Annotated in this window: 63 protein-coding genes and 6 tRNA genes (1 of these 69 running past the window's edge); 21 read left to right on the top strand and 48 right to left on the bottom strand. The window is 61.6% G+C overall.

Annotation, left to right across the window (positions count from 1 at the left end):
• The 8 genes from D906_RS25745 to D906_RS25785 form a co-directional block, all read right to left on the bottom strand.
• The coding region (locus D906_RS25745; RefSeq protein WP_110321043.1) for a carboxymuconolactone decarboxylase family protein at nt 1–353 on the bottom strand (353 nt) is incomplete at its 3' end.
• Between the two features lie 249 nt (nt 354–602).
• Entirely contained in the window at nt 603–890 is a 288-nt protein-coding gene (locus tag D906_RS25750) for a hypothetical protein (RefSeq protein ID WP_097156209.1), read from the bottom strand.
• Complete coding sequence (locus D906_RS25755; RefSeq protein WP_097156211.1) at nt 887–1867, bottom strand: integrase domain-containing protein; 981 nt, start codon at nt 1865–1867, stop codon at nt 887–889. The genes D906_RS25750 and D906_RS25755 overlap by 4 nt, the downstream gene beginning before the upstream one ends.
• An 896-nt stretch (nt 1868–2763) precedes the next feature.
• A complete protein-coding gene (locus D906_RS25765; protein ID WP_054064129.1) occupies nt 2764–4086 on the bottom strand; it encodes an integrase arm-type DNA-binding domain-containing protein in 1323 nt (440 codons plus the stop codon).
• Between the two features lie 449 nt (nt 4087–4535).
• Nucleotides 4536–5057 carry a hypothetical protein gene (locus D906_RS25770; RefSeq protein WP_097156208.1) on the bottom strand — a complete coding sequence of 174 codons (522 nt, stop codon included), beginning with the start codon at nt 5055–5057 and terminating at the stop codon, nt 4536–4538.
• A 235-nt stretch (nt 5058–5292) separates the two neighbouring features.
• Entirely contained in the window at nt 5293–5496 is a 204-nt protein-coding gene (locus tag D906_RS25775) for a hypothetical protein (protein ID WP_097156207.1), read from the bottom strand.
• Nucleotides 5497–5709: 213 nt separating this feature from the next.
• Nucleotides 5710–6288 (bottom strand): hypothetical protein, encoded by a 579-nt coding sequence (locus D906_RS25780; RefSeq protein WP_097156206.1) that lies wholly within the window; start codon nt 6286–6288, stop codon nt 5710–5712.
• Nucleotides 6289–6372: 84 nt separating this feature from the next.
• Complete coding sequence (locus D906_RS25785) at nt 6373–7158, bottom strand: DUF3825 domain-containing protein (protein WP_110321049.1); 786 nt, start codon at nt 7156–7158, stop codon at nt 6373–6375.
• Nucleotides 7159–8583: 1425 nt separating this feature from the next.
• On the opposite strand from D906_RS25785, the gene D906_RS25790 reads away from it, so the two are divergent.
• Nucleotides 8584–9255, top strand: a complete 672-nt coding sequence (locus tag D906_RS25790) for a hypothetical protein (protein ID WP_097156205.1) — start codon at nt 8584–8586, stop codon at nt 9253–9255.
• A 369-nt stretch (nt 9256–9624) separates the two neighbouring features.
• Complete coding sequence (locus D906_RS25795; protein ID WP_143503514.1) at nt 9625–9867, top strand: hypothetical protein; 243 nt, start codon at nt 9625–9627, stop codon at nt 9865–9867.
• A 491-nt stretch (nt 9868–10358) separates the two neighbouring features.
• Here the strand turns inward: D906_RS25795 and D906_RS25800 are convergent, their stop codons facing one another.
• The 20 genes from D906_RS25800 to D906_RS25895 all read right to left on the bottom strand — a co-directional run bounded on the left by D906_RS25800 (nt 10359) and on the right by D906_RS25895 (nt 22461).
• Nucleotides 10359–10778: a hypothetical protein gene (locus D906_RS25800; protein ID WP_143503513.1), complete on the bottom strand. Its 420-nt coding sequence runs from the start codon at nt 10776–10778 to the stop codon at nt 10359–10361.
• Nucleotides 10779–10873: 95 nt separating this feature from the next.
• Entirely contained in the window at nt 10874–11485 is a 612-nt protein-coding gene (locus D906_RS25805) for a tail assembly protein (protein WP_097156202.1), read from the bottom strand.
• A 2-nt stretch (nt 11486–11487) separates the two neighbouring features.
• Nucleotides 11488–11880 (bottom strand): hypothetical protein, encoded by a 393-nt coding sequence (locus D906_RS25810; protein ID WP_097156201.1) that lies wholly within the window; start codon nt 11878–11880, stop codon nt 11488–11490.
• Nucleotides 11881–11944: 64 nt separating this feature from the next.
• Nucleotides 11945–12883, bottom strand: coding sequence for a hypothetical protein (locus D906_RS25815; protein ID WP_256579190.1), 939 nt, complete (start codon nt 12881–12883; stop codon nt 11945–11947).
• 3 nt (nt 12884–12886) lie between these two features.
• The gene (locus tag D906_RS25820; RefSeq protein ID WP_097156200.1) at nt 12887–13486 is read right to left on the bottom strand and encodes a hypothetical protein; all 600 of its coding nucleotides are present in this window, start codon (nt 13484–13486) and stop codon (nt 12887–12889) included.
• Nucleotides 13483–13785, bottom strand: a complete 303-nt coding sequence (locus tag D906_RS25825) for a hypothetical protein (RefSeq protein WP_097156199.1) — start codon at nt 13783–13785, stop codon at nt 13483–13485. Before D906_RS25825 ends, D906_RS25820 begins: the two co-directional genes overlap by 4 nt.
• 336 nt (nt 13786–14121) lie before the next feature.
• Nucleotides 14122–15921, bottom strand: a complete 1800-nt coding sequence (locus tag D906_RS25830) for a DUF927 domain-containing protein (protein WP_097156198.1) — start codon at nt 15919–15921, stop codon at nt 14122–14124.
• Nucleotides 15908–16798, bottom strand: coding sequence for a toprim domain-containing protein (locus tag D906_RS25835; RefSeq protein WP_097156197.1), 891 nt, complete (start codon nt 16796–16798; stop codon nt 15908–15910). Before D906_RS25835 ends, D906_RS25830 begins: the two co-directional genes overlap by 14 nt.
• On the bottom strand, nt 16795–17022 hold the full coding sequence (locus D906_RS25840; protein WP_097156196.1) for a hypothetical protein: 228 nt from the start codon (nt 17020–17022) through the stop codon (nt 16795–16797). Before D906_RS25840 ends, D906_RS25835 begins: the two co-directional genes overlap by 4 nt.
• Nucleotides 17015–17296, bottom strand: a complete 282-nt coding sequence (locus D906_RS25845) for a hypothetical protein (RefSeq protein ID WP_097156195.1) — start codon at nt 17294–17296, stop codon at nt 17015–17017. Before D906_RS25845 ends, D906_RS25840 begins: the two co-directional genes overlap by 8 nt.
• A 3-nt stretch (nt 17297–17299) precedes the next feature.
• Entirely contained in the window at nt 17300–17644 is a 345-nt protein-coding gene (locus D906_RS25850) for a hypothetical protein (protein ID WP_143503512.1), read from the bottom strand.
• Nucleotides 17641–17856, bottom strand: coding sequence for a hypothetical protein (locus D906_RS25855; RefSeq protein ID WP_097156194.1), 216 nt, complete (start codon nt 17854–17856; stop codon nt 17641–17643). Before D906_RS25855 ends, D906_RS25850 begins: the two co-directional genes overlap by 4 nt.
• On the bottom strand, nt 17853–18146 hold the full coding sequence (locus tag D906_RS25860) for a hypothetical protein (RefSeq protein WP_097156193.1): 294 nt from the start codon (nt 18144–18146) through the stop codon (nt 17853–17855). The genes D906_RS25855 and D906_RS25860 overlap by 4 nt, the downstream gene beginning before the upstream one ends.
• Nucleotides 18143–18634, bottom strand: a complete 492-nt coding sequence (locus D906_RS25865; RefSeq protein WP_097156192.1) for a hypothetical protein — start codon at nt 18632–18634, stop codon at nt 18143–18145. The genes D906_RS25860 and D906_RS25865 overlap by 4 nt, the downstream gene beginning before the upstream one ends.
• Nucleotides 18631–18984 carry a hypothetical protein gene (locus D906_RS25870; protein ID WP_076402512.1) on the bottom strand — a complete coding sequence of 118 codons (354 nt, stop codon included), beginning with the start codon at nt 18982–18984 and terminating at the stop codon, nt 18631–18633. Before D906_RS25870 ends, D906_RS25865 begins: the two co-directional genes overlap by 4 nt.
• Entirely contained in the window at nt 18985–19242 is a 258-nt protein-coding gene (locus tag D906_RS25875) for an AlpA family transcriptional regulator (RefSeq protein WP_097156191.1), read from the bottom strand. It lies immediately after the preceding gene.
• A gap of 131 nt (nt 19243–19373) precedes the next feature.
• A complete protein-coding gene (locus D906_RS25880) occupies nt 19374–20252 on the bottom strand; it encodes a hypothetical protein (protein WP_097156190.1) in 879 nt (292 codons plus the stop codon).
• Nucleotides 20253–20429: 177 nt separating this feature from the next.
• The gene (locus D906_RS25885; protein WP_097156189.1) at nt 20430–21743 is read right to left on the bottom strand and encodes an integrase arm-type DNA-binding domain-containing protein; all 1314 of its coding nucleotides are present in this window, start codon (nt 21741–21743) and stop codon (nt 20430–20432) included.
• A gap of 161 nt (nt 21744–21904) precedes the next feature.
• A tRNA-Thr gene (locus D906_RS25890) sits at nt 21905–21980 on the bottom strand.
• Between the two features lie 52 nt (nt 21981–22032).
• Nucleotides 22033–22461, bottom strand: coding sequence for a pilin (locus tag D906_RS25895; RefSeq protein WP_027615779.1), 429 nt, complete (start codon nt 22459–22461; stop codon nt 22033–22035).
• 216 nt (nt 22462–22677) lie between these two features.
• Between D906_RS25895 and D906_RS25900 the strand changes: the two genes are divergently transcribed.
• From D906_RS25900 to yacG, 4 genes are read left to right on the top strand one after another with little or no spacing between them, the layout of a single operon-like run.
• The gene (locus tag D906_RS25900) at nt 22678–23886 is read left to right on the top strand and encodes a type II secretion system F family protein (RefSeq protein ID WP_019097783.1); all 1209 of its coding nucleotides are present in this window, start codon (nt 22678–22680) and stop codon (nt 23884–23886) included.
• Between the two features lie 2 nt (nt 23887–23888).
• Nucleotides 23889–24755, top strand: coding sequence for an A24 family peptidase (locus D906_RS25905; RefSeq protein ID WP_019097782.1), 867 nt, complete (start codon nt 23889–23891; stop codon nt 24753–24755).
• Entirely contained in the window at nt 24755–25378 is a 624-nt protein-coding gene (gene coaE / locus D906_RS25910; RefSeq protein WP_016713386.1) for a dephospho-CoA kinase, read from the top strand. The genes D906_RS25905 and coaE overlap by 1 nt, the downstream gene beginning before the upstream one ends.
• The gene (yacG, locus tag D906_RS25915) at nt 25375–25575 is read left to right on the top strand and encodes a DNA gyrase inhibitor YacG (RefSeq protein WP_016484797.1); all 201 of its coding nucleotides are present in this window, start codon (nt 25375–25377) and stop codon (nt 25573–25575) included. Before coaE ends, yacG begins: the two co-directional genes overlap by 4 nt.
• Nucleotides 25576–25628: 53 nt before the next feature.
• Here yacG and D906_RS25920 read toward each other — a convergent pair whose 3' ends face one another.
• Nucleotides 25629–26336, bottom strand: coding sequence for an energy-coupling factor ABC transporter permease (locus D906_RS25920; protein ID WP_019097626.1), 708 nt, complete (start codon nt 26334–26336; stop codon nt 25629–25631).
• 86 nt (nt 26337–26422) lie between these two features.
• Here D906_RS25920 and D906_RS25925 point away from each other — a divergent pair, with 86 nt between their 5' ends.
• The 4 genes from D906_RS25925 (at nt 26423) to D906_RS25940 (ending at nt 29225) form a co-directional block, all read left to right on the top strand.
• Entirely contained in the window at nt 26423–26854 is a 432-nt protein-coding gene (locus tag D906_RS25925; protein WP_025754726.1) for a hypothetical protein, read from the top strand.
• Between the two features lie 55 nt (nt 26855–26909).
• On the top strand, nt 26910–27539 hold the full coding sequence (locus D906_RS25930; RefSeq protein ID WP_013970766.1) for a DUF1780 domain-containing protein: 630 nt from the start codon (nt 26910–26912) through the stop codon (nt 27537–27539).
• Nucleotides 27540–27671: 132 nt separating this feature from the next.
• On the top strand, nt 27672–27845 hold the full coding sequence (locus tag D906_RS25935) for a DUF3094 family protein (protein WP_013970765.1): 174 nt from the start codon (nt 27672–27674) through the stop codon (nt 27843–27845).
• Between the two features lie 84 nt (nt 27846–27929).
• Nucleotides 27930–29225 (top strand): NAD(P)/FAD-dependent oxidoreductase, encoded by a 1296-nt coding sequence (locus D906_RS25940; RefSeq protein WP_027609788.1) that lies wholly within the window; start codon nt 27930–27932, stop codon nt 29223–29225.
• 116 nt (nt 29226–29341) lie between these two features.
• Here the strand turns inward: D906_RS25940 and D906_RS25945 are convergent.
• From D906_RS25945 to rluD, 8 genes are all read right to left on the bottom strand, one after another.
• Nucleotides 29342–29417, bottom strand: a tRNA-Lys gene (locus tag D906_RS25945).
• A 5-nt stretch (nt 29418–29422) separates the two neighbouring features.
• Nucleotides 29423–29499, bottom strand: a tRNA-Pro gene (locus D906_RS25950).
• Nucleotides 29500–29545: 46 nt separating this feature from the next.
• Nucleotides 29546–29621, bottom strand: a tRNA-Lys gene (locus D906_RS25955).
• Between the two features lie 6 nt (nt 29622–29627).
• A tRNA-Pro gene (locus tag D906_RS25960) sits at nt 29628–29704 on the bottom strand.
• Nucleotides 29705–29708: 4 nt separating this feature from the next.
• Nucleotides 29709–29784: transfer RNA gene (locus tag D906_RS25965), tRNA-Asn, on the bottom strand.
• Nucleotides 29785–30158: 374 nt separating this feature from the next.
• Nucleotides 30159–32723, bottom strand: coding sequence for an ATP-dependent chaperone ClpB (clpB, locus tag D906_RS25970; RefSeq protein ID WP_019097627.1), 2565 nt, complete (start codon nt 32721–32723; stop codon nt 30159–30161).
• Between the two features lie 188 nt (nt 32724–32911).
• Nucleotides 32912–33652, bottom strand: coding sequence for a peptidoglycan editing factor PgeF (pgeF, locus tag D906_RS25975; RefSeq protein WP_016713391.1), 741 nt, complete (start codon nt 33650–33652; stop codon nt 32912–32914).
• Entirely contained in the window at nt 33649–34611 is a 963-nt protein-coding gene (gene rluD, locus D906_RS25980) for a 23S rRNA pseudouridine(1911/1915/1917) synthase RluD (RefSeq protein WP_026020366.1), read from the bottom strand. The genes pgeF and rluD overlap by 4 nt, the downstream gene beginning before the upstream one ends.
• 147 nt (nt 34612–34758) lie before the next feature.
• Between rluD and D906_RS25985 the strand changes: the two genes are divergently transcribed.
• The 10 genes from D906_RS25985 (at nt 34759) to D906_RS26030 (ending at nt 44431) form a co-directional block, all read left to right on the top strand.
• Nucleotides 34759–35778 carry an outer membrane protein assembly factor BamD gene (locus D906_RS25985; protein ID WP_016713393.1) on the top strand — a complete coding sequence of 340 codons (1020 nt, stop codon included), beginning with the start codon at nt 34759–34761 and terminating at the stop codon, nt 35776–35778.
• A 94-nt stretch (nt 35779–35872) separates the two neighbouring features.
• Complete coding sequence (locus D906_RS25990) at nt 35873–36103, top strand: PP0621 family protein (RefSeq protein ID WP_016713394.1); 231 nt, start codon at nt 35873–35875, stop codon at nt 36101–36103.
• A 180-nt stretch (nt 36104–36283) separates the two neighbouring features.
• Nucleotides 36284–37048: a FadR/GntR family transcriptional regulator gene (locus D906_RS25995; RefSeq protein ID WP_003247561.1), complete on the top strand. Its 765-nt coding sequence runs from the start codon at nt 36284–36286 to the stop codon at nt 37046–37048.
• Nucleotides 37049–37138: 90 nt separating this feature from the next.
• Nucleotides 37139–38341 carry an ABC transporter substrate-binding protein gene (locus D906_RS26000; protein ID WP_025754952.1) on the top strand — a complete coding sequence of 401 codons (1203 nt, stop codon included), beginning with the start codon at nt 37139–37141 and terminating at the stop codon, nt 38339–38341.
• Between the two features lie 65 nt (nt 38342–38406).
• Nucleotides 38407–39267, top strand: a complete 861-nt coding sequence (locus D906_RS26005; protein ID WP_016713397.1) for a branched-chain amino acid ABC transporter permease — start codon at nt 38407–38409, stop codon at nt 39265–39267.
• Nucleotide 39268: 1 nt separating this feature from the next.
• Nucleotides 39269–40288 carry a branched-chain amino acid ABC transporter permease gene (locus D906_RS26010; protein WP_025754951.1) on the top strand — a complete coding sequence of 340 codons (1020 nt, stop codon included), beginning with the start codon at nt 39269–39271 and terminating at the stop codon, nt 40286–40288.
• Complete coding sequence (locus D906_RS26015) at nt 40288–41040, top strand: ABC transporter ATP-binding protein (protein ID WP_012051121.1); 753 nt, start codon at nt 40288–40290, stop codon at nt 41038–41040. The genes D906_RS26010 and D906_RS26015 overlap by 1 nt, the downstream gene beginning before the upstream one ends.
• Nucleotides 41040–41735 (top strand): ABC transporter ATP-binding protein, encoded by a 696-nt coding sequence (locus D906_RS26020; RefSeq protein WP_016713401.1) that lies wholly within the window; start codon nt 41040–41042, stop codon nt 41733–41735. The genes D906_RS26015 and D906_RS26020 overlap by 1 nt, the downstream gene beginning before the upstream one ends.
• 13 nt (nt 41736–41748) lie before the next feature.
• Entirely contained in the window at nt 41749–43026 is a 1278-nt protein-coding gene (locus D906_RS26025; protein WP_025754950.1) for a Zn-dependent hydrolase, read from the top strand.
• A 1-nt stretch (nt 43027) separates the two neighbouring features.
• A complete protein-coding gene (locus D906_RS26030) occupies nt 43028–44431 on the top strand; it encodes an amidase (RefSeq protein WP_027615830.1) in 1404 nt (467 codons plus the stop codon).
• Between the two features lie 32 nt (nt 44432–44463).
• Here the strand turns inward: D906_RS26030 and thiO are convergent, their stop codons facing one another.
• The 5 genes from thiO to D906_RS26055 are packed head-to-tail and all read right to left on the bottom strand — an operon-like array spanning nt 44464 to nt 47288.
• Entirely contained in the window at nt 44464–45561 is a 1098-nt protein-coding gene (thiO, locus tag D906_RS26035; protein ID WP_027615831.1) for a glycine oxidase ThiO, read from the bottom strand.
• Between the two features lie 54 nt (nt 45562–45615).
• The gene (locus D906_RS26040) at nt 45616–46005 is read right to left on the bottom strand and encodes a type IV pilin protein (protein ID WP_019099324.1); all 390 of its coding nucleotides are present in this window, start codon (nt 46003–46005) and stop codon (nt 45616–45618) included.
• A gap of 1 nt (nt 46006) precedes the next feature.
• Nucleotides 46007–46471: a hypothetical protein gene (locus D906_RS26045; protein ID WP_016713406.1), complete on the bottom strand. Its 465-nt coding sequence runs from the start codon at nt 46469–46471 to the stop codon at nt 46007–46009.
• Entirely contained in the window at nt 46468–47109 is a 642-nt protein-coding gene (locus tag D906_RS26050; protein ID WP_027615832.1) for a PilW family protein, read from the bottom strand. The genes D906_RS26045 and D906_RS26050 overlap by 4 nt, the downstream gene beginning before the upstream one ends.
• On the bottom strand, nt 47106–47288 hold the full coding sequence (locus D906_RS26055; RefSeq protein WP_025754948.1) for a prepilin-type N-terminal cleavage/methylation domain-containing protein: 183 nt from the start codon (nt 47286–47288) through the stop codon (nt 47106–47108). The genes D906_RS26050 and D906_RS26055 overlap by 4 nt, the downstream gene beginning before the upstream one ends.
• Before the next feature lie 109 nt (nt 47289–47397).
• On the opposite strand from D906_RS26055, the gene D906_RS26060 reads away from it, so the two are divergent.
• On the top strand, nt 47398–47880 hold the full coding sequence (locus D906_RS26060) for a GspH/FimT family pseudopilin (protein ID WP_019099327.1): 483 nt from the start codon (nt 47398–47400) through the stop codon (nt 47878–47880).
• Here D906_RS26060 and ispH read toward each other — a convergent pair whose 3' ends face one another.
• From ispH to murJ, 6 genes are all read right to left on the bottom strand, one after another.
• The gene (gene ispH, locus D906_RS26065; protein WP_016713410.1) at nt 47881–48828 is read right to left on the bottom strand and encodes a 4-hydroxy-3-methylbut-2-enyl diphosphate reductase; all 948 of its coding nucleotides are present in this window, start codon (nt 48826–48828) and stop codon (nt 47881–47883) included. It abuts the gene before it with no gap.
• A gap of 14 nt (nt 48829–48842) precedes the next feature.
• Entirely contained in the window at nt 48843–49280 is a 438-nt protein-coding gene (gene fkpB / locus D906_RS26070) for an FKBP-type peptidyl-prolyl cis-trans isomerase (protein WP_016713411.1), read from the bottom strand.
• Nucleotides 49273–49788, bottom strand: coding sequence for a signal peptidase II (gene lspA / locus D906_RS26075; protein ID WP_027615833.1), 516 nt, complete (start codon nt 49786–49788; stop codon nt 49273–49275). Before lspA ends, fkpB begins: the two co-directional genes overlap by 8 nt.
• Complete coding sequence (gene ileS, locus D906_RS26080) at nt 49781–52612, bottom strand: isoleucine--tRNA ligase (RefSeq protein WP_025754947.1); 2832 nt, start codon at nt 52610–52612, stop codon at nt 49781–49783. Before ileS ends, lspA begins: the two co-directional genes overlap by 8 nt.
• The gene (gene ribF, locus D906_RS26085; protein ID WP_025754946.1) at nt 52609–53559 is read right to left on the bottom strand and encodes a bifunctional riboflavin kinase/FAD synthetase; all 951 of its coding nucleotides are present in this window, start codon (nt 53557–53559) and stop codon (nt 52609–52611) included. The genes ileS and ribF overlap by 4 nt, the downstream gene beginning before the upstream one ends.
• A gap of 118 nt (nt 53560–53677) precedes the next feature.
• Nucleotides 53678–55016 carry the 3' portion of a murein biosynthesis integral membrane protein MurJ gene (gene murJ / locus D906_RS26090; protein WP_025754945.1) on the bottom strand. Its footprint extends 200 nt past the window's final position, so only the last 1339 of its 1539 coding nucleotides appear in the window; its start codon lies off the right edge, out of view — the gene reads right to left on this strand; the stop codon is at nt 53678–53680.

A 55016-nucleotide genomic window follows, 5' to 3' on the forward strand; every position in this document is an offset into this window, starting at 1 on the left:
TGCTCGGAAAACTGCTCAAGCGCACTCGCATACAGGCTGTTGGAGATACCATGAGGCGGCAGTTGGGTTAGGGCTTCAGTCCACTCCAGCGCCGCCCGCTCTACTGGCGAAAACAGCCCTGACTCACGCCATACGGCCACGTGGTGAAGACGCAGCTCGCGCTCGCCATGGATCTTGGCCTCTTTCACATGCATATCCACGCAGAACGCACAGCCGTTGAGCTGCGAAGCGCGCAACATGATCAGGTGGCCAAGATCGGCCAGTGGCGGTTTCTTGCTCAGTTGTAGGGTGAGTTCCACCAGTTTGTTGGACGCTTGGGGAGACAGCTTGAAGTAATCAAGGCGGTTGTTCATGGGTAGTTGCTCGCAGTGGGTGGAGTTTGTTGGAGCCCACTGTAGCAACGCTTGGAATAGCCCCACAGGGCCAAGATGGTAGCTTCGAACTAGGCCATGTCTGTATCGAAGTACGCCATGAACACCCATCGAGCGGTATGGTCGAAGGGGCGCTATAGGCCGTTCATTGCCCTCCGCGAATGGCCGCAATGGGTCGAGAGCCGTCATTCAGGACTCGGCAGTTTTCCCGAATGCGGTTTGTCGTGAGTATCAATCATATCTTTGGCACTTGAAGACCCATGGCTTTTCTAAACGACGAGCAAGCAGCCGCACGGTCAACAGGTAGTAATACTGAGTCGCCTCGCATCGTCCAGCCAGGCGATGTTCAAGAAACCAAGCCACATGTTTTCTCCGCCAGGCCCAAGGTGTTTCGAGCTGCCAACGATCAGATATCTCCGCTTGGATGAGCTCTGCTTGCCGTAAATGGCGCTGCCGCGTTGCGTACGACCCCGTCAGAACCGCAGACAAGAACAGTTTCATGTCGAATGGTTTACTCACGCGCGCCCTCCAATGTAAGCAGCTACTACATCGATCCGACCGTGCCCCAGTTCGTGGCTGATTTGTCTCCGGGCCTCACTATCAAGGTTCCGATCTACCCGGCAACATTCTCCTCCGTTGATAGGCGCGCGGTGTTGAGTGATTTGCTCATAGCGCTTACATGCATACGCCGCCCGGAACTCATGGAAGCCCTTGAGGTTGTGTGCATGCAGGATGTCCCGCGCAGGGCGGACGATTTGTTGCAAAAGACTCAGGTAGCTTTCGTGTGGCGCAATCAGGTTGCGGCTACCCGCAGGTGACACCTTCTGTGCAAACCTAAGTGCGTCACGTATATGGTCATCCACCGTAATCCAACGGGGGGCAGAGGCACCGGCGCGGCCGCCTTTGGTGCCGTCCTGAATGTTTATCCTGCCTAGGTCGTCAGCCTCGCGGCTTAGCCGTGGCAGCTCAGCCAAGATGGCTTCACGCAAGCGCATACCGGTGGCTCGCGCCAACAGCACAATCGCGGCGGCGCGTTGATGATCTTGGCTGCACAGCGCATTGACGATCTCTTGAACCTGATCGCGGTCTTGGCCCTGCGGCACCGAGTGGCGAACCCCGGTGCGCTGCATGCCCAACGCCTTACTCGCGCTTGGCAACTTCACGTACTGATCACCGCGAAGCGCTGCCATGGTCCTGTTAACGCTAGATAGCCGGTTTTGTGCGGTGCTGACGGCGAGGTCACCGCGCCCAACTACGTCGCGCAGGTACGCTGCATAGTCGGCCAACACCTTCCGATCAATCTGCCGCGCATCATTGATACCGGGCCCCCATTCTGAGCGGCACCATTTGACGAATGCCTGCCACCGATCACAGTGCGCTTTGACCGTGCCGTAATGACCGCCGCCGAACATGTCTTTCAGCGCTTGCGGCCCTGCGTAACTTAACTGCCTGCCGTAACCGAAATTGCGGCCATCGCGTCTACCTACCAATGCCATGTCGATCACCTCATCGCCGCTTCTCTGATCCTCGCCCCACGTCATCCCGCCAAGAATGCTGAGTGTTATCAGGGATCAAGGCCCCTGCGACCTGTGGGGAATGTCCTCTACGCGGGACTGGCGACTCCTTACGACCGGGAGCAAGGGCATCTCATGAATCTGGCCTCCTTAACACCGTTTCCGGTGGGCGGGTGGAGGCAGTACTGGCTGACTAAACCAGCGCTTGAAGATCCTGAGCCGGGTGAACACAGCAATGCGATGACTGGGGCATGCCTGACTGTCAGTCAGGTGCAGTCCATTCCCTGGTCTGCGGCACCATCATCTACAGCGCTGTTGCTGGTGACATCGGCGTTTGTCACGCCGATTGTCACGAGGGGGAATGCCGCAAAGCCTTGTGCGATCAGGGCTGCAGCAGTGGTAGAAGTGCCCGTCTCTTTTCAGGAAAAGAGACGGGCACAGGTTGGCGCAGTATTCGGCCAAGCGGATAGATTGCTGCAGGGCAGCGAGGTACGGTGTATCTGGCGCACGAGCGCTATATGTGTAAGAGCATCCATCACATGGGTAGTGACCGGGCGAGCTGCCGGATGCGAATCGCCCTTGGGTAGAGCCACCGCGAGAGCGGCGTGACCTTGAAGGCTCGGGTCACCTGGGGTGCTGTCAACGACAGCCTTTGCACTGTCTTTTCTACGCCCGCAATCCGGGAGGGTCAAGCGACTCGCCCGCCGGATTTTGCAGTTGAAAATGGCATGGGGCGTGTACGGAATCCCGTGGTTTCCAGTGGCAGATTGAGTGCTTTTGATTTTTCAGATGAGGTCCATCCAAACAGGGCGGCTTTGCAGCCCTGTTTGGATGGACCCGCGTGGAAAGCGGATCACCGAAATTTCAAAGCCGTGCGCTCACTCGACTGCGCCACGCCTTGCTCGTAGGCTAGAAACGTTTGCCCCGGTCTGATTCGCGAACTCATGCGGCGAGATATGCTCCTGCCGGTTCGCTTCGAGGTAACGGCTCCACCAACTCATGATCATTCGCCGCTCCTCCAGGAACTCGGCCTTGTGGATATACGCCGCCCGAACATTGTTGCGCTCCCTGTGGCTCATCTGCCGCTCGATAGCCGTCTCTGACCAAAGCCCGGATTCGACCAAGGCACTGCACGCCATGGACCGGAAGCCATGCCCGCAGATTTCAGTCTTGGTGTCGTAGCCCATGTTCCGCAGAGCGCTGTTGACCGTGTTCTCAGACATAGGCTTCCACGAGCGAGCGTCACTGGTAAACACCAGATCGAAGTACCCCGTGATCGCATGAATCTGTTCGAGTAACGCCACCGCTTGCGGTGACAGAGGGACCAGATGGATATCGCCCGCCATCTTCGTCCCTCTGGTCGAATACGGAACGCCGTCCAACGCGGGTCGCGTATCCGGTATCTCCCATATGCCGCGCTTCAGGTCGAACTCACTCCAACGTGCGAAGCGCAATTCGCTGGAGCGCACGAACACGTGTAGCGACAGCATGACTGTCAGCCGAGTGAGCGTGCGTCCCTTGTAGTTCTCGATGCGATCCATCAACTCTGGCAGACGTGAGAGCGGGAGTGCAGGCCGATGCGTAACCCGTGGCGCGCTGATGAAGCCCTCAAGGTCATATGCAGGGTTCACCGTGATCAACCTCAGCCGCTTCGCCTCACGCATGATGCTCTGAAGGTAGTTTTGTACCCTTAAGGCCACATCGATCGTGCCGCGCTTCTTGATCGCCTCAAGCGGCTGCATGAGGTCGAAGGTATCCAGATCGACGATGGCGCGTGCGCCTAGCAGCGGGAATACGTGAGTCTTCAAACGACTCAGCACGGTCCTGGAATGGCCAGGCGCCCACTTCACGGACATTTCCTTATGCCAGTCCAAGGCAACGCGTTCAAATGTATGGCCTCTGACAACCGCCTCGGCCTTGGCCTGCTGCTTGGACGCAATCGGGTCAATGCCTTCAGCCAGCATCCGCTTAGTCTCGAGACGCTTCTGCCGAGCATCTGCGAGACCGATAACGGGATAATTGCCAAACGAGGTCAGCCCCTCTCGCCCATCCGGTTTCACATACCGGAAGCGCCAGCCTTTGCGGCCATTGGGGTAAACGAGGAGGTAAAGACCGTCACCGTCAAAAAGCTTGTACGGGCGGTCGGTAGGCTTGGCCGAGCGGCAAGCGGTGTCGGTCAGGGGAGCAGTAGTACGAGCCATAAGGGTAAACCCCTTTATCGAATCGACTTTATCCCAAACGTTACCCCTAAATCGGCTGGCAGCTGTCGGAATCCGACGGAACGCCATAACGAAAAAACCCGCCAGAATGCGGGTTTTACGGGGGTTCCAGAGATTTTGGTAGCCTTCGCTGGAACCTGAACTGGTGCCGGAGACAGGAGTCGAATCGGGCACCTTTAGCCCAGTAAAACAAGGCCTCCAGGTAGCATGAAGCCACCACTGTATACCTAAACATATACCTAAACCGAAAAGTACCCCGACGGTGAACCATGAACGAGCCCTCCTAAGAGGGCTTGTCATTACCCCTTCTTCGGGGCCGGTGGCGGCGGAGGTGGCGGGGGTACGCGCCTTGGTAGATCAACATCACTCTTGATGTTTCTCATCGGTGGCGGCGGCGGTGGCGGCGGCTTTTGCTCGGACATGAAGTGCTCCTATGGGTGGGTAGATATGTAGATCGGCAGGAAGGAGATCATCGACCAAATCACAGCGTAGATGACGTTCTTCGACAAACCGTCAAGCTCGTTGCTTCGTCGATCGTTGTTGGTGGCATTCCTCGTTGCTCCCATGACGTAGTAATCCATCATGATCTGCATGAAGAAGCTGTTTGCCTGCTCGACGCTTCCGTCGTAGTAATCGATCAGCGTCTTCCGATGTGCCTCTAGCTTTTCGGCCACCGGTATAGCGAGGTCATCGAAACGGACACGCCACGCCCAGGCGAAATGCCACATCGCTCTGACAACGAATATCCCTGCCCCGAAGTACAGAATCCAGAAGTAGATTCCCGCGGTGGTTTCTGTCGGCGGGGCTTTGGGAAGCAGGTAGGAGAGGAAGCTCAAAAGAGCTACGATCAACGCGAGCGGCAGATTCAGCCTGGAGATTAACTTCTCCTTACGGTCAGCCTCAGCGAGGTAGATCTTCTCGTACAGCTTGTACTCCTCATCATCGGACCTCATGTCACAGCTGCTCCCTCTGAACTTAGCGGCTTTGGGCCATCATCCTTCCTAAGCAGCTCGATGCCAAGAGCGTGTAACTGGACGATGCTTGGGGGGTTGTGTATAGCCATTGTTTAAGCGATGGCCAGGGGGTTGTGTATAGCCGGGCTTGAATACCCCAAATCGCTGGAGGCGCACAGGCGTTGCTATGACAGCAACCCCTCGCCCGGCCGGATGCCGGAAAGTTTGCCGGTATCTACAACCCCATCTGCCTGATGATCCTGCGCGGCTCCATCCCATCGCGAAGCGCCCTACTGGCGTCCATGGTCATCTGGTCGAGCGCCTTGCTCTCGAATGCCTCGGCCATGGCGGCGGCCTTCCTGACGATCAGTAGTGACAGCTCGGGCGGGAAGGTGATCGGTTCCGGGTCGGGTAGATAGTCGCAGTCGATAATGGACATGGTGCGGCCCTCAATGTGGTGGTGCCCAGGTGGGTGAGCTGTGCGCCGGACTATCTGATAACTGCCCAGCATCCGGGTAGTTTGCATCAGGTTGCCGAGCCACCTGGTCCGGCCTGCCGTCAAGATGGTAGACCTCCACCCAATCGATCAACTCTGTCCAGCAGCGGAATTGGAAGGGCCTGGGCTCCCCCCCACCTATGGCCCAAGCCTGGCTCACGTCTGGACAGAGATACGGAGCGCTCGCAATAAATCGATAGCGTCGCCCTGACACGCAGAAACCGAATAGTCCAACGGACCAGCACCGCAGGCCTCCCCAACAAGATCGGTATACTGAAATAGACTGGCAAAAAACCGACTCACTTCACCCGCCTCATGTTCGCCTAGCGGCTCTCCCTCCCGGACTGAATGCCAGTCCAAGTGTGAAATGAGCTTGTTCCGCGCCAGCATGATCAAATCTCGATAGCGTTCAAGCTCTACCGCTTGCTCTATCAGGTCTTGCGAAAGGAGCCCTAGGGACTTGAGGTCCTTATTCAAGCTCTCCACGGTCAAGTTTTGTCGACGCCCAGCACCCGCGGGATCAGTGATTTTGCAGATCTGCAAGATTAGGTGTTCGACGATAATCCTATTCAGGTCATGGAAAAATACCGGGGCCACACGTAACAAAACGGCATCCGTAGCCTCCCCTCCCTCATAAAGGGTTCTGTAGAGGTTGTAACAGTTGGTGATCCAGATGCACTCCTTCCGGAAATGATCGAACTTTTCTCGAAGCAAGGCCAAATGCTGGCTGCCCATGTCATGTAGCTCCTCACAACGTGGATGGCTCGCACAGAGCTAGGCTGATGCCGGCTGACAGCCAAGCATCAGCCTTCTGCCCGGTTAAGGGACCAGCCAGTCTCTGTCAGGTCTGGCCAGTTGTCTCGCATTGTTATAGGCCATATCCAGAGTCAAACAAGTGGACGCTCGATAAAACCCAGAAAACCTCTCAGCAACCAATGCCAAATCGGCCCTCGCAGGGTCAACAAGCGTAAGTGGCAGTAACAACTGTATAGTGCCTTGATAATATTGCGGGATTGCAGTTTTATAATTCCGCTTAACACGCTCCACTGCGGAGTCAATGGCGCCTTTGACTAGATTCTGTAAGCCGTATGGATTCATAGGCCGGAGCGCTTCTGGGAAACGGTCAAGGTTGTCAGCAATAATATGCTCAACATTTACCCGTAGTTCCTGACGAGCATCATATACCAAGCTGGCAGGATCTTCGTAGTAGTGCGCCATATCAGGAAGCTGGGAGAATCTATTCAAGTCCCACTCCCCCCGACGACAAAACTTCCAAAAATGCCAATACTGCCCAGGACCTTCCAGCTTGTTCTTACTGAAAAGGATATATACAGGCTCTTGTTTTGGAGTAATCAACCCCAGATTAAAACATGCATACTCCTCATCAGGAGTCACTGAAAGCTTTTTCTCTTCCGCAATCCTCCGATAGGTATAAGTCAAATAATTTCGAAGAACAGGTCGAGGATGAGAAGAATGAGTCGATTTATATTCCCAGTCCTCCAATTCAACTAATTTCGCCAGTTCTTCAATATTTTCGTCGAACCGCGGCATCATCACGAAATCACGGAAATGTTCAGGAAAATCGTATACAGAGTTTTTCGCCACTTAAGATGCTCCATGCGGGTTATGAAGGCCATTAGCCATCCTTACTAGGGTAAAGCTCAGTGCAAGCGAAATCCATCCTGCGCATTCTCGTCAGACGTGCGGGCCCACCCTAGCCTGGCACATGTTCGCTGCCTGGGGCAGGTAGTCCTGGGGGCAGGCCCTAGCGCCCGAACTTGCCCGGCTCTGTACCACGTCGAGAGCCAGCCCACCGTGTCGATTTCTACACAGAGTGTCGTTTTCCACACGCTGGCGCCCGTCGAGTCGATTGATATTGGTAGTTTCGCCGAGGCTGGCCAGCCCCAGGCAATGCCCCCAGCGTTCGGGATATCTCCGTCTCGGAGAGACCTTTGCTGTAAGGGCGTGGTGATATCCACCATCCCTAGCTGTGGTGGTGACCATGGCCCGCGGCGCAGGGGCAAGTCACTTTGACCGCCCCTTTTCGCGCCCAGCATGTCAGGTTTTGTCAGGCTCTGAACTACCCGGTTTCCCTTGACGAGCCCCCCGGAAATTCTTGACAGCTTCCGCTCTCGTAGGTCCGCCAGACTCGACGCCGGCCCTTCTACAGCAAGGCTTACAGCCGATCCTGCTCAAGCGCCAGCGGCGCAATCCGTCAAGACTGGTCAAGAATTTCCGTCAGGGATCTGTCAAGGATGCGGGACATTCTGGACAGGCGTTGGTCTGTTGGTCGACGACGCCGGCCCGCACGCCCCGCCCGAAGCGCTCCCCGATCCTGGTGGCCGCCTGCTGGTGCCGCGAATCCGTCCAGAGCCTGTCCAGAATCCGTCCCTCGGCATAAGACGGGGTTGCCCGCGCCAGCCCATCACGCATAGGTGCAGGTCAAGCCCGGCAAGTGATCCAGCGCAGAGGGCCACCGCTCACCGCCGAGTAGGGTCTAGCGCTGGTCTAGTTTCACCAGGCGATTCTGGACGAGCGTGCGGCCGGAGCAGCCCGCCACCAGACTGACAGCCAGCCATCACACGCCATAGCGCCAGCACCACCGCGCAACACCAGCGACGATCCGTCCAGAGCTGTCCAAAATCCGTCTTAGGCCAGTCAAAGGTTTTGACACGGACAGAGCCCCCACTTTGACGGCCTCCAGCCCCGGGCAGACCTCAGACGCCCGGCCACAGGCACCGCAACTATCGGTCTGGCCCGCATTCCGTCAAAGCGTGGTCAAAGTAGCGTCCAGCACCACCAGCAATGTGAGGCGGTGCCGACTGCCAGTTTTACCGGCACGCTCTAGCACCTGGCCTCGGGCACCTGGGCCAGGCGGGTTTTGTCTCATGCCTGTCTCACATTCGGTAAAGGCTGGGTAAACCTAAACCGGCGAGCGCCAGCATAAAAAATCAACTCACGCACGAAATTATCTTTTCGTGCGCAACATATGCATATAATGCGAAACCATTTTTTTTGGCGGGTAGGGACATGGCATTTAGAGCAGACGAAGCGGCACGCCTCCGATATGAAGAAGCGTCGAGATACCTGGTATCCAGGGAGATATGCGCCGACCCGTACGAGGCAGCGCGTAGCCGAGAAAAACTGGCGGAGATCATTGATGAGTTAGGGCCGGTCATTGACGAATACCCCTCGTGGCATCCCTTGGTGTCCAACCACGAGCCATCCGATCGCCTATGGGCCAGGCGGCCAAGCGATCGGTGCGGTTATGCTGGGCTTGATCACAATGTCTATTTGGCTAACGGCTTCATCACTTGCCCCTACCGGGAGCCTCAGAAAGTCATTGAAGCCGTGAATCAGTTGCCGCGTCACCAAGCAGCTCTGATCAGTGCTGAACAGCTTGACGTTCAGTTCTACCAGCCTAACGCCCAGCCAGTATTGATCAGGTGCGACTGGGGCATAGACCTTGATAAAGGCATGATTCCTCTCGCGGTTGCCATGCCACTGTTTCTGGAGAAAGAAGTCCCTACGTGGAGATCTTCGCAGGTGGCGGAAACTTGGGAGACGATGCGCCCGTACATCTTAGGCTCACCATATGGGCGCAGATCATCTCTTTTCGTAGGTCAGGAAACCGGCCAAGCGATGAAGAAGGTATGGGAAGCTCTCATCAACTCAGGAATGTTCGGGCCAATCTACCAATGACCCACAACCAGGTTCGCGACATGGGGTTGCGAACCAGCTGCGCACGCTGGCCACTCCTACGCAGTGGAGCCTGAGAAAACCTGAGATCGGATCGGCTGACGCTGGGCAGCGAGCATTGTGGTTTTCATGTGGTCATTCACTGCGGCATGGTGGTCACCGGAAGCCGCAATACCGTGGAAACCACAGTGGAAACCTCCACCTGGAATCATAACTTTTGATAACAGGCAGGCCGCCCAGGTTCGCACGGAAGGTTCGCGCATAGGGGGTTGCGAACCTGACTGCGAGCCATGGTTGCGAACAGGTAGGCGCGAGGCGGACGCCGGCGCAATGGCTATCATGGATATCTCGTCTACGTGGGAGGTCACAATCATGGCCATGTATCGCCTGACCCAGGCCGGGCACGAGCTGAACTACGGCTTTCGACGCAATGCGCGACTCGCGCTAGAAGCACTAGGCCCGACGTTCACAAAGGAGCAAGCGCTGGAAAAACTCCGCGTACTTCACGACCTGGGCCAGCTTGGCAAGGGCACACCTCAAAGCTTCTGGCACCGGTTCGCGTCCCTGGGCGCCCACTCCAAAAGGAAAACATTTATTGAGTCAGTGCCTCGCTGACTTGTGACCCGCACGCCAGAATGCGTACCAGCAGCGCGTACCTGGCTGCGTACCACGGCACAATCGCGCACGCCGACTGCGTGACGATCGTGCGTGAAGCGCTGCGCTAACCAGGCCCGGCACTGCCTGCTGGAGCTGCCCATATCGTGGATACCAGGGTGGATACCGGCTGATCTGTTCCGCGCCAGCGCCCCGTCCAGATGTTGACAAATGTTGACATCGGAGCGGCCCACCACCGCCCTCCAGCCTGTTAACAATCTGGCGCTGGGTGTATCGGGCACCACGGCCAGGCTGGTTACCAGGTGACCACTGTTGGTTACCACTACGCATGGCCAGCCCAGCGAGACAGACGATATGGTCCGAGTGAGACGCTTTGGTCTGTCTCGCGCCACAAAACGGTGGGGTCGCATTTCGTGGCGCGGTCCAATGGGGAGGTATAGGGCGCGTGGTTGTGCGCTTGGCCAGGCTGCCCGGTGCGTAGCCCACGCAAATCAGAGAGTGGTTGGCAAAAGGTCCACATCAGCCTCGCTACTCGTGAACACTCGATACCGCTTCGACTGACCAGCCTGAATTGTCACCTCCCTTTCTCTCCGCTGGGCAGCGGTACCGCAAAGCCCCGAACCGATCACGCCGGCACCGACCACAACTTCGCCGGCCGGTATCTTGAACGTTGCTTTTTCCTTGGTCGCCAACTTCGCAGCCAGTTGTCCATCGATGTAGATCGCCATGTCGCACCCCGAACTCACAAAGCCCGAGTCGCGCACAATTGTCAGCGAACCATAAGGGCCTGCTGGGTTGATCTGGAATGCATAGACCTTACTGGATGGCTTGGCGTCCGACACAGGCACAGGCGAAGTTGAGCAAGCAGACAATGCGCACATCAGCGTGGCAGACAGGACAATATTTTTCACGGTATGCATCCTCCTTGTGATTGGCCAAATCTACCACCTCGCGCTCATTGCATACTGCTCCAACTCGTCAGTATTCAAAGAACGAGTGACCCAGCTTAAGCCTTATCCTCTGCCACAATTGAAGCTGAAATGATTGCCCCACCCCACCGGCGCTCGCCGATACAGATCGGGACGTGGTTGCCGCTGGCGGTGGTGTTCCTGGCTGACCCAAACGCGTAACTTGGTAGGTTTTCGGGCGCACCGCTCTGTGACAAGCCTTTGGCCTGGGGGCTGAGCATCTGGATAACGCCGCCTACAGCAACTGCCAGCCCCATCTTCATCATAGGAACTCCGAAAGCCCCACCTCCCATTGCTGTAGCAACTGCCCCGACGACAATCATCACAGCACCAACGATGGTCTGAAGGGCTCCAGCACGTTTGCTGCCGGCAATCACAGGCACGATGCGCACTTCCTTCACGCCTCCACGGTCGAACTCATCTGCCCCAACGTTCTTGTGGTTCCTGAAGATCGCAAACCTCATGCCCAGCGCCTCAAGTCGCTTGATCTCCCGCTCAAAGCCTTCCAGCGTTGCCTTCAAGGCCCGAAACACCTCCCAGGTGTTTTGGCTGTCCAGCAGGTAGTCCTTCTTGCGGAAGAACTTCCGAATCAGCGGGCCCGACAAGTACACAGTGGTCATCTCTGGGGTACTACGAACAATAGCGGCCATCGTTATTTCTCCTCTGCGCCAGCGGCGCTTGATTTGGGAACATCGGCGCCGATCAGCTCGGCAAGGATCATGCGAGCGGCCATCGCATCCTCTCGGATGGCCTTTTCACGTTCCGGATCAGGGTTCCAGGCCGCGCAGTGAAAGGTCACCTCGGCACGGGCACACTTGCGCTCCGGTGTTGCTTGCCAAAGCTCCGCCGCTATCCTTGCCTCTTCCTCGGTGAAGTACGGGCCATCGAAGTCCTTACGCCCACCCTTCACGATGTCGCTCACGTTCCAGACCTTGTAACCGGCCACCATTGTTGGGTGCTCGTCAAAGTCCGTGCTCTTGCACGCCTCCGCAAAGCGCTCACGGTGTGTTGGCTGTGAGGTGCTGCTGTTGCTTGGTTCTGTCATGTGTACCTCTGGCGCCGCTGGCGCTGGTTATGGGCAGTTGCCCGTGGGTAGTTGATGGGGCTGATCACCCGATCAGGTTGCAAAGAATTGCCTCTGACTCCGCCATGTCGTCGCGTTGGCTGGCGACCAGGTAGCGGAACACGGCCAGGGCCTCGGTCTTGTCGCGGGGTCTGATCTGCGCCAGCAGGCCGAACACGAACCAATCACGCGCCGTCGCGTCGGGCGGCCCGTCGCTGGCATCCCGGTCTACGGCGTTGCGCAGGCGGTAGAGCTGGTCCCAGTAGCTCAGCTCGTACAGGCAGTCAGCCAAGGTGTGCGGCAGCAGCTCAGGGTGGGCGTGGAACCGGGCAGCTACCTGGTCCTTCTCGAAGTCACCGAATTGGCCGGTATCCCGCAGCCCGCGCAGCGCATCGATACAGAACGATTCCGCCTCGGTGTCGGCCAGCAGGTCGTCACCGAAGCGGGCGGCGCCCTCCTGCCTCAGCCGGTGCTGCTCGATGGCCCGAGTGGCCAGCGCATCCAGGTCAGCGAAACCGAACGACGACATAGCAGCGAATAGGTGGCCGGGGTTGGTGGCCACCAGGTAATCCCGGTACCGCTTTTCCAGCACATTGAGCGGTGTCTTGATCTTCTTGGCGCCCTCCATGGCCCGGTCGATCAAAGCCGCCTGACCGGTGCTGATGATCGAGCGCAGCCACAGCACCGCATCCACCTCCTTGTCGCCGGTAACGGCCTCCTGCGGCGGCAGCTCGGGCACGCTCGGCAGCGTCTCGGTGCTGGCGCTGATCGGCGGCAGGGTGAACAAGGCGCGATGCTGCTCGTTGTCTCGGAACGCCCCGGAGCGTGAAACCAGGGTCTTCACCGTTCCCAGCGGCAGGCCGGTGATCTCGGCCACCTCACGCAGCGAGTGGCGACGGCGCAGGTCCAGCACCAGACGGCGCTGATCGTCTGAAACCCGGTGTCTCATTTTTTCGGCTGAATCAGCCTGTTTCAGCATGACCATGGCTTACACCACCCTCAGCTTGGGTGACAGCTTCGGCCCGAATGGCGCCCCAGGTGCGAAGGGGTCAGGCAGCACCCCATCGGGACAATCCCTGATGAAGTCCGCCATGGCCGCATGGCAGGCGTTGAACAGCGGCGCGTCATTCCACTCCTGTGCCCGGCGTTCTGCGCTGTCCTCCAGCGCATGGGTGAACACCAGGCCTTCCAGGTTGGTGACGCCCTCCCGCCTGGCCTGCTCGCGCTCCACCGTGTTCACGCTCAGCAGGTCACACAGGCGTTCGAAACCCAGGGCGCTGGCTAGTCCGTCATGGTCGAACAGCAGTGACTGGCCAAATCCCGCCAGCGCCACCACGGCCTTGTCGCGTTCATCTGATCGGTGCGTCTGCGCCCGCTGTTCCAGATCGGCAATGGCCTGGCGGGTGAACGGCAGGAACGCTTTCAGCTTGCCCGCCTGGCGGCGTAGAGCACGTCGCTCAGCCTGGATCGAATCCAGGTTGCGGCCGATGTTGCGGCAGATACGCCGGGTGGTGATGAGTTGCGTGCTGGCGCTGATACCTGGCTTCGCGGCGATATCGCACAGGCGCATGGTCGGTGTGGGCGTCATGGGTGTGCCTCCATGGGCGTGTTGTCGTAGGTGGCGCGCAGCTCGGTACCGATCAGGCAATGGCGACCACCAGGCGCATAGCAGCCCCGGCAGGTCATCACGTGGCTTATGTACCGGTCGCGGGCCTGGCGCCATTCAGGTGTGGCATTGGCGGCGTTGGTGTAGGGGCCGGATGGCAACTGGGCAGGTTCGACCAGCACCAGGTGCGGACGAACCGGAGCACGCTTAGCCATGGGGGGGTTGCCTGCGCCAGCAACGTTCGGCGGCATGTGATTGAGCAAGTTGGACAGGAGGCTCATGGCGCCACCTCCCCCGGATTTCCGTAACGCCCAAATGTGTCTGTGAAAAAAAATCGGGGGAACGGGGGAACGCGGGGAACACCCAGTGTTTCCGGGGCCTCCAGAGGGGGTACGTGTTCCCCACCCGAAAAACGGGGGAACAGTGATAACCAAACATCAGGAAAGGCACAGGCGCTTATATTCAAAAACATGTTTGTGTTCCCCCTGTTCCCCAACGCTTCAATAAGGGGGAACGGCTACAGGCCGCATATTTGCTGGCTGTTCCCCCGTTCCCCCTGTTCCCCACGTTTTTAGGTTCCTGTGGATTCGGGCATTGGCGTTGGATGGTGATGACGGTCATAGGCCACCGCCTTCGCTATCCATGGCGTCGGGATCGATCACATACAGGCGGGCAGACCCACCAGCAGGCAGGCGGTACTTCTTGGTCCTGCGGCTGTCCCGGTCGGTATCGTGCTTGGCGAGAGCACCAGCGCCTTCCAGCGCCTTCACGACACGCGCCAACCCATGCCCATGGGCGGCCTCAGTCAGTGCGGACTTGTTAAACAGGTACAGGCGCTTGGCGCCCACCACTTCCCAGTACCCGGCGCGGTTGAACACCTTGGTGTCCGGCGTCTGGTCTTCTACGTCCGAAAATCGGCTGCTGCCGTGCTTGTCGATGAAGTCGAGGATGCCGGCCAGGATCTGGCGGTCCTCGGCGTTGCCACCGCCCACCCGGCTCAACCATTCGCCATACAGCAACTGGCAGTCGGCCAGAGCGGTACCCGGCGTCCAGGGCAGCAGGCCATAGGCAATGGCCATCTCCCCCGCCAGCGCGATCACCGCGAAGCGATCCGCCACCCGCCCGGCCTGAGCGTTGTCCTCGACGAACTGGGCGCGGATACCGGCGAAGTCCTCCAGCAGGCCGGGGCGGTCATCGCTGGCCAGCAGCTTCTCCACGAAGGCTGGCCCGATATGGCCATGGTTCGCTCCTACGGCCACCGTGAGCTGGCGATGGAAGTCGGCGCCCTCCAGGCCGTGCAATTCATCGAAGGCTCGGTGCGTGCGGGTACCGGCGTTCACATCCACCATGCGCAGCTCAGCGCCAGCATGGGCGGCGTTACCGCTGATGGCTGCGTGCTCGGATAGGGAACGCTCGCCGCTGGAAAGCGCCAGCAGGCGCCAGCTCAGTTTGCCGCGGGCTTCCCGGTCGCGGGTCATGGTGCCCTTGCCCTGGCCGTTGGCGAGGGAGTAAGCCATTTCCTGGACGCGCTTGGGGTCGGCCCGCTTGATCTCGTCCAGGGGCAGCATGGTGTCGTTACGGCTGGACGCCTCGATCTCCAGGCCGCCCTTGGTCATGTCCCACGACGCGGCGAATATGCCGGGGTCACCCCATACCGACGAACCGATCAGTTGCGCCAGCGACTTGCCACTGGAGCTGTCGCCCACCAGGTGAACACCGCCACCAAGCACGCCCACCAGGCTCAGCAGTGGGCCAGCGAGGGCGCAGCCGATGGCCAGGGTGAGCACCGGGTTGCCCTCGCACTTGGCCGCCACTTCGGTCTTCCAGCCGTCCAAGCTCCCCCGCACGCTGAACAGGTTCTGCCCCTTGGCGCTGGCCTGGTAGCGCACTTTGTCGCTGCCAATGGTGCGCCCAGGCAGCACAAAGGCACCTGACTCATGCCAGCCGGGCCGGCAGGTGGTCGAGAACACCTCTGCAGGGCGCTGGTCCAGCAGGTACTCCATGAACTGGCCGCGCTTCTTCAAGGCGATGATGACACCCATGCCGAACAGCGTCCGCCTGGCGTCCTCGCCGCTCCCGCCGAACACCTCCATGGGAATGATCCATTCCTTGGGGCCGCTGTCGGTGAGCAGGCGCAGAAACCGGCCTTCGCTGCCGTCATCGCTGTTGGTGGTGCGAGCGGCGACGGTCACGGGCGTGGCGATCCACTCGTCAGTGATCGGGCGGTCGGCCTTGTCGTCGTCGCTGTCATCGTCGCCGGCGCTGCGCTTGAAGCCGTGCCAGTACACGCCGGGCTTGAGCCTGCGGCCCTTCTCATTGGTTACCCAGTGCTCGTACACGCCCCAGCACGGGCGATCAGGCTCGACCTTGGGCGCTTCGGGGCGCAGGTTGATGACGTTGGTATCAGGCGGGCGCATGGCGGCACCTCCAGGCGGCGAGGTCGTTGAAGTCGGAAAGGGTGAGCGGTGCGTCGGCTGGCCACTCGGGGAAGGTCACCAGGCCGCCACATGCGGCTGCGGCGTCATGAGCGGCTGTGCGCCCCGGGTTGCCCTTGCCTTCGGCCTCGGTTTCGCGGTCGTCGTCGCCGGCGATGATGATTTCGGTGCCGGGGTGGTCGGCCCGTAGCGCCAGCGCCACCGGTTTCAGGTTCCCGGCATTCATCGCGCAGGCGACCGTGTAGCCGCTTGCGTGAAGCGTTGCCCCCGTCGCCCAGCCTTCGCAGATGCACAGCGGCCTGCCCGGCGTAATGCGCCCCAGTGGCGAATAGGCGCCTTTGATCCGGCCGCCATACAGAAAGCGCTTGGCGCCGTCCGGGGCGATCCGTTGCAGGTTCACCAGCACACCACCGGCATACAGTGGGATCAGCAGGTCTTCACCACGCAGGCGCAAGCCGTGGGCACGAATGCCCTTGGCGACCAGGTAGGGGTGGGCCGGGTCAGCACGGCGAGCGTCACGCCACCAGCGTTGTGCCAGGCCCGCCGCTTTGAGCTGGCGCCGCTGCCGTTCGGCCTCCCGCTGGCGCCGGGCCTGCTCGATGCGCTGGCGCACCTGCTCGGCTTCGCGGGCGTCCACCGGCTCACGGCTACACCAGGTGCTGGTGCCGCCCGTCTTCCAGCTCCCGAACGCGCCCGAGGCAATGCCATCGGTAAACAGGCAGTACCAACCGTTGAGCGTGCCGGGCTTGTCCCCGGCGACGTGGAAGCGGTGGATATCGCCATCGTCCAGGGGCAGCCAGTCGAGCGGCCCATAGGCCAACTGGAGCACATCACGGAACAAGATCACAGGATCAGTCATGCGGCCCCCTGTGGTGGTGTGAAACGCTTGGCCAGCCGCTCGAGTTGATCGGTCAGACGCTCCAGCTCGGGACGGTGACGGCCTGCGTCACCCACGGCAATGCGCAGTTCCAGGAAGCCCACTAGGGTTTCCACCAGCAGCGCATAGCTGGCGCTGTCGATGTGGGCGCCAGCAGTCGGCGGGTCACCGGTACCCTTGCGGCGAATCGGCATGACCTTACCCATGGCTCACCCCCTCGACGCCAGCGAAGGCCCGGCAGACCTGGCCGTTGTTCACCGCGTGCCAGTAGGTCAGCTCGTCCAGTGAGTCGACGAGACAAGCCGTCACCACGGCCACAGCACTACGCAAAACTACGCGCCCGCATTCGGCGTCGGCCTGGCTCAGGAACGGCCCCAACAAGGCCCGATCGGCCTTCGGATGGCTCACGTAAAACAGCTCGGTGGCTTTCTTTGGGCAAGCCGATCCCGTCAGCGCTTGCGCACTGTTTTGATTTTGCATGGGTTACTCCCCGTCGAAGTCGATAGGCGCGAAGCGCTCGGTGCCGCTGCGCATTGCTCGTAGGCCCAGGGCGGCGGCCTTGGCCACGGCGTCTGCAAAGCCCAGCTCTAGATTGGTGGTACGACCGCCCATGTCGGTGATGGCGAACCTGATGGCCTCATACGCCGCGGTTTCATCATTGGCCGACAGTTCGGCAATCTCACTATCGAAAAAGGCGATGCCCTTTCCCCAGTCAGCCGCCACGCCAGGGTTATTGCGTGGCCAGTTGACCATCCGCCCACAATCGTCGCGGCTAGTGAAAGTGAGATCGTCCCGACAAGTAATGGGCGCTTTGTTTACGGCACTCATAGCTCACCCCCTTGCTCAGCAATTACGCCGTCCAGCATTTCAGCCCAGGCCATGGCGGTGTGCTGCGCCATCACTGCGGTGACACGGGCGACGATGACTGGCGTGGTCGGTGCGGCAATCACCGCCAGGGCCATGCTCAGAAGCACCAGCACGCTTTGTACGTCGCGCAGATCGTCTTGGGTGTCGTCAGGCATGTGGATGATGGAGGTCATACGATCACCTCATCATCCATTCCGGCACGCTCGCCTACAACGCCATACGAGGCTCCCAGGTGGCGATGAGCCCAGCAGAAATTACGGCTGAAAATTCGGACCTGCTCCAGGTGCCGTGCAATGTCGCACATCGGCCCTTCCGTATGGCTCGAACACATGGGGTAGAGCAGCTCGTAAAGCTTGTTGAATTCATCCCTGGCAAAGTTCATCGAACACATGGCTCGGGCGTCGAGCACCGCCTCTGAAAGCACCTCACCTTCAAGGGTCGCAACGCTTGGGAAGTTGTTCATTGGGTACCGCCTTGCGCTTCCAGGGCGCGGGCTTTTGCCATGGCGGCGTTGTAGCGCTTGAGGCGCGTGGCAAGACTGGAGTCGGCGTGAAGGGCAGCGATCGCCATTGCGCGGTGCGCGGCAGCACGAAGTCGAGACGGATTGAGGGCGTATTGCATGTGTGTAGCTCCAACTTGAGATGTGGAGCTGCCACGAACCGTCGCCAAACGATTAAGGGTGGCAGCCGTACGCAGGTTGGCGAACCGGGCAAGTTGGCACCCGGCAGACCCGAAGGTCTCCCACGTACGGCCACCATAAAGCAGCATTGCAAGCACAAAAAAAGCGCCAGCAATGGTCATGGGGCGCTTGTGCGCCAACTTGAAGTTCAGGTCGCCAAACCTGACCGCTGAATTTGCAACGGCAGCCGGACGATACATGCGGGTGGGAGTCGATGCAAGCCCCTGTTTCAGATTGAACAGCAGTTGCATTGGGCGAAGGACGTAAGTCATGCGGCCACCCGCTGGCGTTGTTTCAGCGGCGAGCAAAGCATGTCCAGCACGACGCCGGCGCGGCTGCGCTCACTGGCAGGAAGGGTGTACCGGGTCACGGTGCAAGGCTCGCCCCAGTGATTCGGGACGCGCTCGAGCTGGCGCTGGAACTTCAGGCCATAGCCATTGGCCAGGCTGCTGATGGTCGAGTGCAAGCAGTGGTCGCCTAGGCGCTCGGCCTCGAAGCGTTGCAAGCTGCCGTCATTCAGCATGTACGCCAGTACCCGGGCGATCTTGCTCGGCGGCGTGCTGGTGGTAACATTGCCTTGCGACGGGCTGGCCTGCTTACTTTGGGGCTGGCTCTTTTTCATTTAGGCCACCTCGCGCAACGCGATTCGCTGGCGTACCCACAGTTGGATTTCAGCCAGGACAAAGCCTACAGGCGAGCCACGCGACTTGCTGTTGCTCAGCGATACGGGCTTGGGGAAAGTAGGATCATCCTTGAGGCGCTTGTAGACGGTGGCGCGGGCCAGACCGGTGATGGCCTCTACCTCAGGGAAGCGAATGATGGTGTTGGCAGGATCGAACTGAAGGGCGGCCCCTACCTCGATTTGGCGAATGTTGCGCATGGCTGTATCCCGTTGTTGATGACGAGTACAGGTTGATGATTCGAAACGGCTATCGGCAGTCCTGCATGCGCGCAGAGAGTACAGTCAGCGCGCAAACTGTACAGCCTGCACGCACAGCGCCAACGCTCGGTTTAGGTCCTTGATCGCTCGTGAGTAGCGATCCACCCGTACAGCGTCCTCTCCGTCACGCCATATTCTTTATGCTTAGTACGAGCAAACGCAGCTCGACTACTGAAATTTGCCCCAGTAGCATCCCAGCACGAGAGCGCCTTCAACTTACTCTCGCCTGTTTCTTTATGACGAGCACTAGCTGCAAGGCTAGCGGAGAGCGACAACCTTTTCTTTGCCAGCGCCTCGACCCTTTCAGGTAGTTCTTTCTCATTTAACTGAAGAAGGAACATAGCCCTCTTGGACACTTCGTGCTGTTCCTTCAACTCTTCGGCTCGGCAAACAGCCTCCATTATGTCTACAGCGTCGTTGGCTAGAGTGTTGAGGCGTATCATCGGGATGTCGTCTTCCAGGAAGCTAGGCCATTCGTTGTGCTGGAATGACCTGATAGCCTGGCCGATCAGGGTTAGGGTCAAGATTGCGATGTACTCGTACGCCTGCGCGCCCGGAAAGCTCTTGTCGTCGAGATCGAATCCCTTCATCGCTTCTTCTAACGCTTCAAGTGGCCGCGTATTCTCCTCAGTGGGATAGTCGAACTCATTTGAATCAATATCATAGTTGTGATCGATCAGTTCTCGCAGACCGTGTTCCGTTCGATCCTCGTAGCGAAGAAAACGAAGTATCGAACCACCAGTCTGTACTTGACGAACAATCCAAGCCTCCTTTTCTGCGTAGAAGTATTCGCTGGTGAGCCACTCGATGGTTGAACACGCTTCTCTAACCTGACTTTCGGATCGACCCCGTATCAGGTTCCTGGCTCGCGCTTGCATGACGCGCAGCCTATCTATCGGCACATTCGGGACATTATCCTTAAAGGCATCAAACTCTTTGTCCGTATCCACGATTACCGCCTCCCACAGCGCCCGGTGATGAAAGCTGGCCAGCCAGGCGGATGGGTGTCCGATCTTCGCCCCGTCGGGCTAGGCTGGCCAATACACGATACCTGCCCGAATACTGGCTATCCGAACAGTAATGGCATTCAGTCTATATCTGTCTCCACGCCCAATGGAAGGTCCGCATCAGGCCCTCTTGATCGGCACCACATTGGCATTCTGCTCAGCACGATGCGCATAGTCGTATGGGGTGACGTGCTTCTCGCGGTTCGCCTCGAGGTAGTCCGCCCACCACTGAACCATCAACCGGCGCTCCTCGATGTACTCAGCCTTGTGGATGTAGGCCGCTCGCACGCTATTGCGTTCTTGGTGGCTCATCTGACGCTCTACTGCGTCCTTACTCCACAGCCCCGACTCGACCAGGGCGGAGCAGGCCATGGCCCTGAACCCATGCCCGCAAACCTCCGTTTTGGTGTCATAGCCCATGCGCCGAAGCGCCTTGTTCACCGTGTTCTCGCTCATCGGTTTCCAGTGGTTGCTATCACCCGCAAACACCAGGTCGAAGCGTCCGGTGAGCTGGCGCACCTGCTCGAGCGTGGCCAGGGCCTGGCGACTGAGAGGTACCAGGTGGGGCGTGCTCATCTTGGAGCCTCGGTGCGAGTTCTTCACGCCCTCGATCTGCTGGCGCTCGCCGGGGATTTCCCACATGGAGCGACCGGCGTCGATCTCTGGCCAGCGAGCAAACCGCAGCTCACTGGAGCGGATAAAGACCAGCAGGGTGAGTTGGGTGGCCAGCCGGGTCAGCGGGCGACCGGTGTCGCTGTCGATTCTTTGCAGCAGCTCAGGCAGACGATCCAGCGCCAGCGCAGGCCGGTGGACAGTCTTGCGTGTGGCGGTTGCACCCTGGAGGTCCACCGCTGGGTTGGTGTCGATGTGTCCGTGCTGGACAGCCATGCGCATGATGCCGGTCATGTACTGCCGTAGCCGACCGGCAGTATCGAGAACTTCGCGCTTCTCCACTGCCTTGAGCGGCGCCAGCAGGTCGCGGGTCTTCAGTCCTGCTACCGGGCGCTGGCCCAGGGCCGGGAGCAGGTAAGTTTCGATCCGCCGCCACACCGTCGCGGCATGACCTGGGGACCACTTCTTCGAACAGGCCTCGTGCCAGTCCTTAGCCAACACCCCGAAGGTATTGGCTCTGGCATTCGCCGCCTCGATTTTCCCCTGCCTGGCGCTCTCGATAGGGTCTTTACCATGCGCCAGCAACTCCAGCGCTTCGGCCCGGCGCTCACGGGCAGCTTTGAGCGTCAGCGCCGGGTAGTTGCCGAAGGTGGCCAGCCCCTCCCTGCCATCCGGGCGCTTGAACTTCATGCGCCAGATCTTGCTGCCGTTCTTCTTGACCAGCAGAAACAGGCCCTGGCCGTCAAACAGGGTGTAGTCCCTGTCCCGCGGCTTGGCAGCCTCGCATTTGGGGTCTGACAGGGGCGTAACGGTGCGTGCCATAGGTATACGTTTTCTCGTCGAACCGGCGTATACCCTAACGTATACCTAAAATCGGTATATGCCTAGAGACAGAACGAGACAGGTAGAAACAAAAAAGCCCGCACTTGGCGGGCTTTTCAGGGGGTTCCGTGTACAAGGAGAGACGTATTGGAACAGCTGGATGGTGCCGGAGACAGGAATCGAACCTGCGACCTTCGCGTTACGAGTGCGCTGCTCTACCGACTGAGCTACACCGGCGTGTAGCGCAACGTACCACTGCTAACACCCGCAACGCAAACCCCTGTTTCCGCTAGTTTAATCCCCTACCCTCAAGCCCCTTGCAACCCTTGGGCGCCAGGTCTTCCTCGATGTCGGTAGTGCATGCCCACCCACTGGCCGAGCGCGTCAAGGTCAGTGCCTTACCCACCACATTGGCCGGCGCATCCACCAGCGTACATTCAATTTTCCCGCTGCCATCCGCCGCCTTGCCTCCGGCGGTGATCGCACAATGCGTCGTGGCAGATTGGCCACCCAGCTCGGCCACGCCCCCCACGTCTTTCCCGTCATTCAGGCGCAGGTCCATCGCCGTCTTCAGCGCGCTGATTTCCAGCAACCCGGCCGCCGCTTTGGAGCGTGCCTGGTGGTTGGTGTACATCGGTAAGGCGATGGTCGCCAGAATGCCGATGATCGCGACAACGATCATCAGTTCGATCAGGGTGATACCGCGTTGCCCTTTCATGAACGTATTTCCTTTTTCATTCGCTAACACGTTGAGGTCGGTTGCGCCCCAACCGGCAGCGGCGCAGTAGGCCTGAACAGACACCTTTTGTCACCCCTGCCCGCTTGGGCGTCATCTTCGCTGAACTACTCTAGTGAGCATCACGGACGCGCGCCCTTGCATGGACGCGGCAAGCTGTTTCCAGGCTTGTCGCACGGGCAGAAAAAGGACCTTTGCATGACTTCATCTTCACCCCTCTACCGCTGGCATGGCACCGACGCCAACGGCACGCCGGTCAGTGGCCAAACACCCGGGCGCAGCCCGGCTTATGTGCGCGCCGGGCTGATTCGCCAGGGCATCACGGTGGCCAGTTTACGGCCGGCCAGCGGGCTGACGTTCAGTTTGCCGAAGCGCCGCGAGAAGGCCGACCCGGCGGGTTTCAGCCGGCAGCTGGCGACCTTGCTCAGGGCCGGCGTGCCGCTGCTGCAGGCGTTCGAGGTGATGGGGCGCAGTGGCTGCAATGCGGCGCAGGCGGCGTTGCTGGAAAGATTGAAACACGATGTGGCCTCGGGCCTGGGGTTGGCGGATGCGTTGCAGCGTCACCCGGCATGGTTCGATGCGCTGTATTGCAACCTGGTGCGGGTGGGTGAGCAGTCTGGCACGCTCGATCGCCAGCTGGAGCAGCTGGCGGGCATGCTGGAACAGCGGCGGGCGCTGCACAAGAAGGTGCGCAAGGCGATGATCTACCCGCTTTTGCTGTTGCTGACCGGGCTGGGGGTGTCGGCCATTTTGTTGCTAGAGGTCATTCCGAAATTCGAGGGCCTGTTTGCGAGTGTAGGGGCAGCCTTGCCGGCATTTACCCAGTGGGTGATCGACTTGTCCACAGGGCTGAGTCGATTTGCGCCGCTGTTGCTGGTGATCGCTGCGGTGTTAGGTTTTGCCGGGCGCCAAGTGTACCGACAGCATGCTCCAGCGCGCCTGTGGATATCTCGGCAGGTGCTGGGTTTGCCGATGTTCGGCAAATTGCTGGGGCAGGCGGCGCTGGCGCGGTTTGCGCGTAGCCTGGCGACGTCCTACAGCGCCGGGGTGCCGTTGCTGGATGGGTTGGGTACGGTGGCCCGGGTAACCGGTGGCGATCTGCACGAGCAGGCGGTGTTGCGGCTGCGCCAGGGCATGGCCAATGGGCAGGGGCTGAACCAGGCGATGGCGGGTGAACCGCTGTTTCCACCGTTGCTGGTGCAGCTGACGGCCATCGGTGAATCCAGCGGCACGCTGGACCAGATGCTGGAAAAGGCCGCCAGCCATTACGAGGAACAGGTCAGCCAGGCGCTGGACCAGTTGACCAGCCTGCTGGAGCCGGCCATCGTGCTGATCCTGGGCCTGCTGGTCGGTGGCCTGGTGGTGGCGATGTACCTGCCGATCTTCCAGTTGGGTAGTTTGATCTGAACATGACTTTATGGACTTTGCTGGCAGAGCAGCCGGCGTACTTCTTCACCCTGGCCACGCTGCTCGGCCTGTTGGTGGGCAGTTTTCTGAATGTGCTGGTGTATCGGCTGCCGATCATGCTGGAGCGGCAATGGCAGCGTGAGGCACAAGAAGTGTTGGGGTTGCCGGTTACGCAGCACGAACGGTTCGACCTGTGCCTGCCCGCCTCCCGCTGCCCACATTGCGCGCATCAGATTCGCGCGTGGGAGAACATTCCGGTTATCAGTTACCTGGCATTGCGCGGGCGTTGCTCAGCCTGCAAAACCCGTATCAGCCCGCGCTACCCGATGGTGGAAATCGCCAGCGCGCTGCTGTCGCTGGTGGTGGCGTGGCGTTTTGGCGCTTCGGTAGAGGCGTTGCTGGCACTGCCACTGACCTGGTGCCTGCTGGCCCTGAGCCTGATCGATGCAGAACACCAATTGCTGCCGGATGTGCTGGTGCTGCCGATGCTGTGGCTGGGGCTGATCGTCAATGCCTTCAACCTGTACGCCCCGCTAACCGACGCGCTGTTGGGCGCGGTGGCCGGGTACCTCAGCCTGTGGACGGTGTACTGGGTGTTCAAGCTGGTCACCGGCAAGGAAGGCATGGGCTATGGCGACTTCAAGCTGATGGCGCTGATCGGGGCCTGGGGTGGCTGGCAGGTGTTGCCGCTGACGTTGTTGTTGTCATCGGTGGTGGGGGCGCTGGTTGGCCTGTGCCTGCTGCGTTTGCGCCGGCATGCCATGGGCACGGCGATGCCGTTCGGGCCTTATCTGGCGATTGCGGGGTGGATTGCCGTGCTCTGGGGTGATGAAATAGTCGCCTCTTACATGCAACTGCTTGGATACTGATGGCCACTGCAGCCTTTACCCCCTGGATTCTCGGCCTTACCGGCGGCATTGGTAGCGGCAAGAGCGCCGCTGCCGAGCGCTTTGTCGAGCTTGGCGTGCACCTGGTCGATGCCGATCAGGCAGCGCGCTGGGTGGTCGAACCCGGCCGTCCGGCCTTGGCCAGCATTGTCGAGCGCTTCGGCCCGGGTGTGCTGCAGGCCGACGGCCAACTGGATCGCGCCGCCCTGCGCCAGCTGATCTTCGCCGACCCGGCGCAGCGCAAATGGCTGGAGCAACTGCTGCACCCGTTGATCGGGCAAGAGATTTTCAGCTACCTGGCCAAGGCCCAGTCGCCGTATGCGGTATATGTATCGCCGCTGCTGATCGAGTCGGGGCAATACCATAAGACCCAGCGCGTGCTGGTGATCGATGCGCCACAGGAACTGCAAATAGCCCGTACCCTGGCACGGGACAACACCAGTGCCGAGCAGGTGCAGGCCATTTTGCAGGCCCAACTGGCCCGTGAGGATCGCCTGCGCCATGCCGATGACGTGGTGGTCAATGACGGCGACCTGGCCGCGCTGCATCAGCAGATAGACCGCCTGCACCACTTTTACCTGACTTTGAAAGGAGGCCAGCCATGAGCCAGCCATTGACCGTCGACTGCCCGACCTGTGGCGCACCTGTGGAGTGGAACGAGAAAAGCGCGTTCCGGCCGTTTTGCTCGGACCGTTGCAAGCTGATCGACCTGGGGGCCTGGGCGGCTGAGGAACACAAGATTCCGGGGGCTGAAGAATCTGAGGATGAGCTGTATTCGGGGGACCTGGAGCCTCGGCACTAAGCGGATTTCAATGTGGCTGTGCCCGCGAACACGCCGGCACGGCCACCACACATTCACCGCTCATCCTCCTTCCAGGGCGCCTGCAAATACCTTGTGCGGTTAAAGGTTTCCAACCACTCCGGGCAAAACACCACCAGCGCACTGATCACCATGCCGTTGATGAACGCCTCGGGGAACATCATCAGCCACAGGTAGCCCACAAAGTCGCTGAGCCATTCCGGCATGGCAAAACGCCCATCCAGCCACAACACCCCTAGCGCCGCAGGCACGCAAACAAGCACAGTCAGCGCCGCAGGAAAGAACCCTGAACAAAAAATATAAACGAACAGGTTTCGCGGCTGAGCGCGCTCGACCACGATCGCGCACACTTCGGTAATCAGCACCGGCAAGCCAATCAGCAACAAGCCGTTCACCCCCAGCGCCGCCAAATCCTGCCGCCCCAGCGCCAGCAAACCGAGCTGAGCCATGAACCCACCCAGCACCGCCAGCGGCCAGTCCAGCAACAGGGTAACTGCCGTCATGCCGATGAAGTGGTAGGACACCCCGGTATCGAAATCACGCCTCACCAGCCACAACGCAAACAGACAAAACACGGTGCCAAACAACAGATGCTGCCGGCGCCGGTCGGTGAACAGTTCAACCCAGCGCACCCGGCTGACCGCCCACACCAGCAACGGTACATAACCCAGCCAGCCAAGGGTAAGGGTGGTACCGGACAACACCTGCGCGCTGATCACCTGAGCAATGCCCTTTGCAGCCATGTGGATAAACCCGAGTCTACACCCATTCTCCGTTTCATTCGGCTGCGGTAGGCTGGCGCCCTCATTCGATGCAGGAAGCATTGGCCATGCCGGAAGGAATCAACCCCACCCTGCTGCTGGCAGCGGCACTCAACGCCATCATTGGCGTACTTCACCTGGCGGTGATCGCCGTTGGGCCACGCTGGTACCGTTTGTTCGGGGCGGGTGAACGTATGGCGGTGGCCGCCGAGAAGGGCCGCTGGTACCCGGCACTTGTCACTGCCGCCATCGCCTGCGTGCTGCTGGCCTGGTCGGCCTATGCGCTGTCGGCTGCCGGGGCAATCGGGCGGCTGCCGTTGCTGCTGCCAGCCATCTGCCTCATCACCCTGGTGTACCTGCTGCGCGGTCTGCTGGGGCCAAGATTGCTGGCGGGCACCGGGCGTTCGCAGCGTTTTATCGTAGTCAGTTCACTGATCTGCCTGGGCTTCGGCCTGGTGCACCTGGTCGGGCTGGTGCAGCAGTGGCCAGTGCTGGGCTGATTCCCGCGCTTAAACAGCATCTTACCGTCATCGATTAACGGCTAAGCTTGTCTGCATGGATGACTCAGACTACCTGCGCCTGCTTACCATCCAGGCCGAACAAGCCAATGCCTTTCTCTCCAACGCCCGCAAGTGGGAGCGGGAGCGTTGGGTGTGCCAGCGTCTGTTGCAGGGGCTGAACATCCCCTACCGCAGCGAAGACTTCACCCCGGCCGGCCAAGAGCCGCCAGACGTACTGTTCCGCGATGCCGCGTTCGAGGTGTTTTTCGTGCTCGACGAAGGCCGCCGGCTGAACGATGAATGGCGCGAAGAGCTGCAACGCCGGCGCAGTGCGTTTTCCCTGGCGCAGCTGGTGCGCCGCGAAGCGCGCCCCCGGCGCATCAGTGCCACCGAGTTGCTGGGGCGCTTGGCGCCGACCTTGCGCAAGAAGGCGCACAACTACCGGGAACGCGGGCTGGAGCTGAACGAGCTGGACATCATCGCCTTCGCCAGCCTCAAGCGCGAAGTGCTCGACCTCAACACCCACTTCCCGCCGCCTACCGAATACCTGCGCCAGGGCTGGCGTTCACTGTCGCTGGTGGGGCCGACCTTTGCCCGGGTGCTGTTCGCCCACCCAGACGCGCCAGACTTTTTGCGCGGTAACCTGGGCCGCAGCATCGTCTTCGATGTGGGCATCAGTCTTTGATCCAGTGCAGCGAATGTTTGCGATGGCGTACACTCGGCGCCAGGGATAGAAAGCATTATCATTTGTTTCAAGCGCTTGCGCGAACGCTGTAGCGTTTGCGCAGTCACAAACGTCTACCTGACGAGGCCCACCATGACCAGCCGCCTGAATCCGGAAGATCAGCGTCGTGTCGATGAGTATCTGCGAGCCCCCCAGCACCAAGTCGAGCGCAGGCCCTTCCGGCCGTGGCTGCTCCTTGTGCTGGTGGTGGCCGTGACCATCGGGTTGGGTCTCATCAGCCGCCTGCTAAGTGGACTGGTGCTATGAGCTGCTTCGCGCTCGCCCTCCCCTCGTGCAGTTTGCGGCCGGCCCCCTGGGCCACGAATTCCGTAAACCTTATGAGATATCCCCATGACTCATCGCATCGTGATTGTCGGCGGCGGCGCCGGCGGCCTGGAACTGGCGACCCGCCTGGGTAAAAGCCTGGGCAAGCGCAAGCAGGCCGAGATTACCTTGGTCGACGCCAACCTCACGCACATCTGGAAACCACTGCTGCACGAAGTGGCTGCCGGCTCGCTGAACTCCTCGGAAGACGAACTGAACTACGTGGCGCAGGCCAAGTGGAACCACTTCAACTTCCAGCTGGGGCGCATGAGCGGCCTGGACCGTGAAGGCAAACAGATTCAACTGGCCGCCACCCTCGATGAAGAGGGCCGCGAGCTGCTGCCTGCGCGTACCCTGGGCTACGACACCCTGGTCATTGCCGTAGGTTCCAACACCAACGACTTCGGCACCCTGGGCGCGGCGCAGCACTGCCTGTTCCTGGACACCCGCAAGCAGGCCGAGCGCTTCCACCAGCAGTTGCTCAACCACTACCTGCGCGCCCATGCCGGTGATGTGGCCAGTGAAAAAATCAGCGTCGCCATCGTCGGCGCGGGTGCTACTGGTGTGGAACTGGCCGCCGAGCTGCACCACGCCGCACACGAACTGGCAGCCTATGGCCTGGACCGCATCCAGCCCAAGGATATGCACATCACCATCATCGAGGCAGGCCCGCGCGTGCTGCCAGCGCTGCCAGAGCGCATCAGCGTGCCGGTGCACAAGACCTTGGAAAAGCTCGGCGTGAAGGTGATGACCAACGCTGCCGTCAGTGAAGTGACCGAAGACGGCCTGAAAACCAAGGACGGCGAAGTGATCCAGGCCAGCTTGAAGGTGTGGGCGGCCGGTATCCGTGCGCCGGGCTTCCTGAAAGACATCGATGGCCTGGAAACCAACCGCATCAACCAGCTGGTCGTGCGCCCTACCCTGCAAACCACCCGCGACGACAACATCTTCGCCTTCGGCGACTGCGCCGCTTGCCCGCAACCAGGCAGCGACCGCAATGTGCCGCCACGGGCCCAAGCCGCGCACCAGCAGGCTTCGATGCTGGCGCAAAGCCTTAAGGCGCGTCTGGAGAACAAGCCGCTGCCGACTTACGCGTACAAGGACTACGGCTCGCTGGTGTCGCTGTCGCGCTTCTCGGCGGTGGGCAACCTGATGGGTAACCTGATGGGCAGCGTGAAGCTGGAAGGCTGGCTGGCGCGGATGTTCTATGTGTCGCTGTACCGCATGCACCAGATGGCGTTGTACGGGTTCTTCCGTACGGCGTTGATGATGCTGGGCAGCAAGATTGGCCGGGGAACCGAGCCGCGGCTGAAGCTGCACTGATTGAAAGCCAAGGGTCGCTGATGCGGCCCTTCTTTTTGCTCGTTTACCAGCTGTTGGCCAAGCATTTTCGCCAGGCAAAAGAAAAAGGGCATCTCTTTCGAGATGCCCTTTGTTCATGGTGGGTCGTGTAGGATTCGAACCTACGACCAATTGGTTAAAAGCCAACTGCTCTACCAACTGAGCTAACGACCCAAAAATGGTCGGGGTGAGGGGATTCGAACTCCTGACATCCTGCTCCCAAAGCAGGCGCGCTACCGGACTGCGCTACACCCCGGGTCTTTCAAAAAAAAGGGCATCTCTTTGAGATGCCCTTCTTTACATGGTGGGTCGTGTAGGATTCGAACCTACGACCAATTGGTTAAAAGCCAACTGCTCTACCAACTGAGCTAACGACCCGGAAAATGGTCGGGGTGAGGGGATTCGAACTCCTGACATCCTGCTCCCAAAGCAGGCGCGCTACCGGACTGCGCTACACCCCGAGATTGGCTCCGCGACCTGGACTCGAACCAGGGACCCAATGATTAACAGTCATTTGCTCTACCGACTGAGCTATCGCGGAACTGAACTTCGGTACAACTTACCGATTTGCTACTCCGAAGACTGTGTTCGCCTCGGACTCTTTGGCTTCTTCGCTTTCGCGTTGTCGCTGCTGAGGCCGGCTATTCTACATTCTTCGTTTTGCTTGTCAACCACTTTTTTTCAGTCAACTTACTGATTTGTAAGTTGTTTTGCGGTCACCGATGTCGCTGGTGATTCGCTTAGTGCCTGACAACGCGGCGTATATTAGGGGCACTCGGAAATTGATGCAAGCAAAAATTTCAAAAATTTCAGCAGGTTATCCAAAATATCCGCGAAACCCCGATTTTACTGGGGCCGGTATAGGTTAGCGGCCAAAAAAAGCCCCGCAAATGCGGGGCTCATGGTGCAACAGAATCAGCCAAAGACGATTTCGTCGCCTTCCACCTTGGCGGTGATCGCCGTACCCGGCAAGAACTTGCCCGCCAGAATCAGCTGCGCCAGCGGGTTTTCGATCCAGCGCTGGATGGCACGCTTCAGCGGCCGTGCGCCGTACACCGGGTCGTAACCCACGGCAATCAGCTTGTCCAACGCCTCCGGGCTCAGGCTCAGCGACAGTTCGCGTTCCAGCAAGCGGCTGCGCAGGCGGCCCAGCTGGATTTCGGTAATGCCGGCAATCTGGTCGCGGCCCAGTGGTTCGAACACCACCACTTCGTCGATACGGTTGATGAACTCTGGGCGGAAGTGTGAACCCACCGCATCCATCACCGCTGCACGCTGTGCTTCGCGGTCGCCCACCAGTTCCTGGATCTGCGCCGAACCCAGGTTGGAGGTCATCACGATCACGGTGTTGCGGAAGTCTACCGTGCGCCCGTGGCTGTCGGTCAGGCGGCCGTCTTCCAGCACCTGCAACAGCACGTTGAACACATCCGGGTGGGCTTTCTCCACCTCATCCAGCAGCACCACCGAGTAAGGCTTGCGCCGTACGGCCTCGGTCAGGTAACCGCCCTCTTCGTAGCCGACGTAGCCTGGTGGTGCACCGATCAGGCGAGCCACGGAGTGTTTCTCCATGAACTCGGACATGTCGATACGCACCATGGCCTCTTCGGTGTCGAACAGGAACTCGGCCAGCGCCTTGCACAGCTCGGTCTTGCCCACACCGGTCGGGCCGAGGAACAGGAACGAGCCACTTGGCCGGTTAGGGTCGGACAGCCCGGCACGCGAGCGGCGCACGGCGTTGGCCACGGCGGTTACCGCCTCGCCCTGGCCAATCACGCGCTGGTGCAGCAGCTCTTCCATTTTCAGCAGCTTTTCGCGCTCGCCTTCGAGCATCTTGGCCACCGGAATACCGGTCCACTTCGATACCACTTCGGCAATTTCTTCCTCGGTCACCTTGTTGCGCAGCAACTGGTTCTCGGTCTTGCCGTGCTGATCGACCATCTGCAGGCTGCGCTCCAGGTCCGGGATTACCCCGTACTGCAGTTCCGCCATGCGGCTCAGGTCGCCTTTGCGACGGGCTGTTTCCAGCTCTTGGCGGGCCTGCTCGATCTTTTGCTGGATCTGCGCCGAGCCCTGCACTTCGGCCTTTTCCGACGCCCAGATTTCTTCCAGGTCGGAATACTCACGTTCCAGCCGCTCGATTTCTTCGGTCAGCTTCTCCAGGCGTTTTTTCGCCGCCTCGTCTTCTTCTTTCTTCAGCGCCTGCGATTCCACCTTCAACTGGATCAGGCGGCGATCAAGGCGGTCGAGCACTTCCGGCTTGGAGTCGATCTCCATGCGGATGCGGCTGGCGGCTTCGTCGATCAGGTCGATGGCCTTGTCGGGCAGCTGGCGATCAGTGATGTAGCGGTGGCTGAGCTTGGCCGCAGCGATAATGGCGCCGTCAGTGATGGCCACCTTGTGGTGCACTTCATAGCGCTCTTTCAGGCCACGCAGAATGGCAATGGTGTCTTCTTCGCTCGGCTCTTCTACCAGCACCTTCTGGAAGCGGCGCTCCAGCGCAGCGTCCTTCTCGATGAACTGGCGGTACTCGTTAAGCGTGGTAGCGCCAACGCAGTGCAGTTCGCCACGGGCCAAGGCTGGCTTGAGCATGTTGCCGGCGTCCATGGCGCCCTCGCCTTTGCCGGCGCCGACCATGGTGTGCAGTTCGTCAATGAACAGGATGATCTGGCCTTCCTGCTTGGACAGCTCGTTCAGCAGGCCTTTCAAACGCTCTTCGAACTCGCCACGGTACTTGGCACCGGCAATCAGCGCGCCCATGTCCAGCGCCAGCAGGCGCTTGCCTTTGAGGCCGTCGGGCACTTCACCGTTGATGATGCGCTGGGCCAGGCCTTCGGCGATGGCGGTTTTACCCACGCCAGGCTCACCGATCAGCACCGGGTTGTTCTTGGTGCGGCGTTGCAGCACCTGCACGGTACGGCGGATTTCATCGTCACGGCCAATCACCGGGTCCAGCTTGCCTTCTTCGGCACGCTTGGTCAGGTCGACGGTGTACTTGTCCAGCGCCTGACGCGACTCTTCGGCGTTGGCATCATTCACTGCCGCGCCGCCGCGCAGGTTGTTGATGGCATTTTCCAGGGCCTTCTTGGTCACACCCTGGCTCAGCAGCAGTTTGCCGAGCTTGCTGTTCTCGTCCATGGCGGCCAACAGCACCAGCTCGCTGGAAATGAACTGGTCGCCCTTCTGCTGGGCCAGGCGGTCGGCCTGGTTGAGCAGGCGCGCCAGGTCCTGCGACATGTTCACGTCACCGGTGGGGTTCTGGATTTTCGGCAGCTGGTCGAGCTCTTTCACCAGCCCCTGGCGCAGGCTGTTGATGTCGAAGCCAACCTGCATCAGCAGGGGCTTGATGGAGCCGCCCTGCTGTTCGAGCAGTGCCTGCAGCAGGTGCACGGGCTCGATGGCGGGGTGGTCCATGCCAACGGCCAGGGATTGGGCATCGGATATTGCAAGTTGCAGCTTGCTGGTCAAACGGTCTATTCGCATGGTGTACCTTCCTTTAAAGGGCAGGTCGGAGCGATGGACAGCGCCTGTTTATGAAGAAACCTGCCTGAGATGACCTTATAGATAAGGCTGATTCTGGAAGATTCAAGCGTAGCGGGGTTGACCAAGGTCAACCTGTTGGATTGTCGCTGGGGCCTTCGCGGGTAAACCCGCGAAGAGACCGGTACAGGCTAGCGCGGGTCCAGCCAGACCAACGATGCAAACCGCCCACCCTGCGGGGTACGGCGATAAGAGAAGAACCGCGCATCGCTGACCGTGCACAATCCGCCACCATACACAGCGGTCACCCCACGGGCAGCCAGGCGAATACGCGCCAGCTCGTAGATATCCGCCATCAACTTGCCCGGCCGCTCACCCTCGACAAAAGCACGGGCCGCTTCCGGATGCACCGCCGTAAAGGCATCACGCACTTCCAGCCCTACTTCGAAGGCCTGCGGGCCAATGGCCGGCCCCAACCACACCAGCACCTCTTCTGGCGGCAGCGCCAGGCGGTCCAGCGTGGCTTCCAGCACGCCACCGGCCAACCCGCGCCAGCCCGCATGCGCGGCTGCCACGCGCGTCCCCGCCCGGTCGCAGAACAGCGCAGGCAGGCAATCGGCAGTCATCACGGTGCAGGCAATGCCTGGCTGGTCGGTCCAGCTGGCGTCGGCCTCGGCCACCACAGCCGGGTCGGCATCCGCCACCACAAGGCCATGCACCTGCTTGAGCCAGGCCGGCTGGATGGCGAACGCGTCGCTCAGCCGGCGGCGGTTTTCGGCGACCGCCGCAGGGGCATCCCCTACGTGGTCGCCAAGGTTGAAGGTTTCGTAGGGCGGCAGGCTGACGCCGCCCTGACGGGTGGTGACACAGGCGCGAACCGAGGCCGGGGCCGGCCAGTCGGGGAACAACAGCGACTGCGTCAGGCCACTCATCCGATAAAGCTCTCGCGGTCTTCGTTCAGCAGCGTCAGCAACCAGAGGAAGTCATCCGGCAGTGGCGATTCCCACTTCATGACTTCACCGGTAATCGGGTGGGCCAAGGCGAGGAAACGCGCATGCAGTGCCTGGCGCGGGAAGGTTTTCACCGCCTCGACCATGGTTGGGCTGGCGGCCGGCGGAATGCGGAAGCGCCCACCGTACGTCTGATCACCCACCAGCGGGAAGCCGACATGGGCCATGTGCACGCGAATCTGGTGAGTACGGCCGGTTTCCAGCTTGACCCGCACATGGGTGTGCGAGCGGAAGCGCTTGAGCACACGGTAGTGGCTGACCGCCGGCTTGCCGCCGTCGGTGACGGCCATGCGCTGGCGCATACCGCCGTGGCGGCCGATCGGGGCATCGATCTTGCCACCGGACGTCACCACGCCAATCACGATGCACTCATAGATGCGGCTGACTTTGCGGGCTTGCATCTGCTCAACCAGCTTGGTCTGCGCTTGCAAGGTCTTGGCCACCACCATCAGGCCCGTGGTGTCTTTATCCAGGCGATGAACGATACCGGCACGCGGCACGTTGATGATGTCTGGCACGTGGTGCAGCAGCGCATTGAGCAGGGTGCCGCTGGCATGGCCGGCGGCCGGGTGCACAACCAGGCCCGCAGGCTTGTTGATCACCAGGATGTGGTCGTCTTCATAGACGATATCCAGCTCGATGTCTTCTGCGATCCACTCGCCCTGGGCCTCTTGCTCGGCCTCCAGCGCAAGCACTGAGCCACCATAAACGGTATCGCGAGGGCGCACGACGGCGCCATCGACCGTCAGGCGGCCTTCTTTGATCCACGTAGTAAGCCGCGAACGCGAGTACTCGGCGAACAATTGGGCGGCGACCTGGTCGAGGCGTTGACCGCCCAGATCGGACGGTACCTCTGCGCTAAGTTGAATGATCTCGGACATGCTCGATTCGGCGGGCGCACAGCCTTTGGTTTCGGCTGCGAGCTTGTGGTTAAATACGGCTTCTTTTGTCCCGGGGTTGGCCGGGGCGCTCATCATAACAGGACGGCACCGCCCAAGACAGCGGCCGTCAAAGGGACGCAAGCCGCCATGCAAGTGAAACACCTGCTGCTGATCGCCATCCTCGGGCTTACCGCGGCCTGTTCCTCTAATAAAGAGGTCATTGACGAGAACCTCAGCGAAGCCGAGCTGTACCAGCAGGCGCAAGCTGACCTGGACAACTCCAGCTACACCAGCGCCGTGAACAAGCTCAAGGCCCTGGAATCGCGCTACCCGTTCGGCCGCTATGCCGACCAGGCGCAGCTCGAGTTGATCTACGCCAACTACAAGAACTCCGAGCCCGAGGCTGCCAAGTCGGCTGCGGAGCGCTTCATCCGCCTGCACCCGCAGCACCCGAACGTGGATTACGCCTACTACCTCAAGGGCCTGACCTCGTTCGACCAGGACCGTGGCCTGCTGGCGCGTTTCCTGCCGCTGGACATGACCAAGCGTGACCCGGGTGCCGCCCGCGACTCGTACAACGAGTTCGCCCAGCTGACCAGCCGCTTCCCCAACAGCCGCTACGCGCCAGACGCCAAGCAGCGCATGATCTACCTGCGCAACCTGCTGGCCTCGTATGAAATCCACGTGGCCGATTATTACCTGAGCCGCCAGGCTTATGTGGCCGCCGCCAACCGTGGCCGCTACGTGGTCGAAAACTTCCAGGAAACCCCCTCGGTCGGTGACGGCCTGGCGGTGATGGTCGAGTCGTACCAGAAGATGCACCTGGACGAACTGGCCGCCAGCAGCCTGGAAACCCTCAAGCTCAACTACCCGGACCACCCGAGCCTGGTCGATGGCGAGTTCCAGCCCAAGCAGACCGAGTCTGACGGCCGTGGCTGGCTGTCCAAGGCCACCCTGGGCCTGATCGAAACCGATACCCCGCTGCCGCCGGGCGAAACCCGCGCCAACCAGGACGTGGTCAAGCAGTTCCAGGACGCCCGCGACGAGATGCCGCAAGAGCTGCTGCCGAAGGACGAGAACGGCGACCCGATCGTGCCGGAAGGCCCGAAAGAAGCCGAGAAAGACCGCTCCTGGTTCAGCTACATGACCTTTGGTCTGTTTGACTGACACACAGCGGTAAATGAAAGGGAGGCCTTGGGCCTCCCTTTTTTATTGGCCGCGTCCTAGACTGTCGGCTTCTTCAACCGACAAGCTGGACACCATGGTTCGCCTACTTTTCTGGATCGCCCTGATCGCCGCCGCGTTCTGGCTGTGGCGCAAGTTCAAAGTCAGCCAGCAGTCGCACCCCGAGGCGAAGCTGGATGCACCGCTGAAGATGGTGCGCTGTGCCCATTGTGGCGTGCATTTGCCCAACGACCGGGCGCTGCAGCAGGGCAATGAGTGGTATTGCAGCCAGGCACACCTGCAACAAGGCCCTGGTCGCCAAGGCTGAGCCAGTATCACCTGAATCCCTTCGCGGGCATGCCCGCGAAGAGGCCTGTGAACCCTGCATCACTTATCCCTCCCCGACCCTTTCACACCAATTACGACCCCTCCCCCGACGCCAGCATTGACCCATCCCGGTAAAATTCGCTAAATCCTATTTATCCGCATAAATATGAAAAATAGCGAAATGCTCAAACCCAAACGCAAGCGCCAGAAGCTGTCCGATGTGATCGTCGAATCGGTCAAGCGCTCGATCGTCACCGAAGCGCTGCACCCCGGTGACCGCCTGCCCACCGAGCGTGAGCTGATGGAGCATTTCGAGTGTTCCAAGGGTACCGCCCGCGAAGCGCTCAAGGCGCTGGAGGTCGAAGGGCTGGTCAGTACCCGTACCGGCCCGACCGGCGGCGCCTACCTCAATGAAGTAGGTACCGAGCCGGCCAGCCGCGCGCTGCGCAATTACCTGCACTTCCAGCACCTGGACGGCGAGCAGGTTTACCAACTGCGCAAAGTCATCGAGGTAGAGCTGGCGGTGTCGGTGATGGGCAAGCTGAGCGAAGCCGACTACGCCGCGCTGCAAGCCAACATCGACTTCTGCAGCGCACCGGAAGACAGCGAGGAAGGCCAACGCGAGCAGCGCCTGGCAGAGCTGGAGTTCCACACCCTGCTGGCCGACCGTTGCCCGAACCCGTTGCTGCGGTTCATGGCGGTGTTCCTCAACGACCTGCTGCGCGACCTGGTGGTGCTGAAAAAGGCCTACCTGCCCAAGCGCCAGCAGTTCGCCGCCGCCAACATCGACTACCACAAGCAACTGCTGACCGCCCTGCGCGCCAGCGACGAACCCGCTGTACGCCGGCTGATGCATGAACACATGTGCGACGCCGAGCACCACATGACCGCGCTGGAAGGCGAGGTTGCCCGCAACTTCCTGCTGGAGTTCGACCACCACCACTGATGCGCCTGGAAAGAGGCCTGCACACAGGCCCGGCCGTACCCGCTTTGTCATTGCCACTCCTGCCTAATAACCACAACCAAGGAGTTACTCATGCAAAGACGTACCCTGCTCAAGGCAGGCCTTGCCCTGGGTGCCTTAGGTAGCCTCCCCTTGGGAGCGCTCCGGGCATTCGCCGACCAACCGCTGACCTTCTATGGGCTCAAGTCCATGTCGGGCGCCTTCGCCAGCTACGGCAAGTACGCCGACATGGGGTCGCGCCTGGCCATCGCCGAGTACCCGCAGTTGCTCGGCCACCCGCTCAAGTACAAGGTCATCGACACCGAAGGCAACGCCGGCAAGGCGGTGCGCAAGGTACAGGAAGCCATCGGCCAGGATGGCGCACGCTTCTTCCAGGGCTGCACCCTGTCGTCTTCGGCACTGGCGGTGTCGAAGGAAATCCACAAAGCCGGCGGCGTGTTCATGACGCCCGTGGGCGCCGACGAAATCACCGGTAAAGACTGTAACGCATCGACCTTTCGCTGGTCGGTGCCCACCTACGGCGCCATCCGCGAAACCCTGGTGCCCATGATCCGCCAGCTGCCCCAGGCCAAGCGCTGGTACACCATCACCCCGCAATACGTGTTCGGCGACGCCCTGCTGGATAATGCCCGCAAGGTGTTCGCCGAGCTTGGTGTGGAACACATCGGCAACAGCTACCACTCGTTGCAGGAACAGGAGTTCTCCGGCTACCTCACCAACGCCATCGCCGCCAAACCCGATGTGCTGGTGCTGCTCAACTTCGGCAGCCAGGCCTCCAACGCCCTGCGCCAGGCCGTCAACTTCGGCATCAAGGACCGCATGAAAGTGCTGATGGTGTGGTCTGCCGGCCTCGACCAGTTTCAGGAGCTGGGCAGCGACGTGCTCGAAGGCGTGTACCTGGGTGCCCAGTACTGGCACCAGGTCGATACACCGCTGAACAAGCAACTGGTTGCCGCCACCCGCAAGGCCTATGGCATCAACCCCAACTACCCGCTGGCTGCCGACTATATCGGCACCAAGGTCATGCTCGAAGCCATCGTCAAGGCCGGCAGCCTGGAGGGCGCCGCCGTGTCGGCGACATTGCAGGGCATGCGCTTCCAGGGCCCGACCGGCGAAGAACTGATCCGCCCTGGCGACCATCAGGTACTCAAGGATTACTACCTGCTGCGCGGCAAGCCCCAGGGGCAGATGCGCGACGAGGACGACCTGGCCGAAGTCATCAGCTCAGGGCGTTCGTTCGTCGAGGTCGACCACACCGGTTGCGCCCTGGCCTGAAGCCGCGGCGTTAGTCACACACACTCGTACAGGCAGCCGCACCGCGCGCTGTCGAGGGCACGCTCATGCTCGATTTGTACCTGTTCCAACTGCTCAACGGCCTGGGCCTGGGGATGATCTACTTCCTCATCGCCGTGGGCCTGACGATCATTTTCGGCCTGCTCAACTTCGTCAACTTCGCCCACGGCGCGTTCTTCTTGCTGGGCGCCTACCTGTGCTACACCGCCGTGGCCATCACCGGCAACTTCTGGCTGGCACTGCTGATTGCACCGCTGGTGGTGGCCGCCCTGGCCTGGGCGGTCGAGCGCCTGTTGATCAAGCGCATCTACCACCTGCCGCACACCTTCCAGATCCTCGTCACCCTCGGCATCGCACTGATCATCCAGGAAGCCTCAGTGCTGATCTGGGGCCCGGTGGGCAAGAACATTGCCGTACCGCCCGAGCTGCGCGGGGTGCTGATCCTCGGGGACTTCATCTACCCCTACTACCGCCTGTTCCTGATCGGTTTCGCCGCGCTGATCGGCCTTGGCCTGTGGCTGCTGCTGGAGCGCACCCGCTTCGGCGCACTGGTGCGGGCCGGTAGCGAAAGCACCGAGACCGTGTCGCTGCTGGGCACCAACATTTTCCGCCTGTTTTCCCTGACCTTCGCCCTGGGCGTGGGCCTGGCCGGCGTGGCGGGTGTGCTGTTCGCCCCGCTACGGGGTGCGCAACCCTTCGTCGGCCCGGAAATTCTCGGCATTGCCTTCGTGGTGGTGGTAATCGGCGGCATGGGCTCGTTCGGCGGTGCGCTGGTTGGCGGCCTGCTGGTAGGTGTGGTGCAAAGCATGATGACCAGCCTCTGGCCGCAAGGCGCCAGCCTGATGATCTACGGCGCCATGGCCGCCGTGATTCTGGTCCGTCCCTATGGCCTGTTCGGGAGAGCCTGATATGAGCGAGAAAAATCCATTGCCAGTCGCCAAAGGCCGCGCCCCGGCGCTGCTGTTGCTGGTGGTTGCCAGCCTGGTGGCACTGCCACTGTTGCTGCCGTCGGCCACCTTGGCCACCGAGATCCTGATCTTTGCTCTGGCCGCGCTGGCCTGCAACCTGCTGCTCGGCTACACCGGCCTGCTGTCGTTCGGCCAGGGCATCTTCTTTGGCGTGGGTGCCTATGGCGCGGCGCTGCTGATGATCCACCTGCAGTGGGGCATGTTCGCCGCGCTACTGGGTGCCGCCGTGTTCGGTGCCTTCCTGGCATTGCTGGTGGGCGCACTGGCGATTCGCCGCACCGGCATCTACTTCGTCATGTTGACCCTGGCCTTCAGCCAGATGGCCTACTTCCTGGCCTACACCCTCAGCGGCTGGACCGGCGGTGACAACGGCCTGCTCGATGTGCCCCGGCCGAACATCGAAATCGCCGGCCATGTGCTGGTCGACCTGGCCGACCCGCGGCACTTCTATGTGTTTGTGGCGGTGCTGTTCCTGCTGATCTTCGCCGCAGCCCTGCGGGTCATCCGCTCGCCGTTCGGCAGCACCCTGCTGGCCATCCGCGAGAACGAAACCCGCGCCGCGGCCATCGGCTACGACACCCGCCACTTCAAGATCCTGGTGTTCATGCTGTCGGGCGCCATCACCGGTATCGCCGGGGCGCTGTACGCCATGCTGCTGCACTTTGCACCGCTGTCGAACATCGACCTGATGATGAGCGAGAACATCCTAATCATGACTATCGTCGGCGGGACCGGCTCGCTGTTCGGCTCGCTGCTGGGGGCCGGCGCCATCGTGCTGCTGGGCGACGTGCTGTCGGAGCTGTGGCCACGCTGGCTGATGCTGCTGGGGGTCATCCTGATCCTCGTCGTGGTGTTCATGCGTGGCGGCCTGTGGGGTGGCCTGGCCGAACTGGGCAAACGCCTGCTGGCCACCCGCAATGCCAATGACAAACCTCAGGCCAAGACCAAGGAGACCCTGTGATGAGCGACTACCTCCTGGAAACCCGCCAGCTGGAGCTGGCCTACGGGCCGTTCAAGGCGGTTGCGGGCGTTGACCTGAAAGTGCGCGCCGGCACCATCCACACCATCATCGGCCCCAACGGCGCCGGCAAGACCAGCCTGTTCCACTGCCTGACCGGCGAACGCCAGGCCACCGCAGGCAAGATCCTGTTCAACGGCCAGGACATCATCCGCAAGCCATCCCACGGGCGGGTGGCGCTGGGCATGGCCCGTTCGTTCCAGCTCACCAGCCTGTTCCAGAACCTGTCCGTGCGCGAAAACCTGCGCCTGGCCGCCCAAGGCCGTGATGGCCTGGGCGCGCTCAACTTCTGGCGCAGTGTCGAGCACAAGCGCAGCCACTGGAACACCGCCGACCAGGTGCTGGAGCGCCTGAAACTGAGCGCCCGCGCCGAAACCCTGGCCGGTGAGCTGTCGCACGGCCAGCAACGGGTACTGGAAGTGGGCATGTCGATCTGCGCCAAGCCCACCCTGCTGATGCTCGACGAGCCCACCTCGGGCATGGGTATCGACGACATCCCGGTAATGACCGACCTGATCAGCGACCTTGGCCGCGACCATACCGTGCTGCTGATAGAGCACAACATGAGCATCGTCATGTCGATCAGCCAGCGCATCACGGTGATGAGCCACGGCCAGATTCTGGTCGAGGGTACCCCTGAACAGGTGCGCAACGACGAGCGCGTACGCACCGCTTACCTTGGAGAGGCTGCCTGATGCTCAACGTCGATTCGATCCACGCCTACTACGACAAGAGCCATGTCCTCGAAGGGGTTTCGCTCAAGGTCGAGGCCGGCGAGCTGGTAACCCTGCTTGGGCGCAACGGTGCCGGCAAGACCACCACCTTGCGCAGTATCCTCGGCATCGTCCGCCCACGGCAGGGGCAGATCAGCTTCAACGGCCAGCCGCTGGTGGGCCGCGAAATTTTCGATATCGCCCGGCTCGGCATTGCCCTGGTGCCCGAACACCGCGGCATCTTTCGCCAGCTCAGCGTCGAGGAGAACCTGAAAATTGCCGTGCGCAAAACCAGCCGCTGGCAGCTGGAAGACGTCTACAGCATGTTCCCACGGCTCAAGGAGCGCCGCCGCAATGGTGGTTTCGCGCTGTCCGGTGGCGAGCAGCAGATGCTGGCCATCGCCCGCGCCCTGCTCAACGGCCCCAAGCTGCTGATCCTCGATGAACCCACCGAAGGCCTCGCCCCGGTGATTGTCGACGAGCTGGTGAAGATCTTGCGGCGCATCAAGGACGAGGGCCTGTCGATCCTGCTGGTGGAACAGAACCTGATGGTCTGCGATGCCCTTGCCGACCGCCATTACGTGCTGGAGCAGGGCCGGGTCGCTTACCAGGGCAGCGCGGCGCAGTTCCGTGAGGACCCGAGCATCAAGAACCGTTACCTGGCCCTGAGCGCCTGAAAGGAGAACGCCCATGAACACCCGCATCGATCCCTCACAGCACCTGCTCGGCCAAGGTTCGCAGGTCAACCGCGAGCGCCTGTGGCAATCGTTGATGGACCTGGCCCTGCTCGGCGCCACCGCCAAGGGCGGCGTATGCCGCCTGGCGCTGACCGACCTCGACCGCCAGGCCCGCGACCTGTTCGTGCGCTGGTGCGAAGATGCCGGCTGCACCGTCAGCATCGACGCCATCGGCAACATCTTCGCCCGCCGCCCCGGCCGCAACCCTGCCCTGCCACCCGTGATGACCGGCAGCCACATCGACACCCAACCCACCGGCGGCAAGTTCGATGGCTGCTATGGCGTCATGGCTGGCCTCGAAGTGATCCGCACCCTGAACGATCTCGGCCTGACCACCGAAGCGCCCTTGGAAGTGGTGGTGTGGACCAACGAAGAAGGCTCGCGCTTCCCGCCCTGCATGATGGGCTCGGGTGTGTTCGCCGGTAAGTTCGGCCTGCAGGAAACCCTTGATAAGGTCGACGATCAGGGCCTGTCGGTCGGCGCCGAGCTGCAGCGCATTGGGTACGCCGGCCCGCGTGTGCCTACCGGGCATCCCGTCGGTGCCTACTTCGAAGCACATATCGAGCAGGGCCCGGTGCTGGAAGACCAGCGCACCACCATCGGTGTTGTCCAGGGCTGCCTGGGCCAGAAATGGTTCGATCTGGTGCTGACTGGTGTCGAGGCCCATGCCGGCCCCACCCCGATGCACCTGCGCAAGGACGCCCTGGTTGGCGCGGCCGAGGTGGTGGCTGCGGTCAACCGCGTGGCCCACGCCCACCAGCCGCATGCCTGCGGCACGGTCGGCTGCCTGACCCTGCACCCGGGCTCGCGCAACGTCATCCCCGGCCAGGTGCACATGACCATCGACTTGCGCCACCTCGACCCCGGACACCTCGCTGCCATGGTCAGCGAAGTACGCACGGCCATCGAAAGCAGCACGGCCAGGCACGGGCTGAGCTACCAGCTGACCCCCACCGCCGACTTCCCGCCACTGTATTTCGCCGAGCAGTGCGTAGACGCCGTGCGCCAGGGCGCACGCACGCTGGGGCTGAGCCATATGGATATCGTCAGTGGCGCCGGTCACGATGCCATCTTCCTCGCCGAGCTGGGCCCGGCCGGGATGATCTTCGTGCCATGCGAGGGTGGCATCAGCCATAACGAAATCGAAAATGCCGCGCCGCAGGACCTGGCCGACGGCTGTGACGTCCTGCTGCGTGCCATGTTCCAGGCCGCCAACCCGGGAGCCCGTTGAGATGACCCAGAAAACCGAGTTGGGTGAGTTCACCGCCGTCGAATTGCTCGAACTGTACCAGCGCCGTGAGCTGTCGCCGGTCGAGGTGATCGACGACGTGTTAGCGCGCATCGACCTGCACAACCCGGCGGTAAACGCCTTCTGCCATGTCGACGGTGAAGGTGCTCGCGCCGCCGCCCGCGCCAGCGAGCAGCGCTGGCAACGGGGCGAGCCCTGTGGCCGGCTGGATGGCGTACCCGCCTCGATAAAGGACCTGACCCTGACCCGTGGCATGCCGACCCGCAAGGGGTCACGCACCACCTCCGGCGCAGGGCCATGGGACGTCGATGCCCCCTTCACCGCGTTCATGCGTGAAGCCGGCGCAGTGCTGGTGGGCAAAACCACCACGCCGGAGTTCGGCTGGAAGGGAGTGACAGACAACCCGCTGTACGGCATCACCCGCAACCCCTGGGATACAAGGCTGACTGCCGGAGGCTCGTCGGGGGGAGCTGCGGCCGCCGCCGCACTGAACCTGGGGGTGCTGCACCAGGGTAGCGATGCCGGGGGCTCGATTCGTATCCCGTGTGCCTTTACCGGCACCTTCGGCATCAAACCGACCTTCGGCTATGTGCCGCAATGGCCGGCCAGCGCCATGACCGTGCTGTCGCACCTGGGGCCGATGACGCGCACCGTAGACGACGCGGTACTGATGCTCGACTGCGTCGCCCGCCCCGATGCCCGTGACGGGCTGTCCGGTGCACCACGGCAGGCGCCGTGGATGGGCCAGCAGCAAGACCTGAGCGGCCTGCGCATCGCCTACAGTGCCAACTTCGGTTACGTGCAGGTCGACCCGCAAATCCAGGCACTGGTGGCGCAAGCAGTGCAGCGCCTGGTACGGCTGGGCGCGCAGGTGGAAGAGGTGGACCCGGGATTCAACGACCCGCTGGAAACCTTCAATACCCTGTGGTTTGCCGGCGCGGCGCGGTTAGGCAGTGCCTTGAGCGATGAACAGCGAACGTTGCTTGACCCCGGGCTACGCTGGATTGCCGAGCAAGGCGCAAAGATCGGCCTTGGCGAATACACCCAGGCGCTGGAGGCACGGGCGGCGCTGATTGCGCAGATGAATGCCTTCCACCAGCGCTATGACGTGCTGGTATCGCCGATGCTGCCGCTGGTGGCATTCGAAGCCGGGCACAACGTGCCGCCTGGGTCGGGGATGGCGCAGTGGATGGAGTGGACGCCCTTCAGCTATCCCTTCAACCTGACCCAGCAGCCGGCGGCTTCGGTGCCTTGTGGGTTTACCCGCGAAGGATTACCGGTGGGGCTGCAGGTGGTGGCCGGGCGCTTTGCCGATGAGCAGGTGCTGCGGGTGTGCAAGGTGTATGAGCAGCATTACCCGAGCCGGCACTTGCAGGCACCGCGTTGACATGCGGGGGCTGCAAAGCAGCCCCGGCAATCTCAGCCCAAACGCCCTTCTGGCGCATAAGGCGCCGGGTCGATGATCGGCTCGGCCCCTGTCAATAAGTCAGTAAACAGCTGACACGAAGCCGGCGCCAGCACCAGCCCGTTGCGGTAATGCCCGCAGTTCAGCCACAACCCCGCATGCCCTGGCACCGGCCCGATATACGGAATGCCTTCCGGCGACCCCGGCCGCAGTCCCGCCCAGTGTCCAACCACGGTGGCCCCCTCAAGCTCAGGCAACAACTCCATCGCCGATGCCTTCAGGCTTTCCAGCGCATCCCCGGTCGGGGTTTTGTCATACCCGGCATGTTCCAGCGTACTGCCCACCAGAATGTGCCCATCGCGACGCGGGATCGCATAGCGCCCCTTGGCCAGCACCATGCTCGGCAAGAAGTCTTCGGCGCATTTGAACAGGATCATCTGGCCCTTCACCGGCTCCACCGGCAGCTCGAGGCCAAGGGTACGCAAGAGGTCGCCACTCCAGGCGCCCGCACTGAGCACCACCTCATCGGCCGGCAGCACGCCATCAGCCGTCTGCACACCGGTCACACGCCCGTCTTGCTGAACGAAGCCGGTGATCTGACAGTGTTCGCGCAGGGTTACGTTCGGCAGCGCCAGCAACGCCGCCTTCAGCGACTTGACCAAGCGCGGGTTGCGCACATTGGCCACGCCAGCCATGTAGATGGCGCGCTTGAAGCCCGGGCCCAGCACCGGCACCGCATCATAGGCCGCCGAGATATCCACGGCACTTAGCGGCCGCTGTTCGCGCTCGGCCCAGGCCAGCGCTTCGGCCTCGTCGTCCAGGTCCAGCCAGTACAGGCCAGTGGTGTGCACTTCGGGGTCGACGCCGGTGCTGGCGAACAAACGCTCGCCCAGCTGTGGATAAAAGTCCTGCGACCAGTGCGCCAGGGCGGTCACCGCCGGGCTGTAGCGCCACGGGTACAGCGGCGAAACAATGCCGCCACCGGCCCACGACGACTCACGGCCGACCTCGCCCTGGTCACACACCACGACCTGCCCAACCTTCGCCGCCAGGTTGAACGCCGTCAGCAGGCCGATGACCCCGCCGCCGACCACCACTACTTGCTTGCTCATCTGTCGATCCAACACCTGAAGTAAAACCGCGATGCACGGGGCATCATTCAACCTTCAGCTTCCCCAGCAGTGGGCGCCATGTTCAACAGCACCCGGATTGCGCTGCACACCGGCCTGGTCAAGCTGGAAGTCGCCACAGCCATCCTGCGCCATCAGCCCATGCGGCAGCCGCCGGGCGCGCAGCGTGAAGGTGTCGCTGTCACGCTGGGCCTGCAGGCTGTAATAGCGGGTGCCGTCGGGCAAGGCCGGGTCGCCTTCGGCGTATTGGCCGGTGCGCACGCGGTGGCGCTCCAGGCGCAAGGCGGCATCGTGCAGCAGGCCAACCACTTCGCTGCGCGCGGCTCGCCGAAGCTGGTCGCTGTAACTGGGGTAGGCAATGGCTGCCAGAATGCCGGTCACGGCCAGCACAATCAACAACTCGATCAGGCTCAAGCCTTGCTGCATGTCAGTCTCCTCTGAGTCTTTGGCGCCAGGTGATGCGCTGGATTGTGTCGCCGGCCACGGCGTAGACGGCTTCCAGTACTTGCCGGGCTTGTGCTTGCTGGCTGACGGCAGTTACCCGGTACAACGCAACTGGCTGCCCTTCCGGCATGTACGCAACGCGCGTGCTCATGCCTAGATGCTGGACCTGAAAGTAGCCGCTGCTGCTGCGCTGCCACTGCCCAGTCAAATCGTGCGGGTGCGGCGGAGGCAGGCACATCTGGCATTTGCCTGGAGGTGCCCGCAGCAGTTCATCTGCCCCGGCCTGCAATGTGGCCTCTGCCTCTTCGAACGCCAGCAGGCCATCGCGCAGGTAGCCAGCCATTCGCGTCTCTACCAAGGCATCACGCAAGGCAGAGGCTGTCAGCAAGCCGAGCAGCAGGCTCAGTACCAACGCCAACAGCAGCACGACACCGCGTTGGCGCTTCATGGCCCCGGCACCCGATTGCGCAGCGCCACGCTCAGTTCATGGCGCTGTTCGAGTTTGAGCGTGGGCTCGTACAACATCAGCGTGATGTCTACCCTCTCCCCCTGCGGCGTTTGCACACGTTCGAAACGCGCCTCTCGCACATTCTCGACCAGCGGTTGGAAGTTGCCTTTTCGCTTGAACCTCAGCCTATTGCCATGGAACTGATAGACGTACTGGCTGATGGGGAACGTCAGTGGGTAACCCTCTACTGTTTTTTCATCCACGCGCACTTTTTCGATGCAGTCCGTCTGCAAAACCCAGTCACCGTTGCCAGTTTTTCCGGACAACTCCGCTACAACCAGGCTGAGGGTAGTGGCTTCAACCTCCAGGGGGCGGGCGAAAGCCTGCCGCGCAGCCGGGTCCTCAAAGTCGTCAGGTTTAATCCGCAGGCAACCAAACATCCCTGCCATGCGGATATCCTGCGCCATGCGCAGCAAAGCAAGTCGTGCCTCATCCTGCATGCGCACTGCCGTACTTTGCAGACGCCAGGTCTGGTGTGCAGAGGTAAAGAGCTGGCTGGCCGCTGCCAGTAGCATCAATCCGATGGCCAGCGCCATCACCATCTCAACCAGACCGAACCCAATCTGGCGGCGCCTCATCGCCGCCTCCGCTCATGCTCGCTGTGCACCGCCATCGCGGCCTGCCCATCACGACGTGCGCCGTCCGCAGCCTGCAATGCCTGCAACTGCATCGCTGCTGTTGCGAACATGCCCACGGCCACAACCACGACTGCCAACAACACTTCCAGGAGCGTCATGCCCCGTTGCCTTGCGTGCATCCCTGCACCTCCCGCGACTTTTCCTGCAATAGCCCTGAACCCGGCCGACTAGACGGTTTGGCCGATGAACGTGAAGCTATAGCCAAGCACTTCCAGGGAGGAATGCACGGTGAAGCAACGAGGCGTAACACTGATTCAAATGTTGTCGGCCTTGGCCGTGGCCGTCTTGCTGACACAGCTCGGTATGCCGGCTTACGCCAGAATGACTGATGACCTACACAGGGCAGCAGTTGCCCGAGATTTGGCACAGGCACTGCGCAGTGCTCGCAGCCATGCACTGCTGCAGGGCCAGAACGTGCGGGTCCAGGGCATTGAGAGCGATTGGGGAAAAGGATGGCGAGTGTTGCTGGAGCACAATGAGCAGGTATTGCGTGAACAACGTCTTTCAAGGCCCATAAGGATAATGGCCAATACAGGCGATCAGATCAGGTTCAGCGCACTGGGTGTCCCACTGGGCAAGAGAGGTGGCACGCTGGAGCTCTGCGAGAAAAACGCCGCCACCAGTTTTACTCAGGTGGTGATGGCTTCCACCGGGCGAATCAGACTGCGCACAGGTGAACCGGAAAAGGTTTCCCTGTGCGCAGGCCATTGATCAGATCAGCGAACGAACCCGCAGCTCTTTAGGCATCGAGAACGTGATGTTCTCTTCCCGCCCATCCAGCTCTTCAGCGCCAGTGGCACCCCAGGCCTTGAGCTGCTCGATCACGCCACGCACCAGCACTTCTGGGGCAGAAGCACCGGCGGTGATGCCGATTCGAGCGGCCTGGTCGAACCAACCTTGTTGCAGGTCTTCAGCACCGTCGATCAGGTAAGCCGGGGTGCCCATACGCTCGGCCAGCTCGCGCAGGCGGTTGGAGTTGGAGCTGTTAGGGCTGCCCACCACCAGCACCACGTCGCATTCACCGGCCAGTTGCTTCACGGCATCCTGGCGGTTCTGGGTGGCGTAGCAGATGTCGTCCTTGCGCGGGCCACCGATGTTCGGGAAGCGTGCACGCAGGGCGTCGATGACGCGGCTGGTGTCGTCCATCGACAACGTGGTCTGGGTCACGAAGGCCAGGTGGTCCGGGTCGCGCACCTGCAACTTGGCCACATCCTCTTCGTCTTCGACGAGGTAGATGGAGCCACCGTTGCTGGCGTCGTACTGGCCCATGGTGCCTTCGACTTCCGGGTGCCCTTCGTGACCGATGAGAATGCACTCACGGCCATCGCGGCTGTACTTGGCTACCTCGATATGCACCTTGGTCACCAGCGGGCAGGTGGCATCGAACACTTTCAGGCCGCGGCCAGCCGCTTCCTGGCGCACAGCCTGGGAAACACCGTGGGCACTGAAGATGACGATGACATCGTCCGGCACCTGGTCCAGCTCTTCGACGAAGATGGCACCGCGGTTGCGCAGGTCTTCCACCACGAACTTGTTGTGCACCACCTCGTGACGCACATAGATCGGCGGGCCGAAAACTTCCAGCGCGCGGTTGACGATCTCGATCGCCCGGTCGACCCCCGCGCAGAAGCCGCGAGGGTTGGCGAGTTTGATTTGCATGCTCGGCTCCAGGCTTACAGGGCCTTCACCCCGAGGATCTCCACCTCGAAGGTCAGGGTCTTGCCAGCCAGTGGGTGATTGAAGTCGATGGTCACCTGGTCGTCATCGAACGCTTTGACCACACCCGGCAGCTCGGTGTTGGCGGCGTCATTGAAGATGATCAGCAGCCCTTCGGACAGCTCCATGCCTTCGAAGTTGGACCGCGGCATGACTTGCACGTTTTGCGGGTTGGGCTGGCCGAAGGCGTTCTCCGGGGCCACCACCACAGTACGCTTGTCACCGGCCTTGAAGCCGAACAGCGCGTTTTCGAAACCTGGCAGCAGGTTGCCGTCGCCCACCTTGAAGGTGGCCGGGGCCTTGTCGAACGTGCTGTCGACGGTGTCGCCGTTTTCCAGATGCAGCGCGAAGTGCAGGGTGACTTCGGTGTTCTGGCCGATACGCGTGTCAGTCATGGACCGGATCCTCGGACTTCTTGCTCTTGAACATATCCAGCGCCAGCATCACCGCGCCAACGGTAATGGCGCTGTCGGCCAGGTTGAAGGCCGGGAAGTAATGGCGGTTCTGCCAGTGCACCAGGATGAAGTCGACCACATGGCCCAGCACGACGCGGTCGTAAAGGTTGCCGATCGCACCACCCAGCACCAGCGACAGCGCCACAGCCAGCCAGGTCTCGTTGCGCCCCAGGCGCTTGAGCCACACCACCAGCACGGCACTGACCACCACGGCGATCAGGGCGAACAGCCAGCGCTGCCAGCCCGAGCTTTCCGCCAGGAAGCTGAAGGCGGCGCCGGTGTTGTAGGCCAGGGTCCAGCTGAAGTAGTCCGGGATGACGACAATCTGCTGGTACATGGTCAAGGCGTTGTTGAAATACAGCTTGGTGGCCTGGTCAAGGACCAGGACCAGCAAGCTCAGCCAAAGCCATGCAAGGCGCCCGAAGCGCCCCACTGCAGGGTTAGGCATAGTGACGCACCTCGCCCGAACCGCTCAGGTTGTCGACGCAACGGCTGCAGATTTCCGGGTGCTCCGGGTGGCTGCCGACGTCGGCGCGGAAGTGCCAGCAACGGCCGCACTTGGCGTGACCGGACTTGACCACTTTCAGCTTGAGGCCTTCGACTTCGGTGGCCACAGCATCCGCTGGCGCCTGCACGAACGGCACCACGCTGGCGGCCGAAGTGATCAGCACGAAGCGCAGTTCGTCGCCCAGCTTGCCCAGGTCGGCGCTCAGGCCTTCGTCGGCGTACAGGGTGACTTCGGCCTGCAGGTTACCGCCAATGACCTTGGCGGTACGCTGGTTTTCCAGCTCCTTGTTGACCGAGGCCTTCACTGCCATCACGCGATCCCAGTAGGCGCGGTCCAGCTCGGTGCCTTCCGGCAGCTCGCTCAGGCCCTGGTACCAGCCGTTGAGCATCACCGACTCGTTGCGCTCGCCCGGCAGGTACTGCCAGATTTCATCGGCGGTGAATGCCAGGATCGGCGCGATCCAGCGCACCAGCGCTTCGCTGATGTGGTACAGCGCGGTCTGGCAGGAACGGCGGGCGACACTGTTGGCGCCGGTGGTGTACTGGCGGTCCTTGATGATGTCGAGGTAGAAGCCGCCCAGCTCCTGCACGCAGAAGTTGTGCACCTTGGAGTAGACGTTCCAGAAACGGTACTCGCTGTAGTGCTCTTCCAGCTCGCGTTGCAGCAACAGGGTGCGGTCCACGGCCCAACGGTCCAGTGCCAGCATGTCTTCCGGGGCCAGCAGGTCGCGGGCCGGGTCGAAGCCGGACAGGTTGGACAGCAGGAAGCGCGCGGTATTGCGGATACGGCGGTAGGCGTCGGCGCTGCGCTGCAGGATCTGCTCGGAAACCGCCATTTCACCGGAGTAGTCGGTAGCGGAAACCCACAGGCGCAGGATGTCGGCACCCAGGGTGTTGTTGACCTTCTCCGGCTCGATGGTGTTACCCAGCGACTTGGACATCTTGCGGCCGTTCTCGTCCACGGTGAAGCCGTGGGTCAGCAGCTCGCGGTAAGGCGCATGGTTGTCGATGGCGCAACCGGTCAGCAAGGAAGAGTGGAACCAGCCGCGGTGCTGGTCGGAACCTTCCAGGTACAGGTCGGCGCGCGGGCCGGTGGCGTGGCCGATGTCGTGCGAACCACGCAGCACATGCCAGTGGGTGGTGCCCGAGTCGAACCACACATCGAGCGTGTCGGCGATCTTGTCGTACTGGTCGGCTTCAGCGCCCAGCAGCTCGGCGGCGTCCAGTTTGAACCAGGCTTCGATGCCTTCCTGTTCGACGCGCTTGGCCACTGCTTCCATCAGCTCGACGGTGCGTGGGTGCAGTTCGCCGGTTTGCTTGTGCAGGAAGAACGGGATCGGTACACCCCAGTTGCGCTGACGCGAGATGCACCAGTCCGGGCGGTTGGCGATCATCGCGTGCAGGCGCGCCTGGCCCCAGGCCGGCACGAACTTGGTGTCTTCGATGGCTTTCAGCGCGCGCTCACGCAGCGGCTCGCCAGTGGTCGGCTGCTTGTCCATGCCCACGAACCACTGCGCGGTGGCGCGGTAGATCAGCGGGGTTTTGTGACGCCAGCAGTGCATGTAGCTGTGGCTGATGGTTTCGGTGTGCATCAGCGCACCGACTTCGCTCAGCTTCTCGACGATGGCCGGGTTGGCCTTCCAGATGAACTGGCCGCCGAAGAAGGGCAGCGACTCGACATACACACCGTTGCTCTGCACCGGGGTGAGGATGTCGTCATTGACCATGCCATAGCGCTTGCAGGTGACGAAGTCGTCTTCACCGTAGGCTGGCGAGGAGTGCACCACGCCGGTACCGGCGCCCAGCTCGACGTAGTCGGCCAGGTAGATCGGCGACAGGCGGTCGTAGAACGGGTGGCGGAAGTTGATCAGTTCCAGCGCCGAACCTTCAGCGGTAGCAATGACCGAGCCTTCCAGGTTGTAGCGCTTGAGGCACGACTCGACCAGCTCTTCAGCCAGCACCAGCAGACGCTCACCGGTATCGACCAAGGCGTATTTGAACTCCGGGTGGATGTTCAGCGCCTGGTTGGCCGGGATGGTCCACGGGGTGGTGGTCCAGATCACGATGGCGGCTGGTTTGGCCAGCGCATCCAGGCCGAAAGCGGCGGCCAGCTTGGCCTCATCGGCAACCGGGAAGGCCACGTCGATGGTCTGGGATTTCTTGTCGGCGTACTCGACCTCGGCCTCGGCCAGCGCCGAACCGCAATCGAAGCACCAGTTCACCGGCTTGAGGCCCTTGAACACGAAGCCTTGCTTGACCATTTCGGCCAGGGCGCGGATTTCGCCGGCCTCGTTGGCGAAGTTCATGGTCTTGTACGGGTTGTCCCAGTCACCCAGCACACCCAGGCGGATGAACTCGGTCTTCTGCCCTTCGATCTGCTCGGCAGCATACTCGCGGCACAGCTCGCGGGTGCGGTCGGCGGACAGGTGCTTGCCGTGGGTTACCTCGACCTTGTGCTCGATCGGCAGACCATGGCAGTCCCAGCCCGGCACGTACGGCGCATCGAAGCCGGCCAGGGTCTTGGAACGGACGATCATGTCCTTGAGGATCTTGTTCAGCGCATGACCGATGTGAATCTTGCCGTTGGCATAGGGCGGGCCGTCGTGCAGGACGAACTTGGGACGATCCTTGCCAATTTCGCGCAGCTTCTGGTACAGGCCAATGCTGTCCCAGCGCTGCAGGATCTGCGGTTCGCGCTGAGGCAGGCCGGCCTTCATGGGGAAGGCGGTGTCCGGAAGGTTAAGCGTGGCTTTGTAGTCGGTCATTTCAGGCTCTTCGTTAGCGGTTGAGCGTGCCAATGTGCACGTGCGGCGGCGATATCCGCATCGATCGCCGACTTCAGCGCCTCCAGGGAGGCAAATCGCTGCTCTTCACGCAGCTTGTGGTGGAACTCCACCGTCAGGCGCCGGCCGTAAAGGTCGCCGGCATAATCCAGCAGATGAATCTCCAGGTGCGGGCGCCCATCACCGGCAACGGTGGGGCGCACGCCGATATTGCCGACACCCGGCCAGGCCTTGCCGTCGATCTCGATGCTGGCCAGGTAGACCCCGGACAGCGGCACGCGGCGGCGCTTGAGCTGGATGTTGGCGGTAGGTGTGCCGAGCTGGCGGGCCAGCTTCTGGCCATGCAGCACGCGGCCGGTGATGTTGTACGGGCGGCCCAGCAGGTGTTCGGCCAGCTCGAAGTTGCCTTCGGACAGGGCCTTGCGCACCTCAGTGCTGCTGACGCGCAGGCCGTCCTGGATCACCGTGTTGGCGGCCTCGACGGTGAAACCATACTGCTGGCCGGCCTCGACCAGGAAGGCGAAGCCGCCGGCGCGGTCGCAGCCAAAGCGGAAGTCGTCGCCCACTTCAAGGTGACGCACACCCAGGCCGTCAACCAGGATGGCCTTGACGAAGGCATCGGCGCTGAGCTTGCTCAGCCGCTGGTTGAACGCCAGGCACAGCACTCGGTCGATACCTTCGGCGGCCAGTAGCTCGACCTTGTCGCGCAGGCGTGCCAGACGCGCCGGTGCGGTATCGGGGGCGAAATACTCGCGCGGTTGCGGTTCGAAGATCACCACACAGGTCGGCAGGCCCAACGCCTGGCCGCGCTCGCGCAGGCGCGCCAGGATTGCCTGGTGGCCGCGGTGAACCCCGTCGAAGTTGCCAATGGTGGCGACACAGCCCCGGTGCTCGGGGCGCAGGTTGTGAAGACCTCGAACCAGCTGCATAACGCGCTTCTTGCTCATAAAGTGGCCGATTATAACCACACCCGGGCGCTGGTGACAGGCAGCAGCGCCCAAGGGCGGCGTGGAATGTGAAAAACCGACGCCTGACCCGTCCGAAGCCTCAGTGCAGGGCCTTGCGGGCGAAATGCCGGGGCCGGAAGCCGCACAGGTACAGGCAACCGAAATACGTCACCACACCTGCCAGGATCAACGCCCCCAGGCGCAGCAGGCGCTCAAGCATGTTGCCTTGCTCCCAGGCCGGCAAGAAGTGCATCCCGGCCAGCAGTACCGCCGACATCAACCCCACCGCCAGCACCAGTTTGAGCAGGAACATCGCCCAGCCGGGCTGGGGCTGGAACAGCTGCTGGCTGCGCAGCTTCCAGAACAGCAGGCCGGCGTTCAGGCAGGCGCCCAGGCTGATCGCCAGGGCCAGGCCGGCATGGGCCAGCGGGCCGATCAGGGCCAGGTTGAACAGCTGGGTGCAGACCAGGGTGAAAATCGCGATCTTCACCGGTGTGCGGATATTCTGCTGCGCATAGAACCCGGGTGCCAGTACCTTGACCAGAATGATCGCCAGCAAGCCCACGGAATAGGCAATCAGCGCACGCTGGGTCATGGCCGCGTCAACCGCACTGAACTTGCCGTACTGGAACAGCGCCACGGTCAGCGGCTCGGCAAGGATGGCCAAGGCCAAGGTGCATGGAAGTACCAGCAGGAAGCACAACCGCAGGCCCCAGTCGAGGATTCGCGAATACTCCTCGCGGTCCTTGTTGGCATAGGTCTTGGCCAAAGTCGGCAGCAGGATGGTACCCAGGGCCACGCCGAGCACGCCCGAGGGCAGCTCCATGAGGCGGTCGGCGTAGTACATCCACGACACCGAGCCGGCCACCAGGAAGGAGGCGAAGATGGTGTTGATGATCAGCGAAATCTGGCTTACCGAAACCCCGAGAATCGCCGGCAGCATCTGCTTCAGCACCCGCCATACACCCGCGTCCTTGAGGTTCAGGCGCGGCAGCACGAGCATGCCGATCTTTTTCAGCGCTGGCAGCTGGTACAGCAACTGCGCCAGGCCACCGGCCAGCACACCCCAGGCCAAAGCCATGATCGGCGGGTCGAAGTACGGCGTCAGCAGCACGGCGAAGGCGATCATCGCCACGTTCAGCAGGGTCGGGGTGAAGGCGGGTACCGAAAAACGGTTCCAGGTATTGAGAATCGCCCCGGCCAGGGAAGACAGCGAGATCAGCAATATATAAGGAAAAGTCACCCGCAACAGCGCAGTGGTCAGCTCGTATTTTTCCGCGCTGTCGACAAAGCCCGGGGCTGTGGCCCACACCACCCACGGTGCAGCCAGGATGCCGATGGCGGTGACCAAAGCCAGGACCAGGGTCAACAGGCCACTGACATACGCGATGAAAGTGCGAGTCGCCTCCTCGCCTTGCTGGGTCTTGTATTCGGCCAGG

This window comes from Pseudomonas sp. LAIL14HWK12:I1 (genome assembly GCF_003202095.1).
In the GTDB taxonomy this organism is placed as follows: domain Bacteria; phylum Pseudomonadota; class Gammaproteobacteria; order Pseudomonadales; family Pseudomonadaceae; genus Aquipseudomonas; species Aquipseudomonas monteilii.

Coding starts and splice junctions, on each gene's coding strand:
- ribF (WP_025754946.1), bottom strand. CDS start 53,559: ATGCAGCTGGTTCGAGGTCTTCACAACCTGCGCCCCGAGCACCGGGGC.
- D906_RS25925 (WP_025754726.1), top strand. CDS start 26,423: ATGCCGGAAGGAATCAACCCCACCCTGCTGCTGGCAGCGGCACTCAAC.
- D906_RS25815 (WP_256579190.1), bottom strand. CDS start 12,883: ATGGTCATGCTGAAACAGGCTGATTCAGCCGAAAAAATGAGACACCGG.
- D906_RS25765 (WP_054064129.1), bottom strand. CDS start 4,086: ATGGCTCGTACTACTGCTCCCCTGACCGACACCGCTTGCCGCTCGGCC.
- yacG (WP_016484797.1), top strand. CDS start 25,375: ATGAGCCAGCCATTGACCGTCGACTGCCCGACCTGTGGCGCACCTGTG.
- D906_RS25775 (WP_097156207.1), bottom strand. CDS start 5,496: ATGTCCATTATCGACTGCGACTATCTACCCGACCCGGAACCGATCACC.
- D906_RS25790 (WP_097156205.1), top strand. CDS start 8,584: ATGGCATTTAGAGCAGACGAAGCGGCACGCCTCCGATATGAAGAAGCG.
- thiO (WP_027615831.1), bottom strand. CDS start 45,561: ATGAGCAAGCAAGTAGTGGTGGTCGGCGGCGGGGTCATCGGCCTGCTG.
- D906_RS26005 (WP_016713397.1), top strand. CDS start 38,407: ATGCTCGATTTGTACCTGTTCCAACTGCTCAACGGCCTGGGCCTGGGG.
- D906_RS25855 (WP_097156194.1), bottom strand. CDS start 17,856: ATGACCTCCATCATCCACATGCCTGACGACACCCAAGACGATCTGCGC.
- D906_RS25940 (WP_027609788.1), top strand. CDS start 27,930: ATGACTCATCGCATCGTGATTGTCGGCGGCGGCGCCGGCGGCCTGGAA.
- D906_RS26055 (WP_025754948.1), bottom strand. CDS start 47,288: ATGCACGCAAGGCAACGGGGCATGACGCTCCTGGAAGTGTTGTTGGCA.
- D906_RS25985 (WP_016713393.1), top strand. CDS start 34,759: ATGCAAGTGAAACACCTGCTGCTGATCGCCATCCTCGGGCTTACCGCG.
- D906_RS25795 (WP_143503514.1), top strand. CDS start 9,625: ATGGCCATGTATCGCCTGACCCAGGCCGGGCACGAGCTGAACTACGGC.
- D906_RS26050 (WP_027615832.1), bottom strand. CDS start 47,109: ATGAGGCGCCGCCAGATTGGGTTCGGTCTGGTTGAGATGGTGATGGCG.
- D906_RS25990 (WP_016713394.1), top strand. CDS start 35,873: ATGGTTCGCCTACTTTTCTGGATCGCCCTGATCGCCGCCGCGTTCTGG.
- D906_RS25930 (WP_013970766.1), top strand. CDS start 26,910: ATGGATGACTCAGACTACCTGCGCCTGCTTACCATCCAGGCCGAACAA.
- fkpB (WP_016713411.1), bottom strand. CDS start 49,280: ATGACTGACACGCGTATCGGCCAGAACACCGAAGTCACCCTGCACTTC.
- D906_RS25865 (WP_097156192.1), bottom strand. CDS start 18,634: ATGACTTACGTCCTTCGCCCAATGCAACTGCTGTTCAATCTGAAACAG.
- D906_RS26015 (WP_012051121.1), top strand. CDS start 40,288: ATGAGCGACTACCTCCTGGAAACCCGCCAGCTGGAGCTGGCCTACGGG.
- ispH (WP_016713410.1), bottom strand. CDS start 48,828: ATGCAAATCAAACTCGCCAACCCTCGCGGCTTCTGCGCGGGGGTCGAC.
- D906_RS25820 (WP_097156200.1), bottom strand. CDS start 13,486: ATGACGCCCACACCGACCATGCGCCTGTGCGATATCGCCGCGAAGCCA.
- D906_RS25885 (WP_097156189.1), bottom strand. CDS start 21,743: ATGGCACGCACCGTTACGCCCCTGTCAGACCCCAAATGCGAGGCTGCC.
- pgeF (WP_016713391.1), bottom strand. CDS start 33,652: ATGAGTGGCCTGACGCAGTCGCTGTTGTTCCCCGACTGGCCGGCCCCG.
- D906_RS25895 (WP_027615779.1), bottom strand. CDS start 22,461: ATGAAAGGGCAACGCGGTATCACCCTGATCGAACTGATGATCGTTGTC.
- D906_RS25840 (WP_097156196.1), bottom strand. CDS start 17,022: ATGGGTAAGGTCATGCCGATTCGCCGCAAGGGTACCGGTGACCCGCCG.
- D906_RS25780 (WP_097156206.1), bottom strand. CDS start 6,288: ATGGGCAGCCAGCATTTGGCCTTGCTTCGAGAAAAGTTCGATCATTTC.
- D906_RS26040 (WP_019099324.1), bottom strand. CDS start 46,005: ATGCAGCAAGGCTTGAGCCTGATCGAGTTGTTGATTGTGCTGGCCGTG.
- D906_RS25830 (WP_097156198.1), bottom strand. CDS start 15,921: ATGCGCCCGCCTGATACCAACGTCATCAACCTGCGCCCCGAAGCGCCC.
- D906_RS25835 (WP_097156197.1), bottom strand. CDS start 16,798: ATGACTGATCCTGTGATCTTGTTCCGTGATGTGCTCCAGTTGGCCTAT.
- D906_RS25995 (WP_003247561.1), top strand. CDS start 36,284: ATGCTCAAACCCAAACGCAAGCGCCAGAAGCTGTCCGATGTGATCGTC.
- D906_RS26045 (WP_016713406.1), bottom strand. CDS start 46,471: ATGAAGCGCCAACGCGGTGTCGTGCTGCTGTTGGCGTTGGTACTGAGC.
- lspA (WP_027615833.1), bottom strand. CDS start 49,788: ATGCCTAACCCTGCAGTGGGGCGCTTCGGGCGCCTTGCATGGCTTTGG.
- D906_RS26020 (WP_016713401.1), top strand. CDS start 41,040: ATGCTCAACGTCGATTCGATCCACGCCTACTACGACAAGAGCCATGTC.
- D906_RS25875 (WP_097156191.1), bottom strand. CDS start 19,242: ATGCGCAACATTCGCCAAATCGAGGTAGGGGCCGCCCTTCAGTTCGAT.
- D906_RS25810 (WP_097156201.1), bottom strand. CDS start 11,880: ATGACAGAACCAAGCAACAGCAGCACCTCACAGCCAACACACCGTGAG.
- D906_RS25860 (WP_097156193.1), bottom strand. CDS start 18,146: ATGAACAACTTCCCAAGCGTTGCGACCCTTGAAGGTGAGGTGCTTTCA.
- coaE (WP_016713386.1), top strand. CDS start 24,755: ATGGCCACTGCAGCCTTTACCCCCTGGATTCTCGGCCTTACCGGCGGC.
- D906_RS25805 (WP_097156202.1), bottom strand. CDS start 11,485: ATGGCCGCTATTGTTCGTAGTACCCCAGAGATGACCACTGTGTACTTG.
- ileS (WP_025754947.1), bottom strand. CDS start 52,612: ATGACCGACTACAAAGCCACGCTTAACCTTCCGGACACCGCCTTCCCC.
- D906_RS25905 (WP_019097782.1), top strand. CDS start 23,889: ATGACTTTATGGACTTTGCTGGCAGAGCAGCCGGCGTACTTCTTCACC.
- D906_RS26030 (WP_027615830.1), top strand. CDS start 43,028: ATGACCCAGAAAACCGAGTTGGGTGAGTTCACCGCCGTCGAATTGCTC.
- rluD (WP_026020366.1), bottom strand. CDS start 34,611: ATGTCCGAGATCATTCAACTTAGCGCAGAGGTACCGTCCGATCTGGGC.
- D906_RS25825 (WP_097156199.1), bottom strand. CDS start 13,785: ATGAGCCTCCTGTCCAACTTGCTCAATCACATGCCGCCGAACGTTGCT.
- clpB (WP_019097627.1), bottom strand. CDS start 32,723: ATGCGAATAGACCGTTTGACCAGCAAGCTGCAACTTGCAATATCCGAT.
- D906_RS25845 (WP_097156195.1), bottom strand. CDS start 17,296: ATGCAAAATCAAAACAGTGCGCAAGCGCTGACGGGATCGGCTTGCCCA.
- D906_RS26010 (WP_025754951.1), top strand. CDS start 39,269: ATGAGCGAGAAAAATCCATTGCCAGTCGCCAAAGGCCGCGCCCCGGCG.
- D906_RS25850 (WP_143503512.1), bottom strand. CDS start 17,644: ATGAGTGCCGTAAACAAAGCGCCCATTACTTGTCGGGACGATCTCACT.
- D906_RS25770 (WP_097156208.1), bottom strand. CDS start 5,057: ATGAGGTCCGATGATGAGGAGTACAAGCTGTACGAGAAGATCTACCTC.
- D906_RS25755 (WP_097156211.1), bottom strand. CDS start 1,867: ATGGCATTGGTAGGTAGACGCGATGGCCGCAATTTCGGTTACGGCAGG.
- D906_RS25935 (WP_013970765.1), top strand. CDS start 27,672: ATGACCAGCCGCCTGAATCCGGAAGATCAGCGTCGTGTCGATGAGTAT.
- D906_RS25870 (WP_076402512.1), bottom strand. CDS start 18,984: ATGAAAAAGAGCCAGCCCCAAAGTAAGCAGGCCAGCCCGTCGCAAGGC.
- D906_RS25900 (WP_019097783.1), top strand. CDS start 22,678: ATGACTTCATCTTCACCCCTCTACCGCTGGCATGGCACCGACGCCAAC.
- D906_RS26025 (WP_025754950.1), top strand. CDS start 41,749: ATGAACACCCGCATCGATCCCTCACAGCACCTGCTCGGCCAAGGTTCG.
- D906_RS26000 (WP_025754952.1), top strand. CDS start 37,139: ATGCAAAGACGTACCCTGCTCAAGGCAGGCCTTGCCCTGGGTGCCTTA.
- D906_RS25920 (WP_019097626.1), bottom strand. CDS start 26,336: ATGGCTGCAAAGGGCATTGCTCAGGTGATCAGCGCGCAGGTGTTGTCC.